This is a genomic window from Thalassoroseus sp., from assembly GCF_984380535.1.
Genome location: NZ_CFHRBF010000002.1, coordinates 1 through 57,671, shown reverse-complemented (window position 1 = coordinate 57,671; position 57,671 = coordinate 1). Strand labels below are relative to the sequence as shown.

The window sequence follows — 57,671 nt, the reverse complement described above, 5'->3', positions numbered from 1 at the left end:
ACATATATCCACAACCATCAAGATGAAGGTGCACTCGTCCACGATTGGCAGCATCCTTTGTTCGACGGAATCAGAAAGTCCCAAGCCGACGGCATGCCGTCGGCTTAGATGCAAGTTGATCCATGAACCTCTGAATGAAAGTATCACGAAATGCCCCACACGCTTCCGAAATTGCATAATGCCATGTGGCCGGGTTTGGTTGGGAAAGGCGGTGAAGAGCCGGGTGCCGAACCACCGATTAGTCTTGATCGCATGCTCGAATTGACCGCTGCTGCCGAAGTCGATGGCCAAAAATTCGAAGGGATCGATTACTTCCTATTCCACCCCCACACCGATCCCGATGCGAGTGACGATGAGTTGAAAGCCATCGCCGACAAAATCGCCGGTCACAATCTGGCCGTTGGTTCGCTCGTTGCCCCGATCTGGCCGGGCACGGTGGGTGATTCGGCAATGGGCGATGACGAACAACAACAGAAGTTCCTCACCGCGATCGAGAAAGCCTGCCGGATCGCAAAAGTTTTCAACGAACATGGCGTGCGGAAGTATGGCGTGATTCGTATCGACTCCGCCGGTGGCCCGGACGAGTGGTACAAAGACCCGGCCACCAACACGAAGCGAATCGCCGATACGTTCCAGAAAGCTGCCAAAATCGCGGCTGATCATGGCGAACGATTGGCTGCCGAAGGCGAAATCTGTTGGGCGGGAATGCACTCGTGGAAGAACATGGTTGACTTGCTCGAAGCGGTCGACATGCCCGAAACGCTCGGCTTCCAAGCGGACTTGGCCCACACTTATCTTTATCTGCTCGGTGTGAACGCCCCCGAACACAAGTTGCTCAGCGAAGGGTATTCCGAAGACGAGTTCTGGGCCGCCTACAAACAAATGACCGATGCCCTACGACCGTGGACCATCGATTTCCACGTGGCCCAAAACGACGGCAGTGTGCATGGGACCGGCAGTCACGATAAGACCGGTCGTCACTGTCCCGCCGACGATCCGAACGGCAAACTCGACATCGTGAAGTGTTCGGGTTATTGGTTGCAAGATGCCCAATCGCGTGGCATTCAGCACATCTGCTGGGACGGCTGCATGTTCCCGAACGCCATGCTTGAAAAAGCGGAAACCTGGAACACCATCCTCAAAACCATGATGGAAGTCCGCGACGCCCACGGCTGGGATTAGAGCGGAACCGCATCAAAGATTCACATCAGGGGTAGATAGTTGTGTCTGCCCTATCAGCTTAATCGAAGAACCTCACTAGGGAGTCAACAATGACGAAGCCGCTCAATATCGGCATGATTGGTTATGGTTTCATGGGGAAAGCGCATACGAATGCGTATGCGTCAGCGAACCACTTTTTCCCAGAGTTGGAATACAAACCGGTCTTGAAGGCTGTTTGTGCACGGAACAAGGACAAGGCTCAGGTGTTCGCCGATACCTGGGGTTATGAATCGATCGAAACGGATTGGAAAGACCTGTTGAAACGGGACGATATCGACGCCGTCGATATCTGCACGCCGAACAACTTGCACAAAGAAATCGCCATTGCTGCCGCCGAGGCTGGCAAAGCGATTCTGTGCGAGAAGCCACTCGCGATGAACGTCGCTGAAGGCGAAGAGATGTGCGAAGCCGTCGAGAAAGCCGGCGTGCCAAACATCGTCTGGTACAACTATCGTCGTCTCCCCGCCGTGACATTGGCGAAAAACTTGATCGAAGAAGGCCGACTCGGTCGCATCTTCCACTATCGTGCCAACTTCCTTCAAGACTGGACGATCAACGAAGATGTCCCGCAAGGCGGAGCGGCAACTTGGCGACTCGATGCCGAAGCGGCTGGTTCCGGTGTGACCGGCGACTTGCTCGCACACTGCATTGACACCGCGATTTGGCTCAACGGTCTGGTCAAAGATGTCAACGCCATGACCGAGACCTTCGTCAAAGAACGTCCCGATGCCGAAACCGGCGAGAAACGTCCGGTGAAAATTGATGATGCCTGTACCTTCATGTGTCATTTCCAGAACGGCTCGTTGGGCTTGTTCGAGTCGACACGTTACGCTCGCGGGCACAAAGCGTTGTACACCTTCGAGGTCAACGGCGAAAAAGCCTCGTTGAAGTGGGACCTGCACGATTTGCATCGTCTCGAGTATTTCGATCACGCGGACGATTCCGTGGTACGAGGTTGGCGGAACATTCACGTCTCTGACGGCGATCAGCCGTACCTCGATCACTGGTGGGTGCCGGGTTTGCAGATCGGCTACGAACATAGCTTCATTCACCAAGTCGCCGACTTCCTCGCCGGTTACGAGAAAGGTAACCCGGTCGCACCGACCTTCCGCGATGCCCTAGAAACTCAGAAAATCTGTGATGCGGTTCTACAGAGTGCACAGGATCGGTCATGGGTGGAAATTAGTTAGCTACTTGCATCTCCGGCGACGAAGTCGCTAGGATGTTCTGATCTTCAAACGACATACCACGATGGTCGCGTGCCCCTGCACCGACCATCGTTGCTTTCGTTAACAGCAACAACGACAGACTTTCCCTCTCTCGTGGAGACCGTCATGGATCGGCAACCCATTAGCCGTGAAGGCTATGAAAAACTCAAAGAGGAAATCGCCAAGCTCGAAGAGCAAAAGGCGGAAGTCACAGAGATGATCAAACTCGCCCGTGAAGAAGGCGACCTCAGCGAGAACGCCGAATATCATGGCCAACGTGAAAATCAAGGCATGATTCAGGCGAAGATCAATCAACTCAAAAGCAAGTTAGCGAGTTGTTACATCGTCGATCGGTCTTCGATGCCGAAAGGCGTGGTCGGCTTTGGTTCGATTGTGACTGTCAAAGATCTCTCGGACGGTATGGAAGAGCAATACGAGTTGGTCGGTCCTGGTGAGGAAGACTACAGCTGCGAACCCATGAAGATTCTCACCAACAGCCCGATCGCAGAAGGCTTGACCGGTAAGAAGGTGGGTGATCGAGCGGAAATCGAGATCCCCAGCGGCAAACTCCAAATGGAGATTACCGCGATCCAGGACCCGGAATAGAACGTGTCCTGTTGCTCCATTTGCGCTCCGTCTTGATTCTTCGAAAGTCTTTCTGATGAGTCGAATTTCGCTGGCCGTTGTCGCGATTTTGCTTGTTTGCCAACCGACAGTTTGGGCAACTGATTGGACAGAGTTTCGGGGACCGACCGGCGAAGGCATCACGACCGCGACCGGTTTGCCGTTAGAATGGGGGCCGGATAAGAACGTCGTCTGGAAGACCTCCGTGCCCGGTTTGGGATGGTCCTCGCCGATTGTTCTGGGAGATCGAGTTTTCCTAACGACGGCTGTCGGGGCGGAAGATCAACAGAGCGGTCCGCAGGAACTCCGGGCGTTGGCATTTGACGTCAGCACTGGCAAACTTTTGTGGAATGTTGAAGTCTTTACTCCCAAAGAGACTTCCATGCACCAAAAGAACAGCCATGCCAGTCCAACGCCGATTACCGACGGTGAACACATCTTCGTTCATTTCGGAACCTACGGGACGGCGGCACTCGCGACCGATGGAACCGTTCTTTGGCGACAGTCAAAGATTGACTATCGCATGCAGCATGGCACCGGTGGTTCGCCGATTTCGGTGGACGACCTGCTCATCTTCAGCTGCGATGGGTCGGATGTGCAATTCATGATCGCTCTCGATAAAGGAACCGGCAAAATCCGCTGGAAGAAAGATCGTCCCGCAATTGCCAACTCGCGGAAGTTCTCGTTTAGCACACCGCTCGCCATCGAAGTGGATGGCCAAACGCAAGTCGTGAGTCCGGCGACAGATCAGGTCGTCGCATATGCACCGGCCGATGGCAAAGAACTGTGGACGGTGCCCTACTCCGGTTACTCCGTAATTCCCCGGCCTGTCTACGGCGGTGGTTTACTCTATCTCGCGACAAGCTACAACAACTCGGAACTCCTTGCCGTCCGTCCTGGTAGTCGGGATGCGGAAGCGAAAATCGTCTGGCGACTGCAACGCGGTGCCCCACATACGCCCTCGGTCGTGTATCACGATGGACTCGTGTTTCTAGTGAGTGACCGTGGGATCGGTAGTTGCGTGGATGCCGAAACGGGCGATATCCTCTGGCAGAAACGCGTGGGCGGGAACTACTCCGCATCGCCGCTGCTTAGTAAAGACCGTGTGTATTTTCAAAGCGAGCAAGGCGTGGCGACGGTGGTTCGTGCTGCAGGCGAATACGAAGTGCTGGCTACCAATGACATGAAAGAACGCACGTTCGCCTCATATGCAGTCGTGGGAAACGACTTCTTGATTCGCACCGAGACACAACTGTATCGCATCTCGGCGGCTCCCTAACGATTCTTGCAATCGAGTCGCGTTACCAGCGAATTCCAATCTCGTTCTGGACAAGTACGCCAGGTTCCGCGCTGCGGATCACCTGAGTCACGAGACGTTTGGTGTCGAGGTCTCGACATACGCCTGTCACAAGTACATGGTTTCCTTCGCAGAGGATTTCAAGCTGCTGAACCCTTCGTCCTGTCACGGACCGTACACTGTGTAGCAACTCCTCAGTTGAGGCGACCGCCCCGTAGATATCCGACTGATCGGACGACAAGGCGAAGTCTAGGCAGTAAGTGGACATCATATCTCCAGGCGAAGTGATTTTCCGAATGGATGCAAAGATTGGAAGCCGTAGTGCTCGCGGGGTTCGGAGCAATCGAGGCTCTCTGGCATCTGATGACCGAACGATTGGCAAGTTGCATGCCAGACCCGGTAGAACCCGGATTCTCGAATGAGACGCTGACACACCGCCGTCTCTAATTTGCCCTATGAACACCGAAATTCACTGTCGATTTCGCAAATTTCGATCGCTGGGAAATCACTTCGCGGCGTCCGAGCGAGTTGTGACCGTTTTGCGGTTGAGTTTGTCACGTCGAGCAGAATTGATTGTCGTTCCGACAAAACTGAGCGCGCAAAAAGAAAGCCTCCGAAAACAATCGGAGGCTTGGAAAAATAAATGTCAGTTGATGGGATGACTAATCGTCGAGGAATTCCAAAGCGTCGTCGAATTCGTCTTCCTCGTCTTCCATCTGCTCAGGGCCATGATCGTAGCAATCGCTATCGTGCCACAATGGTAGACCAGCAGCGTATCGAGCAGCGAGCATTTTCACTTTGTCTTCCGAACCCGGTTTGGCTTCGGTCGGCGTATGTGGATTCAGGCTGAGTGGATCGAAGTCTTCATCTTCGAAATAGCCTTCGTAATCCGAGATGTAGGCGACACCTTCATCTTCTGGGAGTCGCTCTAACTCGTCGTCGGCTTGATAAGAGAACGAAGCATTGCTCACAGTCCCTGACCTCCTAAAATCGTCAGCTTGTGTGGGGTAAAAATAGTCCAGTCCGCAACTCTACACGCTTATGGAAACAATGACGGGAAAAAAGCCTTGGCATCCTGTAGGAAGGCCATGAATTTCCCCGGAAGGAAGACTCGCGTTAATCGACACACGGACGAGGAAGCGCAAAAAGTCAGTGTGCCTTTCGCGGGCAGATGTTTGGCTGGACCGAAACTCTAACGGTGAGAGAATTGTCAGCGGATATCCAAGAATTGTCAACAAAAATCCAATAAAAATTCACATGACAGTGGATTTACTGGCCAGTTGACAACTGACTTCATGGCATCGTGTTCAAATCCGCGAAATTCATCCCCCAGGTGTCGGGCGTTGGACGTCGTATCGTTTCAGCTTGCGGTCGAGTGTCGACCGTTCAATGCCCAAGATTTGAGCCGCTCGGGACTTGTTCCATTCCGTATGTTCCAACGTCGCGAGAATATGTTCTTTCTCGTGTTGCTCGAGCGAGATCTCCCGGTAATCCATATGCGAGCCGTCGCCAGTCGGGATCGAGTGAGAACTATCCTGCACGCCCAAACCGGATAGATGCACGTCTTCGGGCTGAATTTCGGTTTGCCGACACAGGATTACGGCTCGCTCGACCACATTCTGAAGTTCCCGAACGTTGCCAGGCCAGTCGTAGTCCATCAGAATTTGCAAGGCTTGCCGACTGAACCCAGTCACATTTCGTTTGGATCGACGAGCACTACGCTCCAGGAAATAGTCGGCAAGAAGCGGAATGTCCGATTTCCGTTCCCGTAGTGGAACAACGGAAATTTCGACAACGTGGAGACGGAAATACAAATCTTTTCGAAAATCGCCGGCGGCGACCGCTTCCTCAAGATCGCGGTTAGTCGCTGCGACAACTCGGACATTGACCGACACTGCCTCATGTCCGCCGACCCGTTCGAAGGCGTGCCCTTCCAGCACACGTAGAAACTTGGCCTGGATGATTGGGCTCATTTCGCCGACTTCGTCGAGGAACAAGGTTCCTTGATTGGCTTGCTCGAACTTCCCGGATTTTCGCCCGACGGCTCCCGTGAACGAACCTTTCTCGTGTCCGAACAACTCACTTTCGAGCAAGCTTTCGTTGAGAGCCGCACAGTTCATGCAAACGAACGGCCCACGACGACGGTCGCTGTTCTCGTGAATCGCCCGGGCGACCAACTCTTTGCCAACGCCACTCTCGCCACGAATCAAAGTCGTTGCATCGGTCGGAGCAATCCGTGTAATGGTTTCTCGTAAGCTGCGAATCGCGACGCTCTTGCCGACGAGTTGGCTATCCAGTTCCAACTGTCGACGCAGCGTAACGTTTTCGTCTCGGTACCGGGCTGCCGTCGTTGCGAGTGACTCGCGTTCTGTCAGACTTTTCAACGCGAGTGCCATTTGGTCGGCGACGGCGAGGGTGAACTCCAGGTCATCCGGTGACAAACGGTTTTCCATGCTCAAGGCGTAGAGATGGATCACGCCAAAAATTGTTTGCTCAAATTGGATCGGCGCACATAGCACGCTTTCGACGGCGAAGTTGTTGAGACTTTCGCTCTCTGAAAGAGCGCTGTCGTCTGTCACGTCTCGAGCCAGAATGGCTTCGCGATTCTCAAGGACAATTTTGGAAAGGCTCGTCGAAACTCGTTCAAACGATTGGTTTTCCGAACAATCGTAGGCAACCAGCGAGAGTTGCTCGTGGTCGGCATTGCGGGTCACGGGTTCGGAGAGCAGGAAAATCGCCCCGATATCGGCATTGGTTGTCGATCGAACTCCTTCGATCCCCGTCCGACATAACGAGACGGCGTCCTTGGCGGACCCCATTTCCAATCCGAAGCGGTAAAGGTGGGCCAGTTCGAAACTCGTCCGATCGGTAAGTTCGATTTCCTCCGATTCCGTACGGCCGTACCGTGAACTCGATGCCCGATGAACAATCTCGCCGCCTTCCAGCTCGGAACTGCTCGATTGGTCGTCGACTGCGATCACTCCGGAATAGCCAGTGACCGTATCCCCGGTCGGGCGGTCGAGCGGATCGTCCTCGAAAGCTTCGAAGGGTTTGGAAATATCGTGAGTAAAACCAATAGCACACGAGCCGATTTGGATCACTTGGCCATCGAGAAGTTCCCAGTCATCGTGAACAAGATCGCCGTTGACGAGTGTGCCGTTGCGGCTCTTTAAATCGCGAAGCGTCCAAACGGAATCACTGTAGAAAATCTCGCAATGATTCCGACTGCAGACATCATCCCGGAGAACAACGCGATTTGTCGGGGCCCGTCCGAGCGTTGTCACTTGACCGGGAAGCAACCGAAAGACATCTCGCCAGGTTGAACCGTCACGCACGACTAAATAGGCCGTTGTTTCGGAAGTGGCAGTCAAAGGATCGGAACTTGGTGACATGGTCAGAGTCGAAATAGAATATAGACACGAGACCGAAATCCGGTCCGTATGTCTGCGGCGGCTGTGAAAAGTCCGATTGGCGACTAACCTCCGCGAGACAGTGCCCGCAATAGTGAAACGTGTATCGTACAGTGTGGCCCGGGGTTGGTCTGATTCCAGAAAGACCCCTGCACGCTAAATGCGTGTTCGAGGATCGTCTTCCATCGTTAATTCAGAGTGGATGCTGTACAAGTCATCTTAGCATGTCGCGAGCGGATATCGACGTGCCTAATTGAAATAGGATACCCCATTCGGAACAGACCGTTCAAGACCGACACCATGCAATCGTGCGGGAAGGCCCGGTGAGCAACTGGGAAACCTCGGAGAGTTCCGATGCGATACCATTGAAACTACCGGGGGGATTGTCCATTCTATGAACAATTCGCCTGACATCGACCTGACAGTTCGATTCGGCAGACGAATTCTTCATCTTGAGTCAATTCTTGCCTGTTCATATGGGAGCGGACATGTCGACGATCTTTCGACGAATGGTTTGGCTAATCCTCGTTTTCATCGTCGTCAAGTCGGCCTCAGCCGAAAACTGGCCTCGCTTTCGCGGCGACAATGGAACAGGTGTGGTCTCGCTAACCGGTGCTCCAACGAGTTGGAGCCCCGCAGATTACGAGTGGAACCTGGAATTACCCGGCGAAGGGCATTCGTCACCGGTGATTTGGGGCGACAAGTTATTTGTCACGTCGGCGATCGACGAAGGTGCGGTGCGTTACTTGTTCTGCTTGGATGCAGTCACTGGCGAGCAGGAATGGTCACGCATGTTTGCGTTGAATCGCAGTCATAAGCATGAAAAAAGTAGTTGGGCGTCAAGCACCCCAACCACCGACGGCGAAAACGTTTATGTGGCCTTCGCAGATGAAGAAACCTATACCCTGGCCGCTTATGATTTCTCCGGAGAATTGGTGTGGCGACGTCGACTGGGGGCGTTCACTAGCCAACATGGACAGGGAGTCTCGCCAATTGTCTATCAGGGAATGGTGATTCTTCCCAACGATCAAATGGGACCGAGTTCGATCATCGCCGTCGATGCGAAAACCGGTCGCACGGTTTGGAACACCCTACGGGACTACCGTCGCACCAGTTATGCGACACCGATGATTCTCGAGCAAGACGGGCAACCGACACAGTTGATTTGTGTCAGTGGTGCAACCGGCGTCAGCAGTCTGGACCCGCTCACCGGCGAAACCTATTGGCAAACCGGCGAGTTTCCGATGCGAACCGTCGCCTCCCCGGTTTACGGCGGCGGTTTGATCTTCGCCAGTTGTGGCGGTGGCGGAAAAGGATCGCTGCTCATTGCAGTCGATCCAACGCTTTCGAAGGACTCCTTCAAAGAAGATGCCGACCGCATCGCTTACAGTCGAGAACGCATCCTACCTTATGTCCCGACACCGGTGGCGTACGAAGATCACATCTATTTGTGGAATGACAACGGAGTGGTCAGCTGTATCGAGGCGAAAGACGGCAAGAATGTTTGGACGCAGCGAGTTGGCGGAAACTATAGCGGTTCCCCGGTTTGCATTGATGGAACATTGTACGCGATGAGTGAGGCTGGCACGGTCCACATTGTCAAAGCCAGTCCCGAATATGAGAAACTCGGCGAGATTGAACTTGGTGACCCGAGTCATGCCACGATTGCGGTTGCCAACGAACGTCTCTACTTCCGCACTTTCCACCGTCTAATTTCACTCAAAGTCAATACGCAAGATGCCGTGGATGACGAGGTTCGGTAAAGTTCGGGAATTCGTTTCTATAGAATTCTCACGGGTGATTCGATTCGTTATCATGGAGTGTAACGCTCGTCGAGATGGAAGAGGGGTTGAGCTTCAGCTCCAAACTTTCTTGGGCCTCCGATGACGTGATCGAGGATAACGGAACGGTTCTTTTCTTCTTCGCTCTTCGTTCACATTCGTAACGCCAAGGAAGCGTTCATGCCTGCATGGCCCGGGGGCGATTGCCCAAACTGCGGTGACGACATGCCGGCCAACCTTGTCCGGTGCCGAAGTTGTCGTTCTTTGCTCAACAACGATTTGCACACCGATACGGTTGATATTCCGGCATTTATTCCGCTTCAGGAGATCGCCACGATGGTGGATGTCGAACCCGAGGGGTACTTTATCGACTGCCCCAAATGCGCGCGAGAACTCCGGATCGCCAAGAAGTATCTCGGTGAGTACGTTGGCTGTAAGTTTTGCCAAGAAGGTTTCATTCCGGACTTGGGAGATCCACAACTGATCTCGCTGTTCTTCTATACGCGATGCCCGGAATGTGAAGAGGAATTACGCGTGGCACGGAAGTATATTGGCCAGAAGGTGGCCTGTAAGTACTGCAGCGGCAAGATTCACTTCGTGCAACCGAGTCGAAAGTCCTAGTCCATCTCCACGGTTTCGTGTGTCCGCAGTTAGACACGCCACATCCGATGGCTGGAGCACTTCCCCAAGACAGCATTCGCTACGAAGAACGGAAATGACTCTCACCCCGTTCATGCCAACAAAAGAAGCCACGACGTAATCAATCGTGGCTTGGGCGTTTGCTTAGAACTGACTCAGGAATCGCACGTTGTTTTCGTGGAATCGTCGAATGTCGGTGATGTTGTGGCGTCGCATGCAGAATCGCTCGATGCCAAGACCGAACGCAAAGCCGGAGACTTCTTCGGGGTCGTAGCCGACTGCACGCAGCACGTTGGGATCGACCATGCCGGCTCCACCAATTTCCATCCAACCGCCCTGCCAGCTCACATCGACTTCCACCGACGGTTCGGTAAACGGAAAGAACGACGGACGAAACCGGACTTCGACATCGTCACCCAAGTAGGACTTAGCAAATAAACTCAATACAGTTTTGAGTTGAGCCATTGTGACATGGTCACCAATCATCAGTCCCTCCATTTGGTGGAACATGAAGTGGTGAGTGTCGTCAATTTTATCCGGTCGGTAGACCCGCCCCAACGAGACAATCCGAATTGGCGGTTTGTGTTGCTCCATGACCCGGATTTGCACGGTCGAAGTCTGACTTCGCAGCAGAACCGGTCCACCCGTCGACGCCTCCGCAGCAGCCAGGTAGAAGTTATCGAGCGGATCGCGAGCGGGGTGTTCCTCGGGAATGTTGAGGGCCACGAAGTTGTGAGTCTCGTCTTCGATCTCCGGCCCTTCAACAGCCGTAAAGCCGAAGCGACCCATCAGTTCTTTGAACTCGTCGATCGTCTGGGTAATGACGTGACGACGTCCCAACGCAAGCGGTTCGCCAGGAAGCGTCAGGTCGATTGCACTCAATGCGACCGCTGGCTTTTCGAGTTCGGCTTTCCGCTCTTCGAGCAGTTGGCCAACGCGTAGTTTGACCTCGTTGAACTTCTTGCCAACGACGGGGCGGTCTTCCGGGGCTGATTTGCCCACGGCTTTCTGCAGGTCGCGGAGTCGGCCCTTCTTCTGGCCCAGAAACTCCACGCGTGCCGCTTCAAGTTCATCCGCAGATGAAGCCGCTCGGAACGCCTCGAGAGCGGCGGCTTCGTATTCGGAGAAGGCTTCCAAAGCTTCCATAATCTGCTTCGCCTTCACAAGTTACGTTACTGCGGGCGATTGGTGGGGCCGATGTGCCGAGTGGAGGAAACGCTTGAGAAAATGGGAACGGGTGCTTCCGATCAGGAGTCGCACCTCGGTTCCCGTGTCAAGCTGGCATGTGTGTGCGGAGTCGGGTGACTCTACGCACCCAGTTTCGTTTTCACAGCGTCGACAACTTCAGCAAACACTTCCGGTTCGCTGTAGGCGAGTTCGCTAAGCGATTTGCGATTCAGTTCGATCTCGGCTTGTTTCAGGCCGAAGATGAATCGGGAATACGACAAACCATGCATCCGGCAAGCTGCGGTGATCCGGGTGATCCACAGAGCGCGGAAGTCACGTTTTTTGACGCGACGATCCCGGTAGGCAAATTGCCGGGAACGAATGATCGTTTCTTTGACGCTTCGCAGCAATTTGCCGCGACCGCCCCGGTTGCCTTTGGCTTCTTTGAATAGACGCTTCTTCGAACGATGACGCGCCTTCCCCGATGTTACTCTCATGTCTAATCCAACGAATCAATCAAAGTTGTGGATGAATGAAGAAACAATCCCGGCGTTTGTATGGCACACAGGCCAACACGAAACGGACTACATTCCGGGGGCTAATGCTTCAATAACGGTTTTCGCTTCGGTGCCGGAAATGACATTGTCGGCACGAAGATGTCGCTTCCGTTTGCCGTTCTTGTGGCTCAATTTGTGACCACGATAGGCACTACGGTGCTTGATTTTCCCGGAAGCGGTTACACGAAAACGCTTCTTCATTCCCTTATGGGTTTTTTGCTTAGGCATGACAAGCACGCTACCGGCTAGATACGAAATCTGGTTGGTTCAATACGAAATTTTCCCACCAAGCTGGGCGGGAAATCGTGAGTATAGCAAGCCAATTGAAGTTGGACACCCTATGTGGGGCGAAAAATCCCGGTAGCCGTCAAATTTCTCCAAGAACCTATCGGTTCCAGACCATTTGCCGGTCTTTCGTGCTCGCCGGGAAGACGAAATCGACTTGGTATCCAAGCTTTCATGAGACATCGACGGCTACGAGCATACGTCAATTGCTCTAGCCATTGGTGGGGGCTGGTTCACTGGCTCGCTGTTCTGCATCTCGAACTTTTTCGTCAATTAAGTCCTGTGGACGCGATATGATATCCCCAATTCGAATCGCTTTTTTCGATTTCAGGACACCTGGGTATGCAGTAAACATCGGACGACCTTCGATAAGAACCGTCAAAGCCGTCGTTTGGTCTTGCTCGGTGGTAATGATGTCACCGACCGCTAGTGTCGCCAAATCGCCGGCGGAGATCGTTGTTTCCGCCAGGTGCACCACAATTTCGACACCCGCACTCGCCATGTGCGATTCCAGATTCAGACGCTGCCGGGTGTCCGCTGATTTCTTGGTGTAAGCAGACCAAGTGTCTGACGAAAGTTTCCCCGCAAGCGGTTCGATCGTGTTGAAGGGAATACACAGGTTCATAATTCCCCGAATATCGCCCATTGTCAGTTCAAAACTGATCAGTACGATCACTTCGTTTGGCGGCACAATTTGTACGAGTTGCGGGTTGCTCTCGACTTGTTCGACGGACAGCTTCAGTTCGCACAGTCGGATCCAAGCATTTTCCAGTCCGCGGATGGCAAGGTCGGTGATTCGCCCGACGAGGCCGGTTTCGATGTCGGTGAGTGGTCGGGAAGGGATCGCATGTCGCGATTCTTTTCCACCGCCGAGAAGTCGATCGAAGATCGGGAAGATGATCGAAGGATTCAGATCGAGAATCAGGTGGCCGTCGAGTCCGTCGGAACGCATCAAGTTGAAGCAAGTTGGGTTTTCGACGCTGAAGACGAATTCGCTGTAGGTAAGTTGGTCGACACTGATCAGTTTGACTTCGACGATCGTTCGCAACATCGACGACAGCGACGCACCAAATTCGCGTCCGAATCCGTCGTGCAGGGCTTGGAAGGCCCGCATCTGCTCTTTACTGACGCGTTCGGGGCGTTTGAAGTCGTAGACATTGATCGCCCGACCGCCAGTGCCCGCAGCAGTCGCCGGTTTGTTCTTCTTCTTTTTTTTGTTGCTCGGCCCTAGCGCAGCCAGGAGCGATTCGACCTCACCTTGACTGAGAACATCCGCCATCCTTGGCTTCTCCTCTATTCACATCGTGATCAGCTTCGGATCTGACCCGTGCCGTGGACGATGTATTTGTAGCTGGTGAGTTCCCGCAGACCGCACGGCCCACGAGCGTGAAACTTGTCTGTGCTGATGCCAATTTCCGCTCCCAGGCCCAACTCGCCGCCATCGTTGAACCGTGTGGAGGCATTGACCACGACCGCAGACGAATCGACCGCAGCAGTGAACCGCTGAATCGCAGCGACATCCTGCGACACGATGGCATCGGTATGATGCGAACCGAACTCATTGATATGTTCAATGGCATCATTCAGGTCGTCGACCACTTTGACAGCAATCGTAAGGCTGAGATACTCGGTTCGCCAATCATCCTCGGTGGCAGGCTGACAGTCGGATACGATCTCACAGGTCCGGGGGCAACCACGTAACTCGACGCCCGATTCCCGCAGTGTTTTCGCCGCGTTCGGCAGAAACTCCGTCGCAATTTTTGCGTGCACTAACAGGGTTTCCGCTGCGTTGCACACGCCAGGTCGTTGGCACTTAGCGTTCACGACGATGTCTTCCGCCATCGCAAGGTCGGCATGCCGATCCACGTAGACATGACAGTTGCCATCGTAGTGTTTGATGACCGGCATCGTAGCTTCAGCGGTGACACGTTCGATCAAACCGCGTCCGCCACGAGGAATTGTGACGTCGATAAACTCGGAGCGTTTCAGGAAATGACCGACCGCTGCTCGATCGGTGGTCTCCACCAATTGCACCGCGTTCGCGGGCAGTCCCGACTCTTCCAATGTGCTGGCCAGCAACTTGTGGAATGCTTGGTTGCTGTGGAATGCTTCTTTCCCGCCTCGCAGAATCACGGCGTTGCCGCTCTTCACGCACAAAGCGGCGGCATCGACGGTGACATTCGGGCGAGACTCGTAAATGAAGAACACCACACCCAACGGCACTCGGACTCGCGAAACCATCAATCCGTTCGGGCGTACGCCACCTTCGATGACTTCACCAACCGGATCAGGCAGCAACGCAATTTGTTCCAACGCCTCAGCGATTCCGGCGATCCGCGATTCGCTGAGTTTCAATCGGTCGATCTCAGCGGAAGTGAGTCCGTATTCGGGGGCTTTGGCGATATCCTTCTCATTGGCTTCCAGCAACTCAGCCGTGCGAGACCGCAACGCGTCGGCGGATTTCCGCAGCCAATCGGCTTTCTGTTGTCCCGTCAACAACGCCAATTCCCGAGAGGCGTTTCGCGCTTGCTGGGCGACTTTCGCGGTATATTGTGCCAAATCGTTCATAGAACACTCAATTAGTCATTCAGGATCAAGCGATGCAGTATCGGCGGTCTGCGGAAGCCTGTCAACGAGACTTCTGACGCGGCCATGTGAAATTCGGTTCAGTCGCGGGGTTGTTTTTCCGGCGGTTTTTTGAGCATTCGTTGACGACGGAAGCGATGGACGCCGAGCATCAGCATGTCGACGGCGACTGTCAGAGAGTTCAATGCCTCGTGAAGTTGGTGCTTCTCAGTGTGGAGTTGAGCCTGCTGGACGGCATGGTTGTACCGTTTCCAGTCGATCTCCCAAGCTTCGTCTTGCGCGGTCCGTTGCAGGTCTTGTTCGAGTCCGGTCAGGACGCTGAGGAATTCCTCGGTGAGAATTGCCGGTGCGGTCTGGTATGGTGGGGACGATGCCTGATTGGCTTTTGCTCGTAGTTTGCTCGGTTGTTTTCGTGATCGCAACCAATAGAGGCAAGCCGCTTCACCAGTCAGTGCGCTCAGACCGATGAGGTTCCGCCCCCAATCCGAGTGGCCAAATCCGTAGGCCATCGCTCCGAATGCGAACAGACACGCGACGGACCACGCCGCCAACAATGGCCACCAAATGCTTTGAGTCGTGTGTTGCTCGCGAGATGGCTCTGGCCGCTTGGGTTCGGGAAGCATTGGGATTTCATGGCCAGTTCCGGTTTCGCCGATTCGGAAAAGCACGATGGTGGTGTTGTCGGTTCCGCCCCGGAGATTCGCGAGATGGGAAAGCAGGCGTGAAGCCTCCGACACCGGCAAGTTCGCAGCGACGATTCCGATCTCCTCATCACTGACATGCGTGGGAAGTCCGTCCGAGCACAGAAGATACGTATCGCCTTCGAGAACCGGAAATGGACCTTCGATGTCGACTGTGACGCTCGCTGAAGGACCGAGCGAACGCGTAATCACATTTCGCGGCTGACGAAGTTGAACCTCCTCCACCGAGAGTTTGCCCGTGCGGATCAGTTCCCATTGCAAGCTGTGATCGAATGTGAGTTGTTCGATCTGGCCATTTCGGATCCGATAACCGCGACTATCGCCAACATGCCCGAACACGACACCGTTCGCCCCCAAGACCGCTGCGGTACATGTCGTCCCCATGTTCAGGAAATCGGGGTTTTGAATGCCTCTTTCATGGATGGCATGGTTAGCCTGTTCGATGGCCTCGCGTAGGGCTTCGCCTTGGGACTCTTCGTTGGATTTGAAGTACACATGGGGCACGGTTTCAGCCGCGATTTTGCTGGCCAATTCCCCGACCGCATGTCCGCCCATGCCGTCCGCCACGAGAAACAGATGGCCGTATTTCCGCCATCGTTCGGCATCCGAGGTCACTTGGACTGCGAACATGTCCTGATTGAGGCGACGCCGAAACCCGACGTCACTCAAAGAGGCGTACTGAAGTTTTTGTCCATATTGCATACGACGCCAAAGGTGTCAGAAAGAAGTCCGAATCTTCTTAGGAAGTTGACGACATCGCGTATTCGTGACTTTGTATTCTATGTTCCATGTCACATCGAATGAAACGGATTCTTACCAGTTCATCAATGTGAAATCCCAGATTGGCAACGGAAAAGCCGCTTTTTACACGTATTCTCGCGTAAAACTCAGTGAGTCAGACTGGTCTTGGCGAGATCTTGCATCCCGGCTAGAATCCCGCTCTCTCATCTCAAGCAAGCGGATTCCATCGAGCCGCTTTCGATTCCAAAATCAACTTCGAACCCATCACAGGTGCCGTCCACTATGGCACACGTTGCACGAGAAATAATCGACAACTCTCGGCAAACGCGAACCGTTATTGGAACGCGTTGGATCGGGTTGTGTCTGTTGGTCGTTCTGTGTCTTGGCCAAGTCGGTTGTGTTCATCGCCGACTGACCATCCGGAGCGATCCACCGGGTGCGTTGGTACTGATTGACGGTACCGAACGTGGCTACACGCCGTACTCGATGGACTTCTATTACTATGGCACCCACGAAATCCAACTCGTGAAACCAGGCTTCGAGACGTTGACAGTTCACCAAAAGGTCTCGAAACCTTGGTATCAGTATTTGCCGATTGAATTCTTTGCTGACAACTTCTGGCCGCATCAGACGACAAACCGCAACGAATTCTTCTATCAAATGCAGCCGCAAGTCCAAGTGCCACTCGAAGACCTGGGCAATCGAGCGAACGGGTTACGTCTCGAATCACAAATCGGCCCGTAACTAATTCTGATCGTAGTCAGGCAACAAGCGGCAGCCAACTGGTTATCGTTGTCCGCCGGCTTGTCTCCTGAGATCTGTGTTCAGGCACGCGGTTCGCTATTTGATTTCGAAGGGATTCGAATCATCGACGGCCGCAGTTTTCGGTATGGGCAACGCGAGTTGAATTTTGCTTTCTTTCGCTGACTTGGCGACAGTCAGTGGAATTGACCATCGGACGGTGTGAAGTTTGCAGAGTCCACTTTCTCCACCGCGACAGTAGCCATAGTTCACGGAAAGCTCGACCGTAGTCGAACCTTCCTGACCAGTCAGCGGCAAAGTGAACGACAATTCGTCGTCGGCAATGTTAAGTGGCTGGCGTTTTCCGAGTTGGTCGGCTGCAACGACCGTTTGATCCGACTTCGTGGAAACCTTCACACGCGCTGGGAACAATTTGTTGACCTTATAACCCTCCGGCAAATTGAGCGAAAACGTGAACGTCGCCGAGCGATTCGCTGCAACCGTTTGAGTCGGGACTTTCTCGGCTGGCGTGTCGGCGAGGTCGTCTTCAGTCTCAGCGACTTTCGGAGCGGTGAGGTTAGGAATCGCTAGCGGTTTAACCGCTTTGGTCTTTAGGTCCGCGACGAGGATGCGGTGATTGTTGGTGTCCGCGATGTAGAGTTGGCCGTTCGCAACAGCCAACCCCGCTGGTTCACTGAGTTGGGCAGTCGGTTCCAGCTTGTCACCCGGTTTTCCGTCGCCGAGCCAAGTCGTCACTTTTCGCGTCTTGATATCAACTTGACGAAGCTTGTGGTTGTAACTGTCTGCCACATAGAGCTTTCCAGCGACGAATGCGATTCCGAGCGGGTGTTGGAATCGTGCCTCGTCAGCCGTTCCATCGACATCCCCAAACTCAAACAGAGTTTGGCCGCGTGGCATTTCGGATGGACCGACGATCGTCTCGGTTTTGCCATCGGGATCTAAATCCAGCTGCCGGATCGAAGAACCTTCGCTGTCGCAGACGTACAGATATTTTCCGTCACTCGCCAAACCTGACGGTTGTGCGAGAGCCGCCGATGCGTGCGGACCGTTAAGTACGTCTTCACGCCCGCTGCCCGAAAACACGCCGATCGAATCGGAACCAAGTTTATGCGACCAGATTTGGTGTGGGCCGGCCATTGCGATATACAACACGCCGTCGGCATGCAGCAGATCCCAAGGGCTGCTGATGGCACTCGTTTTTAGCTTGCCACCGCGATTGCCCCAACGGGCCTGTTCGCCAGTACCGGCTAATGTCGAGACGGTTTTTGTCTCGAGATCGACGGTTCGAATGAGATGGTTTTCCGTATCGGCGACGTACAGTGTCTGCCCAACCAATGCCATGCCCTGCGGGTGATCGAAGGTCGCTTCCGCGTAAGTACCATTTGTCTCGCCAATTTGCCCGGAGCCGATCGTATCCAGCAATTCCCCATTCAATCGGGTGACCACGATCCGGTTGTGATTACTGTCGGAAATAAAGAGGCGATCGTTTTCCGCATCCGCCAGAACTTTGCCGGGGAATCGTAGTGGCGTGGGCTTGGTGTCATTTTGTTCAAGGTTGAACCGCATCGGGGTTTCGTCGAGCGTGCCGGTCGCGCGGTGATACTTCACAAGAGCACCGATCACGGTGTCCAAAGTTTCTCGGTGTCCTTCGCCGGACATCAGCAAGCACGCCTGCCCTTCGGCATCGATCACCAACAAACTCGGCCAAGACCGCACACCGATTCGCCGCCAAATTCGCATGTTGGCGTCGTTGATGACCGGGTGTTTGATTTCGTACCGCAGAATCGCATCGCGAATGTTTTCGGTTTCTTTCTCGTTGTCGAACTTCGCCGAGTGACAACCGATGACTACAAGTTCCTTATCGTACTTCTCTTCGAGGTACTTCAGATCCGGCAGCACATGGATGCAGTTGATGCAGCAATACGTCCAAAAATCAATTAGGACAATTTTGCCACGGAGGTCTTTGAGTTCAATCGGACCCGAAACGTTCAGCCAATCCACCGCTCCGTCGAAAACGTCGGCGGGCATGCGGATCCGGTTCTGCAGCGGGTATTCGACTTCCGCGGCTTTGTCGGCGGCGGGTTTCTTCTCCGGGGCATCTGTGTCTTGAGCTACCGAAAATTGAACTGTCGGGCCAAAACTGCACGCTGCCGCAAGCATTATTAAGAGCAACGGTCGCCAGATCGTTCGCTGTTGTCGGCTGAATTTCAAAGACGCGAAACCCATGTCAAGATCCTTCATTGACCGTGAATTTTGATCGGGGACTGAAAGGTCGAGTCGCCCGGCGATTAGCATTCCTATCGTTTTCAGAAAGTCAGTTTACTCCAATCGTAAGGAGAAACCGACCCTCACGACGGCTTTTTGCGAAATTCATCGGTAAGCGTTGATCCTTCTTTGTCAATTAGAGCGAAAAGACGGTTTCGGTTGCTTCGGATTGCGTAAGATATTCAGGGGATTGAAGTTAACAGTGTATATTGTCGGTGCGATCCGAAAAAGAAAACGTTGACAGAAGGCATCGAACGGGGTAATTTCGGAGAAAGAAAGTGCATGGTTCTGCTTGCAGATTCCGAGGTACTTTTGACAATCCTCTGGGCCGATAGAACAATTCGTCACACACCCCACCGACGGCGGGACGCCTTGGATTGACAATCATGGACGAAATCTGATTCGGAGAGTCTCGATTTCCGGATTTCTACATCGCCCCATCGATTGCCTGATCCGACCGCTGTTTATTGATCGGTCGTTTTCAATTCCGATTGACGACTGTTCCTAACACGTGAGTTTGACATGACTAACTCCATACGTTGCACATTGCTCCTTGCGTGGACTGTCTGCCTATCGACCCCCGCCCTGCTCTCCGCACAGGATTACGAGTGGGCGTACAAGATGTTCGAAGAGCGAGACCACGACTTCGGCACCGTTGCCCGTGGAGCCGAGGTCAGCTACCGCTTCCAATTTAAGAATCTCTACAAAGAGACGCTGCACATCAGCAATGTCCGCACGACTTGCGGTTGCTCGATTGCGCAAGACCCGCCAAAAACGACGTTCCAAAGTTTGGAAAGCGGTTACGTCGAAGTCAAACTCGATACCCGCAAGCACAAACACGAAAAGAAGTCCAACCTCGTCGTGACCTTCGACCGACCGTTCTACGCGGAAGTCAAGTTGCCCTTGAAAGCGTACATCCGTAGTGACGTGGTCTTCACCCCCGGAGCAGCGGAGTTCGGCACGATCGATCTTGGTGCTGGCAAAGAGCAAACCGTCGAAGTGGCGTATGCCGGACGAAGTGACTGGGAGATCAAAGACGTCAAAACCGGCAGCGAATTCATCAAAGCCGAGGTGAAAGAGGTTTCCCGTGGCAACGGGTCGGCGAACTACGTCGTCAACGTGACGATCGCACCCGAAGCCCCTGCTGGCGTGATTCGTGAGCAAATCATGCTCGTCACGAATGACACGACTCCTTACGTGCCATTGTTGGTGCAAGGCCGTGTCGAATCCGACATCACCGTGGCCACACCGGACGTGAAACTGGGTTTGGTCACCTCTGGCCAAGATAAGCCATTCAGTGTGGTCATCCGCGGTAAAGAACCGTTCGAGATCGAAAAGGTCGAGTGCGAAACCGAACTGGGTTGCTTCAAAGTTCGTTTGCCGAAGTCGGCCCGCACGACACACATCATCCCGCTGACGTTCACTGCCCCCGAAGATCGCGGCACCGTCAAAGAGACTTTCACCGTCACCATCGCCGGCCGCAAAGACCCCGTGCAATTCACCGCCTCCGCCGATGTGGTGACCAGCGTCGGACGACCATCGTTCTAGGAAACTCGTGTGCCACGGCTCTGTGAGCTGTGCTCCGAAAATCGATGATCGCTCAACACGGCTCGCAATTTTCGTAGGGTGCGTGCAGCGCAGCGAAACGCACCAAATACCAAACGGCGTCGACAGCACGATGCGTTTCTTCTCTAAGCCCACACTCGGCGGTTGGTTGACAATCGCCAACGGTGTGGCTTGGATTCTGATTTTGGTTCTTCCAGAACTCGTGGGTAATCCGAACGTATTCGCGTTGTTCATCCCAATTGGTTTGCTGCTGTCGTTCCCATTTGTTTGGTGCTGGTGTCTCTTTCCCTCATTGGGCGGCCCGACAATCGCGGATGTGGTCGAAATTGCCATCGTCTTCGGCCTAAACAGCATTGCCTGGGGATACGGTGTCGCGTGGATCGTTCGCAGATACGGTTGGTGATTCTTTTCCAACTTACGTACACAACATCGATGTCCGAAATCGAATACAACTTCACGATTGCCGATCCGGAAACGATCGGCCATATTCCAATCTGTGAAGTTGCGCCTCCATTCGATGAACTGGGTTGCTTTCTTACGCTGAGCTATACGCGAGACAATCGCGGAACGCGAACTTGTCGTCGTGCATATCGAGAAGTTCGCGACGATCATGCCAAAAAGATCACGGTTGCTACCAGTGAGAGTGGAAAAGCAATGATCGCTTTCCCGGATGTCATCATTCGCCGGTATTATGCGGACGACAATCGGGATGAGCCGGTCGAGCAAGTAGTCCCCTTGGAATACTTTGTTGAGGTGCTTGAAGAATGGCGGAGCTTTCTACGGACTTTCCATCGGCGTGAGAATCAACGAAGACGAGAAGCCGCCGATTAGAGTTCCGCATCGAGCATAGCCTACGAACCGTTTACGGCCCGCTTTTGGACCTCTTCAGATTCGAATCCCCAGCGAACCTTGAAACGTGGGGCGGGGTCGAAGATGATACCGGCCAAGTGTCGGTCACATCATTCTTTCTTCTTCGCTGTTTCTAGCCCGGACGTTTCATGAGCCGTCGGATTCTCGTCACCGCCGCCCTGCCCTACGCGAATGGTCACATTCACATCGGCCATCTCGTGGAGTACATCCAGACAGACATCTGGGTGCGGTTCCAAAAACTGCGGGGGCACCGCTGTCTCTACATCTGTGCCGACGACACCCACGGCACCGCGATCATGATCCGCGCCCGCCAAGAGGGACGCAGCGAAGAAGCCGTCATTGCGGATATGCAAGAAGCCCACCTGCGGGACTTCAGCGGTTTCGACATCGAATTCGACAACTACGGCAGCACCAACAGCCCAGAGAACCAAGAACTCTGCGAAGAGATTTGGAGTGCGCTGCGGAAAGCGAATCTGATCGTCGAGAAAGATGTCACTCAACTTTACGACCCCGAAGCGGAAACTTTTCTCGCCGATCGATTCGTGCGGGGGAAATGCCCGGTGTGTCAGTTGCCGAATCAGTATGGCGACAGTTGCGATAACGGTCACACCTACAGCCCGATTGAACTCATCGACCCCGTCAGTAAACTCTCCGGTGCCACACCCGAGGTCCGTACGGCGAAACACCTGTTTGTGCAGATCGAACAACTTCACGACTTTCTCACCGAGTGGACACAATCCGATGAGCATCTGCAGCCGGAAGTCGCCAACTATTTGAACGGCCACTTCCTCAGCGATGCCCTGCGGGACTGGGACATTTCGCGTCCGGCTCCGTATTTTGGTTTCGAAATCCCCGACAGTCCCGGCAATTACTGGTATGTGTGGTTCGATGCCCCGATCGGCTACATGGCATCGACGAAAGCCTGGTGCCAAAAGAACGGCGAGGATTTCGATTCCTGGTGGCGAACCGGTTCCGACGCGGAGATTCACCACTTCATCGGCAAAGACATTCAGTATTTCCACTGTCTGTTCTGGCCGGCGATGCTCAAAACCGCCGGGTTCAATCTGCCGACCAAGGTGCACATTCACGGTTTTCTGAACGTGAACGGCGAGAAGATGGCCAAATCGAAAGGCACCTTCATCAACGCCGCGGATTACCTGAAGCACCTCGATCCGGCGTACTTACGTTATTACTACGCGACCAAACTGAGCCCGCGAGTCGACGATCTCGATCTGAATCTCAAAGATTTTCAGAACAAGATCGACGCGGACCTTGTTGGTAAGGTCGTCAATATTGCCAGTCGATGTGCGAAGTTTGTTGCCGGTGGTGAACTGTCGGCGGAGTACCCGGACGATGGTGGTTTGTTCGCCAACGCGGCGAAAGCGGGTGAGAAAATCGCGGACGCTTACGAACGCTGTGACTATAACACCGCCACGCGGGAGATTCTGACCCTTGCCGATGCCGCGAATCAGTACATCGAAAATCGAGAACCGTGGAAACTTCGCAAGGATGAAGCTCGGCAAGATGAACTCCGAGACATTTGCACGGTCGGTCTGAATTTGTTTCGGCAAATCGTCATCTACTTGACGCCGGTGTTGCCGAAACTCGCGGAGCAAACCGGTGCCCTGCTCGGCCAACCGATTGCACACTGGGACGACTCGCAAACCCCGCTCACGGGCACGCCGGTCGGTCCTTTTGAACATATGATGAAACGCGTTGACCCCAAGAAAGTTCAAGCCATGATTGATGAATCGCAGGAAGCCGCCGCCGAAGAAACGAAAGCCGACGCGGCGTCCCAGTACAACGACGGACCGGAAGCCCTCGAAAAAGAACCAATGAGCGGCGATCTGTGCACGATCGACGACTTCATGAAAGTCGATATGCGAGTCGCCCGAGTGATCGAAGCCGGTCATGTGGAGGGAGCCGACAAGTTGTTGCAACTCACGCTCAGTTTGGGCGGCGATGAACGGCGGAATGTGTTTGCAGGTATCAAGAGTTGTTGCAACCCGGAAGACTTGGTCGGTCGGCTGGTCGTGTGTTGTGCCAACTTGCAACCGCGGAAAATGCGATTTGGAACCAGCGAAGGCATGGTGTTGGCATGCGGGCCGGGCGGAAAAGACATCTTCCTTCTCAACCCCGACGATGGTGCCACTCCCGGTATGCGGGTGCATTGATCGCATGCCGATGGTCTCGAACCACGGACTGATTGAAAAATCTGCAAATCCCTCTCGCCCCGGTGAAAGGGATTTGTTAGAACCCGTCCAAGATTGTGTGCCACGGCTCTGTGAGCCGTGCCGAGCGATGAACCTGGAATAGCACGGCTCACAGAGCCGTGGCACACTGAATCATGAGTTGACGAGACACTGGCGGAGCCAGTGGCACCCCCACATTTTGAATCGACGATTCACCTGGATGGAGCCTCCCCAATGCAGACCACCTTCGCCCTCACAGCGGTTGCCTCATTTCTACTCTGTGGCGGGCTGACCCAAGCGGAGGAGGCTGCCGGTCTTCGGCTCCAGTACAAGTTCGAAGTCGGTGAGACCGTCCGATATCACGCGACTCACACAACCTTTCTGCAGACCAAAAAAGGTCAATCGACCGAGATCGTCCGCGACGAATCCGACAGCGAACAGCACTATCGTGTGGTCGCCGTCGATGATGAAGGGGTCGCAACGCTAGAATTGACGACCGATCGCGTGAAAATGTCCGCTCGCTTCGGCAACGCGAAACCGGAAAGTTTCGACAGCACGGTCGACAATGAAGTCTCGCCGCGGTTCAAAGCCATCGCGGAGACCATTGGCAAGCCACTCGCGAGATTGAAAGTTCGTCCCGATGGCGAGTTGGTTTCCTCGAAGCCGCTGTTACCTGAGTCGCTGCAACGCCGAGTGACTGCTCCCACGCAATCACCCACTGCCAACGACGATCCTGCAAAGAACATTTTCGCTGTCTTTCCTGATAAGACGCTCGCAGTGGGCGATACTTGGCGAGAAACCTTCGAAGTTCGTGTCAATATCAGCCGGACTCTCGAGCAAACCGTCAAACTGCTGCGGATTTCCGAATTGGCATCGCTCGAAGACGGTATCGCGACTATCAAGTACAAAACATCGTTGATCACGCCCATTCAAGACGGTGGCGTGCGAGTGCAGTTGCTACAACGCACACCTTCCGGCACTCTGGTCTTTGATGTGGATCGCGGGCGGTTGATCAGTCGTACGGTGAAAATCGATCGCACGGAAGTCGGAGTGATCGGCAGTGACAGTCTGATGCGTGCTGTCAGCTTGCGAAAAGAGGAATTGATCCCCGCGGCCGAAGATGATGCTGTCGTCAAACGTTGATCGTGGAATCTTCGCGGGAATTCATGGCGGGCGGAATTGAAACGTTCCGCCGATTTTCTACACTGTGTGCATGAACCCCGTGGAAATCTCGCCCCAGCTCCGCAGTTTGCTCATCGCTGCCCGCAAACTGGCTTCGGAAGTCGATGCCGAAGCCGTCGTGATGCTGGCTAGCTTGCCGTATGATTTCAAAGAGGTTCAGTCCATCTTGGATGGTGTTCGGCTCGTCGTGTCCAGCGATAAATCCGACGTCATGCGGGCTGCTCAGGAAAACGAAATTGATCTGGTTCCTCTGCTGCACGAACCGGAAACCCGGCAGGTTCAACTCAGCCAAGCCCTGCTGGAAGCGATTGCCGACGAGTTTCTCCAAAGCGGTTCGCGAATTGTCGCCGTTTATACGTTGTTTGAACGCGAACACATCGACACCGTTAGCATGATCAATCTGGCCGAGCATCTCGCCAAATTGACGACCCGTGATTTGCGACGGCTCGAAACGCAAGTCCCGCTGGAAACGCTACGGATGTGCGTCGACTTGGCCGTCGAAATTGGCCGGGAAGGTCGCGAGGGCAAACCGGTCGGTGCGTTGATGGTCGTGGGCGATCACCTGCAAGTGATGAAAATGTCCCACGAGGGCGTGCATGATCCGTTCAAGGGTTACACGCAAAAAGAGTGCATGATCCGCAGCCCCAAAGTTCGTGAGAGCATCAAGGAACTTGCCCAGATTGACGGGGCCTTCGTGATTACTGGCAAAGGTGTCGTCAATGCCGCCGGACGAATTCTCGACGCCCCCGCCGAAGGACTCACACTCTCGGCCGGTCTGGGCGCTCGACATTGGGCGGCAGCCGCGATCAGCAAAGCCAGCGAAGCGATCGCGATTGCAGTCTCCGAATCCACCGGCACCGTGCGACTCTTCCAAGACGGCAAAGTTGTCCTCCGTATCGAACCGGTCGATCGCGGCATGAAATGGACCGAATTCGACACCGAACCCCCGAAAGACGACTGACGCTTCGGGACGAGGGGCGAGGGGCGAGGGCCGGAATTGCTGGGTGCAGACACCCTTGCAGATCTTGATCAATTTGCTCCGAAGCTGGCCGACCACACTTCGTCGCTAGATTCGACGTCAACGACGCTGACTGTAGCACTATCGCAGTAGACCACTCGCTGATTGTTCGGGGAGAAGCACAGTGAGGTCAGGCGACCAAGCGATCCTTCGTGCGTCATCTTGGCCTCGCCAGACTTCAGGTCCCAAACGGTAAACCCACTGAGGGAACGAGTTTCACGGCGAGTCTTGACCACTGGGCCCTCTCCACCTGTAGCGAGAAACTTACCGTTGGCTGATAACGCAATGGCCCAGATTTCTTTGGTTTTCGGGCGAAAACTTTGCTGCTCTTCTCCACTTGCATTGTCCCAGGTTCGGATGCTGGGTCCGTCGGTGAGACTGTAAAACGAACTTGCAACATGTTTTCCGTCAGGCAAGAAACAGGCTCGATAGACCCCAAAGTCCTTGCCGCCAATTCTCCGTAACAAGCGACCTGACGGGAGTTCGAAAACTTGTGCGGATACTGTTCTGTCCGCATTGAACGATGTGGCCACTAGAGTCGTTCCATCTTTCGAGATGTCTATCGAAAGAACAAATCGACTGTTCGTCGGAATGGTCATCATGGCCTCGCCGGTTGCGACATCCCAGGCCTTCAGGTCGCCGCTACCGGTCCAGAGTACATCGCCATCGGTAGAAAACTTCAGTGCAAAGACCTGACTTTTAAAGCCTCTGAGAGTTCTCAGGCGGTTGCCCGTCTTTGTGTCCCATAGAATTGTCGTTTTGTCATCACTACCACTCGCTAGCACCGACCCATGTGCCGCAAACGCGACTGTTCGGACGGTTCCCTGATGCCCAACAAGTGTTCGTTCGACTTCACCAGTGCTTGCGTTCCAAATTTTGACTGTTTTGTCAAACGATCCACCTGCGATCTGCTTACCATCTGACGAATATGAGACCGTAAGAATGCCATTGTTTGGAACCGAGACCTCACCAACCGTTTGAGCTAATACGGATTGACTGGACATGGGGGTGAGCAATGTCAGGACGGCAGCCGAGGTGACCAACAATCGGCGAGTGCGACAGAATCTTGCGATAGCAGGGGGAATATTTCTCTGAAGAATCATCTTCCGCCTCTCTTCTGGTCAGTGACAGTGAACTAAGTTTACACCTCAAATGGTGTCGCAGGGTGGGCAAGGTTACAAGCAACCTAGGATCATGAAGTGATGAAAGAGACGAACATCAGTCGATTAAGCCGATAGGCACTTCGGCTGATATTTGGTCTAGCGTTGAGATTTCTGCGGTAATTTCGCGACGATCGCTGAGTCGCCAAGTCGGGGAGACATTTGGCGGGCGAGGACTGTCAATCACGCTGCTGACCAACCTAGACTCGGGAGTTGGCGTGTTGCAACGTGGGACGACGACTTTCATAATGGAGTTGGTGCTGAACTGACGCATCGGTTTTAGAACTGAAATTCGAGTTTTCCGGAGGTAGGCATGTTAAAACCCGTTTATGTGACGCTACTCGTTCTGTTGTGCGTCTTCAGTCAGGCTAGTCGTGTTGTCGCCGAAGACATGCCACAAACGCTCGAATTCCGGATCGCTAGTGAATCGCCGGTGGAGGGTTGGCAGAAAATGAAGGTGCGTGGCAGCGATCGACCGATCTTTGTCTCGAATGACGTGTCATTGGATGGCAGCGATGTCAGAAAGGTGAGTTTTTACAGTCGTCCGCAGGGCGATCCAGTTATGGGTCTTGAATTCACGGACAACGGCGCAAAGAAAATGGAGTCCATCACGTCTCAGAATCATGGCAAGTTGCTCACGATTATGTTGAATGGCAAAGTCGTCAGCGCTCCCATCATCCGAGCCACAATCAGTCAAGAAGCGAAGATTTCGGGAGCCTTTGACAACGACGACTTGCTCGCATTCTTCCATGCGATCGTCTTACGTGAGCAGCCGTAGACAAAGCCGGGTTTTCGAAGCCTTCCAATGTCGGTGCTGTTATTCTCGGATTCGGAGGGTTCGCATTTGCCACCGGAGTCCGTCTTGGTCGATGAAGAAGCCTTTTCCGTCTCCGAATTTCTGCGCCGCCAGAAACGCTTTGCCTTTCATCGGTTTAACCCGTTCACTGGGACCGAGTCGGCCACGGAGTGCGGTGAAATCGATGCGGGTCCGTTTGCCCTTCTCACCAGGTTGGCAAACGCCGATCAGTTTTGTCATCTCGCCACGCGGTTCCTCCGCCTGATAGATTTTGAGATCGTGCACTCGGTAGGCTCCACGAATCGAGGACGGTCGTTTCGGGCTCTTCGGTGCTGGCGTCAGTTCGTAAACCCAAATGGCCCCTTCGATCGTCCCGGCTTCGGCAAGCGTGCGTTCAATGAATGCCCGCTTGCGTCGTTCCTCACTTTGCGAGAAACACAGCTGCGAAAGACTGGTCATAACAACGGCCGCGAGCAGCAAGACTTGGTGAGACCGCATGGCGTATGAGCCCTCTGGTTTACTTTGCGTTCCAAAGAATTCGTCGGTGAACGAGTTTGGGACACTATTCAAAGAGACACATAGTATCATCGGCATGAAATGAAAGCATGTCAATTCCGACGCGAGTCGCCGGAATCTGGCATCACCATATTCCGACTTACCCGCCGATCAACATTTCCACGATTGTCTCGACAGCCTCGGGTTTGTGGATCAGGTCGTCGTGGCTAAATTTCAAAGTGACGTCTTCACGCACATCAGGCAGCGTGGCACTTGGGGTAGCGACGATCAGGTCGCCGTCGAGAATCTCAGGGGGAAGCGTGAGTTGCCGAATCGTCGCGTTCATGTGAGATTGCAAAGGATCATTCACGTCGGACTTTGCCAACATTCGAACGATACGACTTCGCATTTGATTGGCGGCTTGGGTGACGGCGAACGATGCAACCGGCCCCAGAACTTGCCCGCGGATGAGCAGGTATCGGGAGTGATCACCGCCCTGCTCTGTGAGATATCGTAGAAACAAACTCCCCGGTTCCAGGTCGAAGGTGATTTGTTCGTCACCGTCGAGAAGCGTGCGACGCAGAGCTTCAGAGTACCCCAATCGCAAGTCATAAGCGAACTGAGCGACTTCCAATAACGGACGCAACTTGGCCAAATTTGAACCCTGGTGCGGTGTCGCAACCAGAATGGCCCGGCGATAAGGGCCATCAAGCACTTCCGCGTAATATCGGAAAACCAGTCCCCCTGCGGAGTGGCAGATGAAATCGGCTTGGCTGATCGGGGTCTTCTTTTCCTGTACGAGGCGATGAAGTGCATGAGCCGCCCGTGTCAGGCTGCCATCACCGGGATAGTGAAAACCGATCACCGGGCGTTTCGCCAGTTCGGGATCCGCTGCGATCAATGCCAGAACTTCAGTCCAAGTTTCGAGTCGTGTTTCCATGCCATGAATCAGCACGATCGGTCTGCTCTTTGCAGGAAGTGAATTCGAGACCAACGGATTCCAGGCTTCTTTGGCGAAGTCGTATCGGAACAGCCCATGAACTTCGTCCTCGTAAACGCCGTCCCACTCATTTCGAAGGTTATGGAGTCGGTCACTAGGTGTCGGAGTGACCGCGAGCGAGTGCGTCGCAGCATCGATGTCGTCGTTCCCTGCGACCGCAATCAACATGCGGAGGACATCCAAACCGGCTTCGTAGTCGTACCCTGCATTGCGAAGCAGGTGTAACGCAAAGAGATCGGCTTGCCGAACTTGCTGTTCGGAGTAAATGAATTCCAGCAACCCGCCCGCCATCTTCACCGCCGCTTGTGCCGTTTGGGCGAGAGCCACACGATCGATGGAATCTTTGATCCCTTCCTTTGTTTGGTTCTGTAGTTCCAACAGTTTGTAACCGCGTCGGCAATGTCCGCGAACCATGTGTCCCAGTTCTCGGGCGAGAACGAAGGCCAAACGGGAGTCGGCCGAGTCTGGTTCGATCGTCAACGCCAAGAGGTAGTCGTGAGAAATGTACAACCACCGTCCGCCGACGGTCCAAGCGTGCCAACCGGGACGGTCGACTACGATCAGTTCGTATTCGTGGTCAGCCCAAGTCGCCGGCAGCTCAGCTGTCAGGCGTTTGAGTACGTTGCGGGCAAGTGGTGGAGTCGGAACAACGATCGACTGCTGCAAAATCAATTCGTGTTGCCGGGTAGCCTCGGCGAATTGCTTCTCCAAAGGATACGGAGTTCGCACCAACGCCCAACCGGCTAAGCCGCCGTAAAACGGTTTTGCCCCGGTTTCGTTCTCCTGATCCGGCTGCGTTTGCTGATCGATGGCAACGCGTTGGTCTGTCGAGAATTCGGTAAAAATCGGTGAAGCAGACCAAGCCGGTGATATGAGGGCCAAACAGCCCAGAATCATCCACAGCAATGTTTTCATCGGAAATCCTTTCTTCCGCCGACCCAATATGACTCGCTGAATTGTATCTACAGACAGGTCGAAAAGTCGAAAGTTACGGACAAGCATTTTCTCCGCAGACGAGATTTCTCAGCGGAAAACGGGCGGCGGACTTGCCGACCGTGGAGGGGATGTCAACAATATATGAATAAGAATTCGCACTTCCGAACGGGCACTTTCCGGGTCGATTCGCTAAGATATACGGAACTACCGCACGCGAACCTTCCGGTGCGAGACGGGTCTATACCCACAAACCATTAACGAAGACGATGATCACACGACACGCCATCTCCTCTTTTCCATGCATCCCGACGGGTTCGCAAGTTCTCTTGAGAACACGAGTCTGTGGTGTACACGAAGGGCGGCGGCAAACGAGTATTGTATCAAGCGGCCTGTCCGCATGAGCATACCCCGGTGTCGTTTCGGCATCGGGTTTTTTTGTGGATATCTTCAACTAGGTTTCAGTCAATTTCCTTGAGGACACTGAGCCAATTCGTCCGGGAGCGGTCGAAATGGGTTCGGCGAATTTCCAGGAGGACGTGATGGTCTCGGCGGTGTTGCAACGACCAACGCTGATGCTCAACCGGAACTGGCAGCCGGTCGGTGTGGCGACGGTCTCGCGATCTTTAGTGATGGTTTGGAACGGATCGGCTCGGATTGTCGATCCGCTCGACTATCAACTTTATAGCTGGAGCGATTGGGCAAAACTCGCTCCACAAGATGACGAACCGGTCGTTCGCACCGTCAGCATGCAGCTTCGCGTGCCCGAGGTGATTTCGCTCACACGGTACGATCGTGTGCCGACGAATACGGTCACATTCAGTCGACGGAACATCTTCAAACGTGACCGGTTTACTTGCCAATACTGTGGCGAGCAACCGGGCAAAGAGGAATTGACCATCGACCACGTGCTTCCTCGTTCCGAAGGTGGTTCGTCGAGCTGGGAAAACTGTGTGCTCGCATGTGTCGACTGTAACAGTCGCAAAGCGAACATGACGCCCCTGCAGGCGGGCATGCCACTTTTGAAGAAACCGGTACGTCCAAACTGGCGACCGTTCTATGCCACCCGTGGCGAACGCATCGACAGTTGGAGTAAGTTCATCAGCGAAGCGTATTGGACGGTCGAACTGCAAGACTGATTTTGAACGTGAAGAGTCGATCAAAGGACCAGTGTTAGAATCACATCGTTGATTCCGACGTTGGTCCTTTGCCTCTTGTGTCTGCCTATTTCACGCTTTTAGAATGGTCAATACCAGGGCGACTTTCACCATTCTTCATCCCATGTGCCAACCATGAATGCCAAGCAATCGCGAAGAACGGCCGGAAGTGTCGAGCGGTCGAATTCGTAACTCGGGTTGTTAGCATGGCTTCATGAGGCGTCGGGAATGTCGGATCAATTGCATGAGGGGGCACGTCCGTCCGCGAACTATCGCCCGGAACTCGATGGGCTCCGGGCGATCGCAATCACCTTTGTGCTGCTCTTTCACTGTCTTGCGGTTCCTGCGAGTGGTAGCACCGTTTGGCTCCATCGCGCGGTGTCGGTCATGTGGTCGGGCGTGGACATCTTTTTTGTCCTATCAGGATTCTTGATTACCGGAATCCTTTTAGACACACGAAATGAACCAAACCGTTGGATGAATTTCATCGCACGTCGCACACTGCGTGTGTTTCCGCTCTATTACCTGTGGCTGGTTATCGTCTTTTGGGTATTGCCCAGGTTTCTGGAGACCTCGCTTTCCCCACCAAACGCTGAACCGTGGTGCTGGACGTATACCTTCAATTGCTACATTTGGGTGAAGAATACCTTCCCAGAGCCTGTAACGATCAATCATTTCTGGTCACTAGCCGTTGAAGAGCAGTTCTATCTTGTCTGGCCGATCATCGTTTTTGCATTACCATCACGCTTGATCGGAACCGTCTGCCTGCTAGGAATTTGTTCGTCGATCGCATTGAAGACATATCTCTATTTCGGTTCGAGCATTCATGGAATGGCACTCTATACAGCGACCCCGCTACGTGCCGACGCATTGCTAGGTGGTGGATTCGTGGCGTGGTTAATTCGACATCCCTCAGCCGCGAAAACGAAGTCTGTATACCGACTTATTGTTGTCGCTGGTGTTTTAGCGTTGCTTCTACTGTTTCGACTGCGAGGGTTTCAGAACTTAGTTACGTTTGACAAGTTTACAGTCTGTTTTCTGACTAGTTTCTTTGCTCTCACAGTCCCAACACTTCTGCAGGTTCTCATCGAGAATCCCAACTCAGTGCTAGTGCGAGTGCTCTCGTGGAAAGGGTTTCGACCGATCGCAAAAATCAGTTATGGACTCTATATCTCTCACTACATTGTTTTCATATTGCTAGTTACTAGTCATAAGAGTCAAATGGTCCGAGTTGCTAGTCAATTTGGGATTCCAGCTTGGGTCGTTTTGTTTGTGTTCACGGTTCTGATCAGTGGAATCATTTCGACGGTACTTTATCTTCTCGTCGAGCGTCCCGTCCTCAAACTGAAACGGCATTTTCCCTACCGCCAGTCTTCGACTTGAGATTTAGAAACCCGTTACACCTCTGCTGAGGGAACGACAGCCCCAGTACCGAGAATGGACACTTGTTGCATTTCTCCGAACTGCGGTAAAATGACGTCATGAAGGACGAACAAATCCCATCGTCGCCGATACTCTCTGTGGCGCAAATTATCGACGATACCCAGGCGGAAGGTCCGGGACACCGATTCGCCGTGTGGTTGCAGGGGTGCCCGCTGCGCTGCCCGGGTTGTTGCAATCCCGAGATGTTGCCCTTCTCTGGGGGGCAGCCAACTCGCGTGTCTGAACTCATAACGCGATATCGGAAGGCCGTCGCAGCGAATTCGAAAGTGGAAGGTGTCACGCTGCTCGGGGGCGAACCCTTTGCTCATCCTGGTGTCGAACATTTTGCTCGCGAGGTTCGCCTTATCGGCGGAAGCGTAATGATCTTCAGCGGGTTCACGCTCGACCAGTTAAAATCGCAATCTGAAACCCACGTCCATGAATTGTTGGCCGAGACGGATTTGCTCGTGGATGGGCCTTTTCTCCACGATCAGCCCGACACGACGCGTCGCTGGATTGGATCAAAGAACCAGCAGATTCATTTTCTTACGGATCGTTACAAGCCCAGTGACGCGACATGGAAGGAATCGGATACCCTCGAAATTCGTCTGCAAAATGGCGAGGTGACCGTGAACGGGTTCCCGGCTCAATCCGCCGTCGGTGTCTGGCGACGTATCAAGCCATCGCGGTAATTCTTGATGCGAATGAATCCGGGACGGCCGATGCGGGTTTCTTTGTCATTTGCTATCCTCGATCTGGAATCCTTCATCCCGAGAAAAATCCATGCGTGTCGTCAACCGATTCGAGAACAGCTTGCTGCAAATTTTGCAGGCGGTCTTCGGTCGCGGTGCAAAAGACCGGGCAATCAAGAACGTGCTCCGCGAGGCCGACGCACCGAAGTGTTTGGGGCGTGATGTCGTTATCGTTATCCAAGATATCCTCGCCAAAGGCAGCGTCGCGAAATTGGCTCGCTCGGGTGGTTGGCGTCGCGAACGATTTCTGCGGGGCGAACGCTCGGTGACCGGACGACTCTGGAATCGGACGCCGAGCACCCAGTTGGGGCTGAATTTTTCCACTCGGACTGCTCAGTTTCTTGTCGGAATGACCGCATTTCCGGCCGGTCATTCATTCTACCGGAAACGACCGTCCAAGAACTTGACGCTCGGCGACCGTTGGCTACATTTTGCCGTGTACGATGCCCTGCGTGGCTCGGGATTCGAGAAGGAGATGCAGACGTGGCCGATCGTGCGGGATAATCTGCTGGTGCAACTTCTCCATGCACGCGACTTCCTCGATGCTCCGCCGAAACAACCGGCCGACATGCAATCTTGGTTGCGCGATCCCGCGGGGTTGGGAATGTTCGAGGTACTGCAGTCGCGTCTCACAGATGCCTGGGTCGAGACCGAACAAGCCAAGCGAGCGTTACGTTCACCAGAGCAATTGCTCAGAGCTTCGCGGTTTCATGCGGAATTGTTGGGCGGTTTCTTGTCGGCAGTCGAGACGATTCAGCGACGAGATTTAGCGAGATTCCTGTTCGACGTTTGGCATCGGCTGCTCCCCGATGACGAAACCGCTCGGGCTCCCTGGTTGGAGGCGGTGATCGTCGATGATCTTCGCCTGAGTGAACGTGCGGAACTGTACCAGCAGGCGCTTGGCACTTTTTCGCTCGCGGAGCGATTTTCGAATTGGAACGACTGGGCTCGCGGCATCGGTTACTATGATGAAGAGTACGAGATCGCCCAGCATTGGAAACTCGACTGGGAACAACGGGATGGGGACACCGTCACCACTCGCTCGCGTCGGTTGGCGTCGCAGGCGGAAATCGGAAACTGATCGGACATGCTGGATCGCTGGATCAATGGATCAAAAACTTCTTCAAAGGATGAACTCATGAGTCGTGCCTACCGCATTCAAGTCAGCGAATCGCTGCAACGCGTGATCCGGGCCAGCGACCACGTCAGCACTCAACTCGAACTGCTCGAAATCCTTCCCTGCGAACGGATGGCGGAACTCTTGGAAGCCGAGTTAGTGAACCTCGGTTTCGAGCGTGACGGCGACGTGCTCAAACGGGAACAGAACGGCGTGGTCGTTGAAGTCGATCCGAAAACCGCCACCGTGACGGCTCGTATCGAATCCGAGAACGAAGTCACATTGGAAGCCGAGAAATCCGGCAACGTCTACGACGACTGGGGCGCTCAAACCCGCGAGAACGTGGAAGCATCGCTCCGGGAACAAGCCGTCGACGAAATGAATCGTCAAGCCGACAAAGAGGAACGCAAACTCCAAAAGGAACTCACAGACCGTTTGGAAGCCGAGCTGCGAGACCTCAAAGGCGACCTCGACCAAGCCGTCAACCGCGTCACTGCCGACGCCCTGAAAGAAAAAGCCGCCCAACTAGGCCAAATCAAAGAACTCACCGAAGACCGCGAAAGCGGCTCGCTAACGATCGTGTTAGAGGTTTGATTGTTTTATGGGTTGTTTGTGGTCCGTTGTTAGTCGTCAGTCGTAGGGGGCGTGCAGCGAAGCGCAACGCACCAGACAGGGTGAAGGCCGAATAAACTATATAGTCGTAGGCTGGGACAAGTCCCAGCATGAGAGACTTTGATAGCGGAATTGCTGGGACTTGTCCCAGCCTACATTCTCATGTCTAACGAAACCACATTTCTCAAAGCCATTCGAGCCGATCCGAAGGATTTGACGGCTCGGCTAGTCTATGCCGACTGGCTTGATGAATGTGGTGATCCGCGTGGCGAACTCCTTCGATTGCAAGAGGAGATGAAAACCTGCGAAGTTTGGAGCAATCAATACCAAGCCCTCAAACCACGACGCAATCAACTGCGATTCGAGTGTGATACCGAGTGGTTGAAGACCTTGAATTATCAGATCATTCACCGGCCGATGTTTTCAAGAATCCCCGAGGGCTACGAGAACCGATTCCGATTGATCCAGGAGTCCATTGAAATCTGGCATGACCTTGATTTTTTCGATTCCAACGAAATGGTTGATGACCGAGAACTACATGGAACGGAGGCATGGTTAGGATTCGAGTTACCCCAATCTTTGCGAAGTTGGTATACACGTTTCAGCCAAATTAGGCATGTCTGGAACAAACAAGACTCGTGGCGTTCTCACGAAGGTCTCTCGTTTGACAGAAAACGAAATGCGCTGATCTTCCGAGATGAAAACCAAGCGTGCGTAAGCTGGGGAGTGCTGAAGAAAGATATCGTAGACGCCCACCCCGACCCTCCCGTTTGGTCATTTGGAGACACTACCAGAATGGAGAGTAACGAGTTCTCGAATTCTGCGATCACGAGTTTGCTAATAGAACGAGCGTTTCAACGATACTCCGCTTGGGCAGAGTTATCAGATGAAGAATTCACAGTGTGGAACAATGCTGCTCAGAACACAATGACCCGGTGTCAGGATACAGGCAAATACTGGTTTACTGAAACGCTTGAGTTCTACGAGGCTGACGATGTCCTCTATCACTTCGATAGATCATCAAATTGGATACTAGTATCGTGCCGAACCGAAGCTGCGTTCAATTCTCTTGATGTGGGTATCCGAGATTGGCTCGAACCGACTTGGGACCGCAACGTGCAATACAAACGAGGTTAGTCGTAGGCTGGGACAAGTCCCAGCAATTCCGCGATCATAGTTTCTCATGCTGGGACTCGTCCCAGCCTACATGAATGCAAGCCAAGTAGGTCAGGCTGTGCCTGACGATTTGATAAGACATGTCAGGCACAGCCTGACCTACCATGCAGTCGCACCTTGAAAGATAACGTTTTCATGTCGACACTAGTTCCTGAATCTTCCCTTCCTCAAGAACTCTCCACGCCGCAAGCGGTAGATCTCGCGTATCCGAACGAACTGGCGGGGATGGCGGGGGATTTGGTGCGGGGGTTGCCGGCGTTGGTGGAGTGTGAGAAGGATTTGGCTCCGTTCGTGTTTATGTCAGTGCGGGGGCGGTTGCGGGAACATGATTTGAAATGTTTGTTTCTCGATGGGCGACCGAATCCGAATGAGCAAGCCGGGGCGATGGGACCGCCATCGTTTGTGGGTACGCTGATCTCGCAATTGCGAAACGCCGTCCGCGGTGCGGTCGAGAAACGCGTCGTCGTGTTGCCGCACTTGGATTTGCTGACGACGAGCCAAGGCGGACTCACATCCGAAGCCCGCGAGGTTATTCCCCTGCTCTACGAAAACCCGGAACTCGTGTGGCTGGGATTCAAAGACCCATCGTTCCCGTTGCCGCAGGTGATCGAGAATCTGTTTCCGAAGCGGTACAGTTTGCTGGGCATCGGGCGTGAGCGGTTGCAGCATCTCATCACGCAGAAGGAAGCCCGCAAGTTCGGCAAGGACTTCAATCCGTGGGCACTCTATAAACACGTCTCCGGGATGAACGCCGCCCGGTTGCGGAAGATGCTCTCGACGCTTGAAGGTGAGGACTACCCGGACAACCCGCGACACGCCATCGAACAAGTCCGGCAAGCCACACTCGGCGGGACGTTGGAAGTGCCGAATGTGGATCTCGATGACGACGTCGGCGGATATGCGAAAGTCAAGAAACGCTTGCGGGCGGAAATTCTGGATGTGCTGCAAGCGAAGGACAAACAAACCGATCCCGACCAAATCAAGAAGATGGAATCGCTGATTCCGCGAGGGATGATCTTCTGGGGACCGCCGGGAACGGGAAAAACACTGTTCGCGAAGGGCATGGCGACGGCACTCGGGGCGGCGATCACGGTCGTCTCGGGACCGGAATTGAAAAGTCGGTGGGTCGGTGAGAGTGAAGAAAACCTGCGGTTGATTTTTCATCGTGCTCGACAAAGTGCGCCGTCGATCATTGTGTTCGACGAACTCGATTCCTTCGCTGCCGCCCGCGGGACTTACACCGGGTCGGGCGTGGAGCACTCGATGGTCAACCAATTGCTGACCGAGATGGACGGGTTCCACTCGGAGGAATTGGTGTTCGTGGTTGGGACCACGAACTTCGTGGAAAGTCTCGATCCGGCTCTTTTGCGACCGGGGCGGTTTGAATTTCATTTGCACATCCCCTATCCGAACCGCGATGATCGCCGGGCGATTTTGGAGATTTACAATCGCTCGATGAATCTCGGCATGACCGAGATCACGCTCGAATACGCTGTCAAACGCACCGGCGATTTCGTCGAGGGAGCGGTGTTGGGGACACGATTCAGTGGGGACCATATCAATGCTCTCTGTCGGGCACTGGCGCGGATTCGCTTACGAGAAGAAATCGACCGGCCGACAACACCGGAAGACATCGAACGTGCTCTCACCGAATGGGTCGATCGACCACAGATGACCAAACGCGAGGAAACCGTGGTCGCCACGCACGAAGCGGGTCACGCGATCTGCTCATTGTTCTGCGAACACGCCACGCCGATCGAACGGATTTCGATCCAAGGCGATGCCGCCGGGGCACTCGGGTTTGTGAAGTATCAAGACCCGACCAACAAATACGTCGTCACGCGTGGGCAGTTGTTGGATGACTTGTGCATTTTGATGGGCGGCCGGGAAGCCGAGCGGCTGTTGTGCGATGATCTCTCGATTGGTTCGGCGGATGATCTCCGGCGGGCGACGCAAATTGCGCGGGCGCTTGTCGAAGAGTTCGGCATGGGCGGGGATGACGTGGGCATCGTGCGGTATGAATCGGATGACGAACGCTTCCCGGGGCGGTATCGTTCGCTCTCGCCGACCCAACTCGAACGGCTCGACAACAGCGTGAGAGAATTGCTCGCGGAGGCGTGTACGCGGGCGTCACAATTCTTGAAAGACAACCAATCGCTCGTCGAGACCTTGCGAGATCTGCTATTAGAGAAGAAGGTGATCGATGCGAAAACACTTGGCGAGATCACCGGCCGTGACCCTTCCGGCGAAGAAACCAGCGAGAAATAACTATGGCTGAGATGACCATTACTCTGCGAGTCGATCCGCAGACGAATAAGAAAGATATTGTCGTGACGCTGGCGTCCGATGCGGATTCGTTGCCGCACGAACATGAGCAACTGCATCGGCAAATGGTCGATCGGTTGATTGAAGGCGGATTGCTCTCCGAAGGCGAAGCGGGCAAGTTGATCGTCGAACGTGAAGAGGAATCCGAGATTCCGGAAATCCCAATCGGTTCGCAAGGCGAGAAACGCGAGGAACGTTCCGAAGGTGCTTGACGGCAGAACCCGGTCTAAAGGCCAAGTGGACCAGGGACCAGGGGCAGACATGCAACTTTTCCGGCTCTGGCCCCTAGCCCCTCGACTCTGGTCCTATATACTGTCCGTTCGCAGTCTTGTTGATGGAACTGTTCTGACCGGTCGCCCATGATTCTGCTGTTTCCCAATCTCGATGTGCTCTCGTTGGCGTTGACGTCTGGCGTCATCCCATCGGAGGTCAGTGCGCGTCCCGCGGAAACCGCGACTGCAGACGACGGCCGCGTGTGGGTGAGGACTTTGGCCGAGAACGCCGAGTTTGACTTCAATGCCTTGCAGGAACTGGGCATTGTCTCCCGGAAGAGTTTTCGCGGCTCGGGTGGTTCACCGACGACGGTTTCGTGCTGGTTGCAAGTGATCCCGTTACAACCCATGTCGGCAGCACCGGAACTTGCCGACCGCACACCGGTCCTCTTTCTGATTTCGGAACCATCACAACTGGCCGAAATTGCCATTGAGATGTTGCGGCTCGAAAACGATCGCCAGAGTTTCCGCCGAGTGCGTTCGGAAGCTGGTGAGACGGCATTGTTGCATGTCGTTGGGCCGCCGTATTACACACTGTTGCGGGCATTGGATCAGGCGAGTGAGACGGAGACGCGACCGCGGGCGTTTCTCGATGCGGGGTCGCGGGTGTGGGTTGAATTCGGATTTCGGCATCCGTTGGCTTCGCAAATCACAGCTCCGCCGGGGCAAGTCCTGTTGATTTCGTCCGATGGAACTTGGACGACGCTTCAAGAAGGCCGGTTTCGCGAGGTTTATGAACTACTTGACTTGGAGTTGCCCAACGATCCGCGAGCGTTGCCGGCTGTTGAGTTGGAAGACCGTTTGCATGTCTCGTTGCGTTTGGTGGAGGGACAAGCGGACGACGCAGCCGAGTTATGGGTGCTAACCGAGAAAGGCATCGAGCAACTCGACGAATTGGTTCGCAACTCCGATGACCGGTTGATTTCTCGATTGGCGTTTGCCGTTGGTGATTCGGAGTCAACCAGCGGAACGCGAACGGTCGTTGTGCGAGCACGGCCTGGAAATTTGGCTCCGCCGGTGTTGGTGCTCGACGGTGTCGCGTGCCGACCGTATTTGAAGTTGCCGAACTTGTTCGTGCCGGTTGGTCGGCGGATTCATCCCCCACTCCGCCGGGATGCCGTCAAAAATTTGCTCGCAGCGGACGCAACAGAAGTCACCTGGTTAATGCCCAGTGAAGGTGTCGGCTTCCAACCACAGAGCCTCCCGGATTCAGCGTTTCGACCGTTGGCCGATTGGGTCGATTATGTTCTCGACACCGACCGCGTTGCCCTCGACGAGTGGACGCAGTCGATGCAGTTCGAATTTGAAAAGTTCGTTTGCAGCGACGGTCGCCCCGAACGCGAACGCACTCCAGGGCCGGAGGAACGCGCGCCGACGCCCAACGAACCGCGGATGAGCGAAGCGAAAGTCAATCGACCGTCGGGAACGTCGAAGAATGTCCAGAAGTCGGTCGTTGTGCCGTCGCCCTCGCAGACTCCGAAAAGTTCTCGACGTGTGCGTGCGGAAACCAAACCGTCGGAATTGGAAGTTCGGCTCAAAGAGTTGCAACAGACATTTCGCGAATCGGAGGCTGCATTCGATTCTTCCGAACGTCGTGAGTTGTGGGAGGAGTTGGCAGCGACGTACGCCGGTCTTTCTCAAGTCAACGATGCGGAACTTTGCTGGGCGAACGCGGTCTGGGAAGACCCGACGCTGAATGCGGAAGTCGCCGGTGCGTGGTTCGATCTAGAAACGAAATCCAGCGGGGAGCCGGCATGTGGTGGTGATGACTTGGAAGCGTTGGTCTCAAAAAACCGATTGAGTCCCACGGAAGTCAATCAACTTGCGGCTCACGTGATTGCAGCCGCGAGTTCCGGTTCTTCCATCGAGAACACCACGCACTTGCCTCAAGTGCAGACGTTGTTAGAGCGTTCGGAATCGCTGTTGCCGGTTCGCGTGGCTTGGTTGGCGTGGCTCGCGTTTTCCCAGTTGGCCGATCACGATGTGTTGGCAATCGCCCGGGCACGGGATCGCATTCTGGAACGTTTGTATTCCCAGGGACTCACCCCGGAACTCGATTTACCAGCGTTCCTGCGGACGACCAGCAATCGAACAGGCGACCGCTATCGTGCCATTGGTCAGCGTCTGATCGACTTGCAACCGGTCATTCGAAAATGGGTCGAAGACGAAAGCCAAACCCGTCCAACGCTGAAGAACGCCAAGACCGCTGCTTACGCGAATCTCATCACGGCTTACGGTTTGGCTCGGATGAATCGCAGCGAGGAAAGTCGGGAGTTGCTCGAGCGAGTGCAGAGCGAATTGTTTGACTCCCAAGAGACACACGATACGGTCCATCAATGGGTTGCAGATGCGTTCGGGCAACGGATCGAACAAGCCCTCGAAGGGCAAGCGGCAGGGAGTCGGCTGTCAGATGAGTTGCTGACGTTTTTCGAGCCGAACGACGGCTTGTCGGTGACGGAGAAAAAATCCCGTCGGGAGGCGGGTTACTATCTAAACAAGCTACGACGACAATCGCGAATTTTGCACCCGCATGAACAAGTCAACGCCTGGGCAAGATTCTATCAGGGAAGCAAATCGTCCGCAGAGGCTGGGTTGGCCGGTCAATTGGAACAATTGATCGATTTGCACGATCGCGATGCGTTGGCAACAAAGCTGCTCGACTTGCTCGACGAACATGGCAACACTGCCCCGTTGGACTTCGATCCATTGGGGGGGAAAGTTCTTCTGACATCGGCCTTAGAGTTTGCCCCCCGCTTGGGCGAATCTCATGCCCGCGAGTTGCTGGAACGCACCCTGCCAACACTCGACGAACTTTCCGACGCGAATCAGCAGGCCGTTCTCTTGGAGCAATCGATCGAGGTCGCTGCTCATTTCGGCCTAAGCGGGCCGGTGCAGACATTTTGGAATCGATTGCAACACTTGTTCGAGTCAGCCAGCCAGTCGGAAACGGCGGAAACTTTCGGAGCACTCATCAAACGAGCGGTGCATGGATTGCGAAAACTGGGGATGCGCTCGGAAGTCGCCGAGATGCTCGACCAGATCAATCGGCTAGTTCGCGAGAACAAGTTCGACCAAGCGGAAGAACCATTGAAGAGCAAAGGCAAGTCCAAAGTCGGCCCGAAAGACAAACTGGAGGTCGCCGACGGTGAACGCCAATTGCTCAATCAAAAACGCCGCCACTTTTTGATGCTCAACGTCGCCGCCGGTTGGTTCTATCTCGGACAGCACACGGAAGCGGAAGCGGTTGTCGACGATGCACGGACATTCCTGTTTCAAGAAAAAACGCTGAAACCGTTGGAACGGTTGGGGCTGTTACATGTGTATGTTGCCACCTTGGAGCAAGCACCAATCGAGTTCGCGTTGCCACGATTTGAAGAAATCTTCGAACGGCTTGATCAAATCGCTCAACCGAAAGCCGGTGGAAATATGATTCGCGGTGCGATGGATGCCTGTGAACGGTACTATTCTCCGGCGTTGCTCGATGTTGTGGAGGCAGTTGTGTTAGCGATGATCAGCGATGACTTCACGCTCGATCGCAAAGGTCGGCAGTTGTTGGAAGAGCACGAGTATTTTATCCGTCGTCGAATTCACCGCGACGTGGAACACGCCCGGAACGCCGCCGGGATTTGATTGTTGATTGATTGATTTCAGGTCATCGACTTCACGGAATATCATGAGTACAGCAGCGTCGACCGAGGAATGGACCTTTGAGGAACTTCGCGAACAAGCCGAGGAGATTCGCGGGCGACTCAATCGCTTGCGGACCAGTCTGGGACGGTTTCTGGTTCAAAAGCAATCGCTGATCGACTTAATGGTGATTTCCGCCGTCGCGCAGGAGCCACTGCTGATTGTCGGTCCGCCGGGAACCGCGAAAAGCGATTTGATTTTGAAGTTCAAAGACGCCATTGGTCTGCCCGAAGACGACTACTTCGAGTATATGCTCACCCGGTTCACCGAACCGAGTGAAATCGTGGGGCCGATCGATATCAACAAGCTCCGCGAGGGGCGTTACATCCGTCGCGAACAGGGGAAGTTGCCGACGGCTCGGTTGGCGTTTTTGGATGAGATCTTCAAATCGAACTCGGCGATCTTGAATATCCTGCTGACGATCATCAACGAAAAGAAATTCTATCAAGACGGCAAACCACAGCCGGTGAACTTACGAGTTCTCTTCGCAGCCACCAACGAAGTGCCCGAGCATGGCGAATTGTCGGCGTTGAAGGACCGTTTCGTCCTGAAAGCGGAAAGTCTATCGGTGGCGGATGACCACTTTACCGCATTGATCGACGCGGGATTAGACAGCGAAGTTCATCGTTCGCTGAATCAACGTCCTTGGATCGAGGGCCATGCATCTCTCGAAGACATCCTCAAAGCAGGTCGGTATTTGACCTATCTTTTTGGGAAACGGGAACATGCGAGCCAAGGCGAAGAACGCAACGATCGTCAGTTGTTTTTCCCTGACGACGTATTCCGCGAATATCAGCGTCTCGTGAAAACGCTGGTGCGGGAAGATCGACTGTTCATCAGCGACCGGAAGCTCGTCAAGCTCTATAAGCTACTGCGTGTGCGGGCTTGGCTAATGCACGGCGGGACGGTCAATCGGGACGACTTGCAATTGCTCACCTACCTGGGTGAAACACACCAGGAGATGGCCCTATTGCGGGAGAAGGTGCCGACGCTGCTGGGGCTGTAATCGAAGATTCCGATGGTTCGACGACGTACGAATGATCGACTTCCATCGCCGCAGTACGGAAATACTTGGGACGCGAATAGTACGCAAGCCGGGCGTCATCGTGCCAAGGGCGAGCGACCGGACTTAGCTGTCCGATTGCATCAACCACGTCGGCATAGCTGTCTTCAAGCTCGGAATGCGCTCGTAACGCATTTTGGCGGGAATGAAGTTGGCATCCCGTCGAGAGTGAACACACGACTAGAAGCAAGTTAAGATAAGCAATGGCTCGCATCTGGATTGGCCCACGTCAGTTGGGTGCGTCATCCGATTGATTTCATCACTCTTACCATCGGCCGGTTTTTGATGGGAAATCAATGGAAATAGCCGTAGCAAGATCACATCAACGAATTCCTGCTTGTTGAACCATGCAATTTTTCCAACGGCGAAATCAGCGAAACCTGCATCACCACTCCAATTGGGCGGGTAGATTCTCGCAGAAAATGTCGGGAAATCCCCTAGGAATGCCGATTTTGTCGTTGAATTGCGCGGGATTTTCTGTTTTGCTATTCAGTTAGCCCCCTAATGAGATGGTCAAGGAATGGATTGTTGATACCGCATCGGGGAAAAAACGCTGGCCGGCTTGTTACAGTGCGGATGTTTGAATTTTTGGTCAGTTTATTTCGATCGCGCTCACATCTAATCCCGCTATCAAATTCTTGACCTATGCGAGTACGTCTATTTCGACAAAACGGTTCCCGCCAGTTTCATCGCGTGGTTCTAGATCGCTTCCCCGCTGTATTGGGGAGCTCTGAGGATGCTTGTCACTTAGGAGATGCGTTGGACAAGCACCACTGCGAGATGGCGATTGAAGACGATACCGTCCGAGTTCGTGACTTGGAATCGATGGGCGGAACCTTCGTCAACGATCAGAAAGTTTGCGAAGCTCCTTTGCTCCCGGGAGACCGTTTGCGGCTGGGGGAAGTTGAGTTCGTAATCTCTTACGAGCGGCTTACCGTTCAGCGACCGCGGGATATTTTGTATCACGGTTGATTCGAGTGGTTCGTTGTGGGTAGAAGGTGGTTGGGAAACGCATTTTGTGGCGTAACCCAACCCGACTGATTCGTCGTACCTCACAATAAATCCACTTGGTTGGCCGATGCATATTGGACAGATTGAAACCACTTTCGACCGCGCATTGGCTGAAGTGGGAAAGGTCATGGTCGGTCAGGATGAACTGATCGAAGCCACCCTCGTCGGATTGTTTTGCGAGGGGAACATCCTGATCGAAGGCGTGCCCGGTCTGGGAAAAACGTTACTCGTCAACACGTTGAGTCGTGTTCTCTCCTGTGAGTTTCGCAGAATCCAGTTCACACCGGACCTGATGCCCTCGGATATCACGGGGCATTCGGTATATGAGATGAACTCGGGCGAGTTCCATTTCAACCGCGGGCCGATCTTTACGAATCTGCTGCTCGCAGACGAGATCAACCGAGCACCGGCGAAAACGCAGTCCGCCTTGCTTGAAGCAATGCAAGAACGGCAAGTCACGGTCGATGGGCAAACATATCGGCTTGCACCGCCCTTCATCACAATCGCCACGCAGAATCCGTTGGAGCAGGAAGGCACCTATCCGTTGCCGGAAGCCCAGCTTGACCGGTTCATGTTCAAATTGGTGGTCGACTACCCGACGGAAGACCAAGAGGCGGACATCCTCGGCCATTACGCAGCCGGACGTGACACGCGAAACCTCGATCTGTTCGACGTTTCGGCCATTCTGCAAGCCGCCGACATTCCTGAGGTGCAGGCGGTCTGTCGGGAAGTCATTGTCGAACCGTCGATCATTCGGTACATCACGGCGTTAGTCAGCCGGACGCGACGTTGGCACGCCGTCGAGGTCGGTGCCAGTCCCCGTGCCGGTGTGAATATGCTGGTTGCCGGGCGAGCGTTGGCAGCGTGTCGCGGTCGCGATTTTGTTGTTCCCGACGACATCAAGCAGCTAGCTCCCTGGGTTCTTCGGCATCGATTGCGTCTCCGTCCCGATGTGGAAATTGAAGGCGTCAACATCGACGACGTGATTCAAGAAATCCTCGACAGCGTCGAAGCACCAAGGAAGTGAACAGGGATTAAGAATTAGGATGTCGAGAATAGGGCAGATAGAAACCTACGAACGAATCTTAAACCCGAACCCCCTAAAGCCGAATCCCTAACCCCGACTCTTCCCATGATGCCTCGCGGATTCTTACTGGCGCTGTTTGCACTCGCGGGGGTTCCGTTAATTGTCGGCATCTTTCAACCCGTGCTAATTTCGGCGGGTGTGCTGCTTACGATGACAGTACTCGCGATCGCGGTCGTCGACTTACTGATTTCGCCCCGGCTGAATCGCATCACTGTGGAACGCGAAGCCGCTGAGGTCTTTAGTGTCGGTGCCACGAATGCCGTGACAATCTGGTTTCGTAATTCGAATCGCTTTTCGGTGTATCTCGAAGTCCACGACGAACCCCCTGCTCCGTGTAATACCATCGATTTGCCGTTTTCAGTTCGATTGCAACCCAACCGCACACAAAGCGTGGTGTACCATATCCGTCCGCATCGTCGTGGTCGGAATGAATTTGGTTCGGTTTTTCTTCGGCTTCGTAGTCAGTTGCGTTTGTGGACCATTCAAGAAGAACGCGAACTCCCCCAGGCTGTGCGAATCTTCCCGGATATTCGAGCTGTGCATAGTGTGGAACTGTTGGCTCGTCAGAATCGACTGTCCCAAGCCGGTGTCCGACTTTCCCGCTTACGCGGTCGTGGCAACGACTTTGATCGCCTTCGTGAATACCGACGTGGTGACGAGTACCGTTCGATTGATTGGAAAGCCACTTCGAAGCAACGGGAACTAATTAGTCGCGAGTATGTTGTCGAGAAGAATCAAACAATCATTTTTCTACTCGACAGCGGTCGTTCGATGTGCAATGAAGCCGACGGCATCACGCATTTCGACCGCGCGTTGAACGCTGCCATTCTGCTAAGTTATGTCGCATTACGCCAAGGCGACTCGGTCGGCATGCTAGTGTGTGGACGCAAACCCGATCGTTGGGTGCCATTGTTGCGCGGGGCGGCGGGAATACAGTCCCTCGTCCGGCAAACTTACGATCTTACGCCCACACTCGACGCCACCGACTACACACAAATGGTGCAACAACTCCGGTTGCGACATCGACGTCGCGCGTTAGTCGTGTTGCTGACTCACTCACTCGATGAAGTCCATATGCAATCCGTCGCGACGGCTCTTAGGCAACTTAAAACGCCGCATCTAGTGCTCGGTGCGTTTTTGCGGAACGTGCCACTCTATGAGCGTCTCAGTCAACAACCCGAAACCGGCGTGGAAGCCTTCCAGATTGCCGCCGCTGCGGAAATGATTGCCGCCCAATCTCAACAAGTCGCCCGTCTCGAACACGCCGGGCTCAAAGTTATCGATTGCCTGCCCGAAGACCTTTCTTCGAGCCTTGTCAATCAATACTTAGACATCAAAGCCCGGCATTTGTTGTGAGCGAGTCTAGCAAACTTAGACCGCGTGGTCTGTTGAGACATGATAGTGTGGGTCTTCGGAGACGTTGACTTCGATAAACTTCTGCACGCGTTGCAACAATGTTCGACATTCTGGGCTGAGATGTTGCAGACGAAGTTTCTTGTTCAAGCGATCGTAACGCTCGGCAACGGCGTGAATGGCTTCGAGTGCAGACTGATCATAGACCCGCGTGAAATAGAAGTCGATGATCACTTCGTCAGGATCATTCGCGGGATCGAACAGGTCGCGAAAGCTAGACACGGAAGCAAAGAACAATGGTCCATGCAATTGGTATTGTTTCTCGCCAGTTTCTAGTGTTTGCACCGCGGCGCTTAGGTGTGTTGCATGTTGCCAAGCAAATACAAGGGCGGAGACAATCACACCAATCAATACAGCAAGCGCGAGGTTATGTGCAAACACAGTCACTCCCGCCACAATCACCATGACTAACACATCGCTCGCAGGAATCTTTCGCCAAGTGCGGACGGTGGCCCATTCGAAAGTTCCAATCGCCACAGCAAACATCACACCCACGAGGGCAGCCATCGGAATACGTTCAATCAAAGGCGAAAGAAACATCACAAACATTAACAAGCAAACAGCGGCAACAATCCCTGAGAGTCGTCTCCGACCGCCGGAATTGACGTTAATTAAACTTTGACCAATCATCGCACAGCCACCCATACCACCGAACATTCCGGTCACAACATTCGCTAACCCCTGCCCCATGCACTCTCGGTTTCCTCGACCACGGGTTTCGGTGATTTCATCGATCAAGGTCAATGTCATCAAAGATTCAATCAAGCCGACACCTGCTAAAATCAGTGAGTACGGCAGAATGATGAGCAGTGTTTCTCGGCTTAGTACAGTGGCCCACGTCATATCGCCACTAGGAAACTGAAAACTCGGAAAGCCGCCTTTGATCGAACCGGCAAGATCGCGCACAGTCGACGTTTCTAAGCCGAACATCGGCAATGCAAATCCGGCGATCGCTGATACAACGAGAATCGCCGCGAGTGAGGCCGGTACCGCACGAGTCAATCGTGGCAATCCATAAATGATTAGCATCGTAAGGCCAACAAGACTCAGCATGATCGCAAGTGGAGTGCCCGTCATCCAAGACGTTTGCACAGCCGTTTGCCCACCTTCTGTGAGTACAGGAGTCGCAACCTGAAAGTTCGGCAACTGGGCCATAAAAATGACAATGGCCAATCCGTTGACGAATCCTAACATGACCGAGTGAGGGACTAACCGCACGAATTTTCCCAGTCGTGCCAAGCCTACCCCGATCTGGATGAGACCTGCCAACACGACGGCCGGAAACAGATAATCGATGCCATGATCTTTAACCAAGCTGACAACGACAACGGCCATCGCACCCGTTGCACCGGAGATCATGCCGGGGCGACCCCCGAAGATTGAAGTAATCAACCCGACTGTGAATGCCGCATACAGACCAGTCAAAGGCGGAACACCTGCGATCAAAGCGAAGGCGACCGCCTCGGGAACCAATGCCAAAGCCACGGTCAGGCCAGATAGAATCTCATCTTTGACACCCGCTTCGCGGGCTGCGGACAAATCAAACATCGAACGACAACTTCCAACAAGAGAGTCAGCCAACGGTGCGCACCATCGGCGTATGAATAGCACGTTCACGAAGCGAACCACGGGCGAAAGCCCATGTCACAGTCATGAGTACAAACACAAGGGAGCAGATGTTCCGGAAGACCTATCCGAACAGACGCCAATCGGCCGACTGATTGAAAGTCGGTCGCACACATCCTGAAATGATCATTCCCAAAACAAGTGAAGAAAGGATCACGGTGGTGAGAGCTTAGTTACGGCGAAATACATCGGAGAGTTACAGTGTCTGGTTGGAATCCGGGCGAGGACCCAGAGAATAGCGGGTTGGCGGCGGAATGTCCACGTTAAGTTTTTAGGAAAAACTAAGTTCCCCCGCTATTCGCCCGTCGGAAGTCTTAAAAAGATGGCGAAGATTGATGTCGCATTCACGGTTTATCGCACTAACCGCGTTAAGTAGACCAAGCCGCACTGTATGTAGATCAGGCTGCCCAGCCGGTAAAGCTCGCGCACAATCTGGTATGCAGACGGATCAACGCATGCAAATTCTTAGGTTGCCTCGATCATTGCAATGAACTGAATTCAATGACGCTCGCGTCTTGCTCGGGGTTTATCGGCGTATCCCGACTGCGGTTCGTCGGCTTGCGGCTGCTCCATAGGGACCAATCGTTGAACTTCGTGATCGGTGCACGCCACTGGCCCCGAAAGGTCCCGCATTGACCCTGGTTGACGATCCACGGGAATACGTTTGGCCGGCCGGTGTTGTCACTCGCACACCGCTGGCTCTTCCAGCTTCTGTGCGACCGAATGGACCCGACCTCGCGGCGGCCGCCGAACCATACTGCACCGTCGTTCCACCGCGAGTCGTCATGCTTCCAGTCTGGGCGGCTCCCGAGCGAACATCACCCAAAGGTCCCGCGGCTACTCCGCGAGCGGAATGTGCGGTGGCCGCTCCATAGGGACCAATCGCCGCAGCGGATCGCTGCATCCCCGCACGAATCACCGCATGCGAAGCGTGCGTATCAACGAGGAGAATCGAAGCCCCGAGACACATTAAATACAAATAACGCATAGAAAAAGTCTCCAAAGTACGGATTCGATCACGATTCTATTTCACGCGTTTAACGGTAATCACATCAGTGTCCGGAACCGATTCGCCATCAATAGTTCGTTTTGTAGACTGAAAGGTGAAGGAATCCCGGTCGACTGGTATGAGGACATTTGTCGCTGTCACTTCGGTGCCATCTGATTGTCGACCGGTAGCAAGAACTAACCATTTTTTCCCGTCTCTGGTCCACAACGATTCTCCCGTGCCACCTTCGTCCGTGAACAACCAAGACTTTGGCAAACCCGTCTCGGAATCCATACCGATCATCTGGCTACCACTGCTTTCGCCCTCCTCGGACTCTGTCGAATACTCCATTCTTAGAAACTTTTTGGAGAGAGTCCATTCGTAAGTTGTTGTCACCTTTGTGCCGTTTGCGTCGACTTGCCATGTGCCGACAAGCCAAGCGAGATCACGCAATGAGGGACTATCCGCAAACTCGCGAAGCAACGCGATAGACCATTGCCCGTCTTCCTTCGTGTATAGCAGGCTGTAACCAGTGCTGCCAGAATTTTCTTCATCGCTTTCAATATGAAATCGACCTTCCTCAATCGCAGTACTTGCCGAGAGAAAACGAATCTCATCGCTTTCGGCCACGACTTTAAGCTTTGAACGATCTTTGCTCGCACTCGTGAAGGCTTCTTGAATCGCCTCCCGCCCGCGAATCGAAAGATGACCTTGAATGTATTCGCCGCCATCGGTCCAAAACTGAGCAATGGCCGTTGCATCGGCCTTAGAAAGAGCCGCCGCGAAAGCTTTCGTGCGAGATTCAATCTCCTGAACATCCTGTTTCTGGTCGGCCCAAAGCGAGTTTGCCGTGCTAAGCAAACTCAATGCAACTAGCAAGTAGACATGAACTCGAAACATCTTCCACACTCCTAGATAAAGTCTGGCCAGTAACAGTCAAAAAAAGTTAGTCGGATGAAAGCTACTCATGTTGTATTGCCCTCGACCCAGGCTTTTCGAATTTGGCCGGCAAGAAAGTTGTACCGCGTCGAGCTCCGGTCACGGTTAGTATAAATGAAGCATTGTCAATTGCGGTGTCTTGCGAATGAAAACGACGTGAGTCATCTATAGTTCCTGACGTCTCGTTACACTTTGTTTCCAAGATCGTCATCTGAGTTCTAGAAGCAAACTCGTGTTGATAGCTAAAACGAAAAGCTTGTCTGTATCGGCTTAACACACGCGACTTTGTCACCTTACCTGACACGAAAACTAGTTAGAAACCCATCAGCAGCCAGCTAGCATAATGGTCCAATAAAAACTTAGCCAGTTGCTGAAATAACAACAGAGATTCGGTAGTCGATGCCGGCTAGTCTATTCGTACCTGCCTAGCGTGCCTGAAATCTCGCTAGAATTCAATGGATACTGGATTTACGATTTCAAAAAAGACTTTGCGGTTTATTGCGAGCTTTTTCACAAAACCCACATCAAGTCTTATTGGTTAGATGGCTGTCAGTCGGGAGGGGAGTCGAGTTGTTAACAATGATGCTCAATGGCATTGGCTCAAACGGCAGTTACTACTAGCCAGCGGAGGTCTAAGCGAAAGCGCCGTCCGCAAATCTACTCTAGCTGCGAAATTGTTCCTCAAGACGCCGGTGCAGCAAAACGGATCAGTCAAAATCCATTCTCGGATCCCAAAGTGACCGTGAGACCGAATGAGGATCGGTATTGTTCGTCACCCACAAAGAAGCCAACCGCGGACTAACAGTGTTGTGCCGACAGGCTCTTGAGGGAGCTGTTCACAGCATCATCCGGGATTGCCACGCGTATTCGAACTGGCGTTCCCGCGAAAGACGGATTTGGCCGAGGAATACCGACTTCACACGGCGTACGAGCGGATCAAAAATCCGACACCGTCAATGCACGTCGAAGGCGGTCAGGCAGAGAGACAAACGCGAAAGCCCTAGAAAAGTCAGAGTTTGACCATCCAGGGCACTTCACGCCATCTGTGCCGATGTCAGTAGAGGGACTCGAACGATCCCAAAAAGCCCCAGGACAAACCGCGAATTCGCGAAACGGCGACGCAAAATCCGACGCAAGACGGGTCTCTTTGCATCAACTGGCATCTACAATCCGCCAACACCTCTCAGAGAACGAACGCAATCAACTTGTTGAGATGCTCAGGCAAGAAAGCACCTCGATCAGGCCAAACTATTAACGTCCAAAATCTCCCGGTCGCGACGAGAGATTCTCAATTGTCAAAACGCACGTCTTCGCCACTCGGGTGCATTTTCTTGTTATCGGACAATTCAATAGATGCATGACCCACCCTGATTGATCCGTCCATTCTTGCACGCTGGGCACAGGGAATCATCATCGAACGCCTGAACTATCCCAGCAGCATTGCAGTCGGGGCACGTGAATTCATTGAATTGAAGGAATGATACACCATCCCATTCTTCGTCGTCCGCAATCGTCGCATTCTTGACGACGACTGCTGTGTCAATGTGTTCATCAGTTAGGAGCCGGCGCAGTGAAAGTGTTTCATTGTCTTTCGCGCCCCATTGAGATTCGCCATTGCCCAGAACAAATTGGGCACCGCACTTTGAGCAGGCTATGAATTGCCCGCCAGCATGATGTGACCATCCGGACGCAAAATCAAAGTTGCATGCCGAACAGGTGTAATGCTTGCCCATCATTGCGTTTCACCTAGTCCGATAACGACCTACATCACCGGGCGGCCGCCAGCGACGTGGATTTCAGATTCAGCACCCGACGGCCGCTCCGTGTGCAACGGATTGTTATGCAGTCATGGATTCTGAAGACTTCTCTTCCGATTCTCTGTAGGCTTCCGCTGTCGCGCGAACTGATTCATCTGAGTCGTGGAGTAGTCGGTCGCGAACGGCACGAGCAAGCGTGAAGTCTGGACCGTCAACTTGCCAAAGACGTTCGAAAGCATTGTCGCGGACGTCTGGTTCACTATCCATTGTTTGGGCCAGAAAAATCGACTTTGCCAACTCCGAGTCGATTTCAGCTATCGCTTCACTGCATGCCGCCTTTACATAGTCGTCATCGAACTTGAGGGCACCGTGAATTAGTGCTGCCATCGATTCCGTCGTCGGGTGTGCCATTTTCGCAAGAGTCATCGCTGAAACGACGCCGTAGTCCTCTGGTGAGGTGGGCACAGGAGGATCGGTGACAGGCCAACGCTCGGTTGTGTCGGTGCCGAGCAGATAATCGATTGACTGCCGGACGTCAGTTTCGCTGGGCCCCATTCTCACCTTTGCCGCCTAACGCCCCCGTTCACCGGGCCGCGGCGAACGACGATGAACTCACCAAACCGCGCGGCCCGCGGCTCCGTGTGCAACGGTTTGTACTGTCGCTATTGAGCGTACATTTGGAGAAACTTCGCATCAACGTCAGGGGGAACCGTATCATCATATTTCGCGAATAGGATTTCGTTTTCGATCCAAAAGCGCGACATGAACCTCTCGAATGACGTCTCCCAAATGTGAAAGTCTGTTTCTTTGAGTTCGTCTATTTCGTAGTCCATGTCGTCGGCGTCGAAGTACTCGTAAGACGAGACAACACAGTGATCTGAACCGTCCGCGTTGACGTACAAGTACCAGAGGGCGCAGTCTTGCTGATCGTGCAGGAATCGGAGCAGGAATCCTTTGGCGAACGGCAGCACGGTTTCAGCGAGATTCAGGTAGCACGCCGTTACCGAGCGCAGATGTTTGTGCCATTCCGGTGTGCGAATGAAGGTGACGAATTCTGGCGGTAGTTTGAGTCCGTTTTCTGCGGCGGATGCGATTGCAGCGTCAATTTGCGTTGGAAGGTCGCCGGCGCGTTCGTCACCGATCGCCCATTCATCGTGCGTCGGTGTTTCGGTCAGCCATGCGAACGTACCGTCAAGAACATGTGCAAGCTCCTTGATGTCTGCTTCGTTCGAGAATGGTGAGTCGGCAGGTTGCATGTGAGTCTCTGCGACAGAACGCCCAAGTTGACCGAGCCGACGATCGACTTGCAAGTGTTTGAGCGGGATAAAATGGGCGCAGCCTATCCCGCGAGTTTGGGTTTATTGTAACGGCTTCGGTCCAACGCATTGTTATCCCGCATCGATTTTGTTCGACATGTTAAGCGATCACAATATTGAATAATGATTGCAAAGCTCGGCAAACTTCAACGGATCATTCGAATGCAATGCGTTCCATAATTCGCCAAGTTCAAGATCACGACATTCTCGTGAAGCGGTTTCGCATGCGATTCTAACCGGGGCTGAATAGCTGGGGCACTTCGCACCGGGATATGGATTGAAATCATCCAAGCATACCCAATGAGTAGCACGTAATGCGTCGTCGCGTTTCATTCGGTTTTGCATTATCGCGACCACGCAAAATAAACATGGACCTCCTAAAATATCAGGTCCACCAGAATCTACAGAAAATGCGCGAGTATTTCGTTCGACGACCTGTAGAAGATTTGGTTTTTGTGTCATTGGAATACGACGCAGATTCTACAGCGGGATAACGACCACAATCACCGGGTTGCCGCCGGTGACGCGGAATTCAGATTCGGCCCGGACGGCAACTCCGGTGCATTGTATTGTTATGCGGTTTTGGGGTTAAACGACAGAGTGTAATCCCGACAGATGACGTCTATGACATCATCATACGTCAACACTGCAAAGTGCCGATGGTTGGGCGTAACCTTGCCAGCCAATGAGGAAAGCCATCGAGAATCAACGAGTTCTTCAAACGACGAGCCCATGAATGCATTGTCTTCGCTGTCGTGTTGAGACTGCCATGTGTCAAGTTCGAGGATATGAGTTGCTAGTACGCCATTGAATCTGAGGACGTATGGCAGTTCTTCCGATGTGGGCATTTGTTCTGGTGGAACGAACTGCCTCACGATACCGGTGTTGATCGTTCCCTTCAGAACGAGTGTGGATGTATCGGGCATCGATAGCCGGTCAAGGAAAATGCAGTCGCGTCCCCACAGCGTTCCGATTGCGGTTTGAACGATCGTGCGACTACCCATTCGAATCAGTTGCCTTTGCCGCATAACGCCTGCCGTAACCGGGCACGAACGGAAGGCTTTGATTTCAGTTGCCGCGTGATTGAGTGCTCCGGTTCACGGCTTTGTTATGCGCCCGTTGTGGATTGGCCGGGCAAGTTAGTGACCCAGTAATTTCAGCCACTCTTGGAAGTACTTTTCTTGGGTTGAGACCCGAGAATACTGAATCTTTGAGTCGGGCTCAAATATGTCCACGAGGCTGGAAGTGCTTGCGGGCTCGCCGAGATGCATCTGATAGGCCTTGATCCCGCCACCCATGTCACGACTCATACCCGACGGCCACACGTCGACTGCGCATCCTTTGCATAGGAGTTCGCATCCATCATCTTCTAGGTGACGCCGGACAGCCAAGAATGCCTCAAAATAGTCGTCTTGCGCAAATACGCCGATTGCCGGAGTAATGTTATCCGGTGGAGGGTCAATCCAATCAAACTCGAGATTGTATCCGTCAGGAGAGTGAGTCCCGACGAGTTGTGCTCTAAGAAGAGTGCCACCGGGAATTCTCACTGAAGGCTCGTACTTAAGCTCAGGTTCGCTCATTGGCACATAACGGCTAAGCTAACCGGGTGGCGGTCAGCAATGTTGATTTGGATTTCGCGCTTAATCGCCGCTCCGGTTGAGCGATTCGTTATGTAGCGCTTAGAACGTTACGTAAACGCCACGATTCTTGGATCGACAGGCATTGAGCAATGACAAGTAATCAGCGAGTTTCGGATCATTGACGGCAGCAAGCTCAACAATCGATTGTACGACAGTGTTGGGCGACTGGAAGTACGATCCCATGCGTCCCGGGTCAAATGGGTTGTCTGTTGGCCCAACGGTCTGGCCGAGCATCGCGACTTGGCATGACTCGTTAAGTGCGTCGCTGATTTCGGTCCACGCATCGCCCACCCCGAAATCGTCCACTGGATTGTAGAATCGAGTTAGCGCGAAATCGCCGAGCGTGTGAACTTCGTCAATGTGTTCGACCTGCGATTGCCAATCGCTTGTGAGCGGAAGCCCTTCATACGGATCCGTCAGTTCGCTGATATTGGTGTCAATGTAGGACAAGAGCTGAGACGTGTCATTGGATCCGAGAGCATCAGCCAGGATTGGGCGCAGATCAGTATCAAACGTGGCCCAGTCGAACTCATACGCTCTGTGCTCCATTGACATGGGTTTAGCCACATAACGACTGCAATCACCGGGCCGCGACGAGGGATTGTCCATTGTCAAAACGCCCGGACTTCGCGGCTCCGGTGCATTGCTTTGTTATCCCGCGTTCAGTGATCAGCTCGATCGTATGGATGGACTGGGTCGATGCCACCGTCGATTAAACCGAAGAACGGGTCATCAAGTTCGTCAATATTTCCATTCAACAGCCGATGAACACGAAACACATTATTGTAGTCCATTAGTGGGCTTCTGTTGTAGGCATTTCGATCCATCGTGTCTTCGTCATCGTGGCAGTAGAACAGCCCATAGCTGCCCGGACCGTTCTTTGCGATCCATTCGAGCATTTCCCATACGTTGGAGGACCTATGATTTCGTGATAGGCAGTACGTCAGCAGGCCGTGGTGATTGTTGAGATTCTCATGGAGCTGCCATTGCATAAATGGGTCAGCGTTATTCTGCATCCAAATTCGGAAACTTTCCCAAAGAAGTTTGTCGGCCTCGTCAATTTCGGAGTCAACTCGTTCAACGCTATCGAGTGTGGCATCGGCGAGTGGCGCACGATCCGATCGAAGATGGCACCAACCGAAACCGAGCACTTTGATTCTCCAGAGCGGGATAACGTCCGCCGTCACCGGGCGGCGAGTGTGAAACTAACCATCAGAAATCGCGCTGACGCCGCTCCGGTGCATGGCATGGTTACCCGATTAGATGCGCTTCGGTGTGGTGCCCATCGACATCATGGACACATTGTATCGCGAGGCGTCGATCGTCAGCAAACACAACGTTAATCGAGGCGCATTCAGTACCATCAGGCACGAACGCGAACGCCTCCGCCACAGTTTGCCCCGTCATTTCTTCGAGCAGGCGAATGGAGTTGTAGCATTCATCTTGTAGGTCCTCAGCAACGTCTTCGTCTGAGACCAGATCCCAAAACGCAGCACCCAGGTCAAGGAAAAATTTGTGCCAACCCGGCGCGCAGTTGAACTTCGCGTAGAACACGATCGGGTGCATCGCATCGTTTGACGCATCGGAGATTGCAATCAGATTCGACAGCTGCGAACCGGCGACCGCATCCACCGTAAATTCACGATCGTGGTGAAGGCGTTCCATCAGTTTGTTCGGGTAACTAGTGTTTATTAGGAACGATTCCTAATAACATGCGCACGTTATTAGGAATGGAAACAATCGAAATCCGCAGGGCTGCGAACGCCACGGCCACCACGGTTCAGAACATGGGTATAGATTATTGTCGTTCTAACATCCTTGTGCCCAAGGAGTTCCTGCACGGTTCGTATGTCGT

The 57,671-nt window shown here is 53.7% G+C and carries 50 protein-coding genes (1 of these 50 running past the window's edge); 28 read left to right on the top strand and 22 right to left on the bottom strand.

All coding sequences use genetic code 11. The features are described from left to right. The 5 genes from AC5DDB_RS02565 to AC5DDB_RS02545 all read left to right on the top strand — a co-directional run. Window positions 1-108 carry the 3' end of a hypothetical protein gene (locus tag AC5DDB_RS02565; protein WP_491738106.1) on the top strand. The gene continues 210 nt to the left of window position 1, outside the view, so 108 of the gene's 318 nt are visible here — the last part of the coding sequence; its start codon lies beyond the left edge, outside the window; its stop codon occupies window positions 106-108. A gap of 42 nt (window positions 109-150) precedes the next feature. Beyond that, entirely contained in the window at window positions 151-1,182 is a 1,032-nt protein-coding gene (locus AC5DDB_RS02560) for a sugar phosphate isomerase/epimerase family protein (RefSeq protein ID WP_491738105.1), read from the top strand. Between the two features lie 89 nt (window positions 1,183-1,271). Next, entirely contained in the window at window positions 1,272-2,411 is a 1,140-nt protein-coding gene (locus AC5DDB_RS02555; protein WP_491738104.1) for a Gfo/Idh/MocA family protein, read from the top strand. Window positions 2,412-2,555: 144 nt separating this feature from the next. Then, window positions 2,556-3,035 (top strand): transcription elongation factor GreA, encoded by a 480-nt coding sequence (gene greA, locus AC5DDB_RS02550; protein ID WP_491738103.1) that lies wholly within the window; start codon window positions 2,556-2,558, stop codon window positions 3,033-3,035. Window positions 3,036-3,090: 55 nt separating this feature from the next. Then, on the top strand, window positions 3,091-4,332 hold the full coding sequence (locus AC5DDB_RS02545) for an outer membrane protein assembly factor BamB family protein (protein ID WP_491738102.1): 1,242 nt from the start codon (window positions 3,091-3,093) through the stop codon (window positions 4,330-4,332). A 680-nt stretch (window positions 4,333-5,012) separates the two neighbouring features. Here the strand turns inward: AC5DDB_RS02545 and AC5DDB_RS02540 are convergent. Together AC5DDB_RS02540 and AC5DDB_RS02535 are read right to left on the bottom strand one after the other, a co-directional pair. After that, entirely contained in the window at window positions 5,013-5,321 is a 309-nt protein-coding gene (locus tag AC5DDB_RS02540; protein WP_491738101.1) for a hypothetical protein, read from the bottom strand. Window positions 5,322-5,672: 351 nt separating this feature from the next. Further along, the gene (locus AC5DDB_RS02535) at window positions 5,673-7,742 is read right to left on the bottom strand and encodes a sigma 54-interacting transcriptional regulator (RefSeq protein WP_491738100.1); all 2,070 of its coding nucleotides are present in this window, start codon (window positions 7,740-7,742) and stop codon (window positions 5,673-5,675) included. 506 nt (window positions 7,743-8,248) lie between these two features. On the opposite strand from AC5DDB_RS02535, the gene AC5DDB_RS02530 reads away from it, so the two are divergent. Then, on the top strand, window positions 8,249-9,523 hold the full coding sequence (locus AC5DDB_RS02530) for a PQQ-binding-like beta-propeller repeat protein (protein WP_491738099.1): 1,275 nt from the start codon (window positions 8,249-8,251) through the stop codon (window positions 9,521-9,523). A 198-nt stretch (window positions 9,524-9,721) separates the two neighbouring features. Further along, a complete protein-coding gene (locus AC5DDB_RS02525; RefSeq protein WP_491738098.1) occupies window positions 9,722-10,162 on the top strand; it encodes a hypothetical protein in 441 nt (146 codons plus the stop codon). Window positions 10,163-10,324: 162 nt separating this feature from the next. On the opposite strand, the gene pheS is transcribed toward AC5DDB_RS02525, so the two are convergent. From pheS to AC5DDB_RS02495, 6 genes are all read right to left on the bottom strand, one after another. Next, window positions 10,325-11,326 carry a phenylalanine--tRNA ligase subunit alpha gene (gene pheS / locus AC5DDB_RS02520; protein ID WP_491738097.1) on the bottom strand — a complete coding sequence of 334 codons (1,002 nt, stop codon included), beginning with the start codon at window positions 11,324-11,326 and terminating at the stop codon, window positions 10,325-10,327. A 161-nt stretch (window positions 11,327-11,487) separates the two neighbouring features. Next, entirely contained in the window at window positions 11,488-11,844 is a 357-nt protein-coding gene (gene rplT / locus AC5DDB_RS02515) for a 50S ribosomal protein L20 (RefSeq protein WP_491738096.1), read from the bottom strand. An 87-nt stretch (window positions 11,845-11,931) separates the two neighbouring features. Continuing rightward, a complete protein-coding gene (rpmI, locus tag AC5DDB_RS02510) occupies window positions 11,932-12,132 on the bottom strand; it encodes a 50S ribosomal protein L35 (protein ID WP_491738095.1) in 201 nt (66 codons plus the stop codon). Window positions 12,133-12,400: 268 nt separating this feature from the next. Beyond that, window positions 12,401-13,468, bottom strand: coding sequence for a flagellar motor switch protein FliM (gene fliM, locus AC5DDB_RS02505; RefSeq protein ID WP_491738094.1), 1,068 nt, complete (start codon window positions 13,466-13,468; stop codon window positions 12,401-12,403). Window positions 13,469-13,497: 29 nt separating this feature from the next. Then, window positions 13,498-14,757, bottom strand: a complete 1,260-nt coding sequence (locus AC5DDB_RS02500; RefSeq protein ID WP_491738093.1) for a glutamate-5-semialdehyde dehydrogenase — start codon at window positions 14,755-14,757, stop codon at window positions 13,498-13,500. A 98-nt stretch (window positions 14,758-14,855) separates the two neighbouring features. Next, window positions 14,856-16,178 (bottom strand): PP2C family protein-serine/threonine phosphatase, encoded by a 1,323-nt coding sequence (locus AC5DDB_RS02495; RefSeq protein ID WP_491738092.1) that lies wholly within the window; start codon window positions 16,176-16,178, stop codon window positions 14,856-14,858. A gap of 321 nt (window positions 16,179-16,499) precedes the next feature. On the opposite strand from AC5DDB_RS02495, the gene AC5DDB_RS02490 reads away from it, so the two are divergent. Beyond that, window positions 16,500-16,961, top strand: a complete 462-nt coding sequence (locus AC5DDB_RS02490; RefSeq protein WP_491738091.1) for a PEGA domain-containing protein — start codon at window positions 16,500-16,502, stop codon at window positions 16,959-16,961. 96 nt (window positions 16,962-17,057) lie between these two features. Here AC5DDB_RS02490 and AC5DDB_RS02485 read toward each other — a convergent pair whose 3' ends face one another. Further along, on the bottom strand, window positions 17,058-19,205 hold the full coding sequence (locus AC5DDB_RS02485; RefSeq protein ID WP_491738090.1) for a thioredoxin-like domain-containing protein: 2,148 nt from the start codon (window positions 19,203-19,205) through the stop codon (window positions 17,058-17,060). Window positions 19,206-19,766: 561 nt separating this feature from the next. Here AC5DDB_RS02485 and AC5DDB_RS02480 point away from each other — a divergent pair. From AC5DDB_RS02480 to AC5DDB_RS02455, 6 genes are all read left to right on the top strand, one after another. Then, window positions 19,767-20,792, top strand: coding sequence for a DUF1573 domain-containing protein (locus AC5DDB_RS02480; RefSeq protein ID WP_491738089.1), 1,026 nt, complete (start codon window positions 19,767-19,769; stop codon window positions 20,790-20,792). Window positions 20,793-20,922: 130 nt separating this feature from the next. Beyond that, window positions 20,923-21,213, top strand: a complete 291-nt coding sequence (locus AC5DDB_RS02475) for a hypothetical protein (RefSeq protein WP_491738088.1) — start codon at window positions 20,923-20,925, stop codon at window positions 21,211-21,213. A gap of 29 nt (window positions 21,214-21,242) precedes the next feature. Next, on the top strand, window positions 21,243-21,641 hold the full coding sequence (locus AC5DDB_RS02470; RefSeq protein ID WP_491738087.1) for a hypothetical protein: 399 nt from the start codon (window positions 21,243-21,245) through the stop codon (window positions 21,639-21,641). A gap of 167 nt (window positions 21,642-21,808) precedes the next feature. Next, the gene (metG, locus tag AC5DDB_RS02465; RefSeq protein WP_491738086.1) at window positions 21,809-23,854 is read left to right on the top strand and encodes a methionine--tRNA ligase; all 2,046 of its coding nucleotides are present in this window, start codon (window positions 21,809-21,811) and stop codon (window positions 23,852-23,854) included. A gap of 252 nt (window positions 23,855-24,106) precedes the next feature. Further along, a complete protein-coding gene (locus AC5DDB_RS02460) occupies window positions 24,107-25,015 on the top strand; it encodes a hypothetical protein (protein WP_491738085.1) in 909 nt (302 codons plus the stop codon). A 70-nt stretch (window positions 25,016-25,085) separates the two neighbouring features. Beyond that, window positions 25,086-26,015, top strand: coding sequence for a DNA integrity scanning protein DisA nucleotide-binding domain protein (locus AC5DDB_RS02455; protein WP_491738084.1), 930 nt, complete (start codon window positions 25,086-25,088; stop codon window positions 26,013-26,015). Between the two features lie 68 nt (window positions 26,016-26,083). Here the strand turns inward: AC5DDB_RS02455 and AC5DDB_RS02450 are convergent, their stop codons facing one another. Beyond that, the gene (locus AC5DDB_RS02450) at window positions 26,084-27,175 is read right to left on the bottom strand and encodes a WD40 repeat domain-containing protein (RefSeq protein WP_491738083.1); all 1,092 of its coding nucleotides are present in this window, start codon (window positions 27,173-27,175) and stop codon (window positions 26,084-26,086) included. 370 nt (window positions 27,176-27,545) lie between these two features. On the opposite strand from AC5DDB_RS02450, the gene AC5DDB_RS02445 reads away from it, so the two are divergent. Beyond that, window positions 27,546-28,010, top strand: a complete 465-nt coding sequence (locus AC5DDB_RS02445) for a SecDF P1 head subdomain-containing protein (protein ID WP_491738082.1) — start codon at window positions 27,546-27,548, stop codon at window positions 28,008-28,010. Window positions 28,011-28,049: 39 nt separating this feature from the next. Here AC5DDB_RS02445 and AC5DDB_RS02440 read toward each other — a convergent pair whose 3' ends face one another. Both AC5DDB_RS02440 and AC5DDB_RS02435 read right to left on the bottom strand, forming a co-directional pair. Next, complete coding sequence (locus tag AC5DDB_RS02440) at window positions 28,050-28,526, bottom strand: hypothetical protein (RefSeq protein WP_491738081.1); 477 nt, start codon at window positions 28,524-28,526, stop codon at window positions 28,050-28,052. Window positions 28,527-28,683: 157 nt separating this feature from the next. Then, window positions 28,684-30,438: a M48 family metalloprotease gene (locus tag AC5DDB_RS02435; protein WP_491738080.1), complete on the bottom strand. Its 1,755-nt coding sequence runs from the start codon at window positions 30,436-30,438 to the stop codon at window positions 28,684-28,686. Window positions 30,439-30,968: 530 nt separating this feature from the next. On the opposite strand from AC5DDB_RS02435, the gene AC5DDB_RS02430 reads away from it, so the two are divergent. The 13 genes from AC5DDB_RS02430 to AC5DDB_RS02370 all read left to right on the top strand — a co-directional run bounded on the left by AC5DDB_RS02430 (window position 30,969) and on the right by AC5DDB_RS02370 (window position 47,493). Then, the gene (locus tag AC5DDB_RS02430; protein ID WP_491738079.1) at window positions 30,969-31,595 is read left to right on the top strand and encodes an HNH endonuclease; all 627 of its coding nucleotides are present in this window, start codon (window positions 30,969-30,971) and stop codon (window positions 31,593-31,595) included. A 246-nt stretch (window positions 31,596-31,841) separates the two neighbouring features. Beyond that, complete coding sequence (locus AC5DDB_RS02425) at window positions 31,842-32,996, top strand: acyltransferase family protein (protein ID WP_491738078.1); 1,155 nt, start codon at window positions 31,842-31,844, stop codon at window positions 32,994-32,996. A gap of 98 nt (window positions 32,997-33,094) precedes the next feature. Further along, a complete protein-coding gene (locus AC5DDB_RS02420) occupies window positions 33,095-33,727 on the top strand; it encodes a 4Fe-4S single cluster domain-containing protein (protein ID WP_491738077.1) in 633 nt (210 codons plus the stop codon). Window positions 33,728-33,818: 91 nt separating this feature from the next. Next, window positions 33,819-34,868 carry a hypothetical protein gene (locus AC5DDB_RS02415; RefSeq protein ID WP_491738076.1) on the top strand — a complete coding sequence of 350 codons (1,050 nt, stop codon included), beginning with the start codon at window positions 33,819-33,821 and terminating at the stop codon, window positions 34,866-34,868. A 57-nt stretch (window positions 34,869-34,925) separates the two neighbouring features. Continuing rightward, complete coding sequence (locus AC5DDB_RS02410) at window positions 34,926-35,498, top strand: hypothetical protein (protein WP_491738075.1); 573 nt, start codon at window positions 34,926-34,928, stop codon at window positions 35,496-35,498. Window positions 35,499-35,678: 180 nt separating this feature from the next. Next, window positions 35,679-36,653, top strand: a complete 975-nt coding sequence (locus AC5DDB_RS02405; RefSeq protein WP_491738074.1) for a TIGR02996 domain-containing protein — start codon at window positions 35,679-35,681, stop codon at window positions 36,651-36,653. Window positions 36,654-36,827: 174 nt separating this feature from the next. Continuing rightward, window positions 36,828-38,960 (top strand): AAA family ATPase, encoded by a 2,133-nt coding sequence (locus AC5DDB_RS02400; RefSeq protein ID WP_491738073.1) that lies wholly within the window; start codon window positions 36,828-36,830, stop codon window positions 38,958-38,960. Window positions 38,961-38,962: 2 nt separating this feature from the next. Then, a complete protein-coding gene (locus AC5DDB_RS02395) occupies window positions 38,963-39,229 on the top strand; it encodes a hypothetical protein (protein WP_491738072.1) in 267 nt (88 codons plus the stop codon). 147 nt (window positions 39,230-39,376) lie between these two features. Beyond that, complete coding sequence (locus tag AC5DDB_RS02390) at window positions 39,377-42,919, top strand: DUF8586 domain-containing protein (RefSeq protein WP_491738071.1); 3,543 nt, start codon at window positions 39,377-39,379, stop codon at window positions 42,917-42,919. 43 nt (window positions 42,920-42,962) lie between these two features. Continuing rightward, a complete protein-coding gene (locus AC5DDB_RS02385) occupies window positions 42,963-43,982 on the top strand; it encodes an AAA family ATPase (RefSeq protein WP_491738070.1) in 1,020 nt (339 codons plus the stop codon). Window positions 43,983-44,798: 816 nt separating this feature from the next. After that, window positions 44,799-45,011, top strand: coding sequence for an FHA domain-containing protein (locus tag AC5DDB_RS02380; RefSeq protein ID WP_491738069.1), 213 nt, complete (start codon window positions 44,799-44,801; stop codon window positions 45,009-45,011). A 106-nt stretch (window positions 45,012-45,117) separates the two neighbouring features. Then, the gene (locus AC5DDB_RS02375) at window positions 45,118-46,077 is read left to right on the top strand and encodes an AAA family ATPase (protein WP_491738068.1); all 960 of its coding nucleotides are present in this window, start codon (window positions 45,118-45,120) and stop codon (window positions 46,075-46,077) included. A gap of 105 nt (window positions 46,078-46,182) precedes the next feature. Further along, window positions 46,183-47,493, top strand: a complete 1,311-nt coding sequence (locus tag AC5DDB_RS02370; protein WP_491738067.1) for a DUF58 domain-containing protein — start codon at window positions 46,183-46,185, stop codon at window positions 47,491-47,493. 15 nt (window positions 47,494-47,508) lie between these two features. On the opposite strand, the gene AC5DDB_RS02365 is transcribed toward AC5DDB_RS02370, so the two are convergent. The 10 genes from AC5DDB_RS02365 to AC5DDB_RS02320 form a co-directional block, all read right to left on the bottom strand. Next, window positions 47,509-49,098, bottom strand: a complete 1,590-nt coding sequence (locus tag AC5DDB_RS02365; protein ID WP_491738066.1) for a SulP family inorganic anion transporter — start codon at window positions 49,096-49,098, stop codon at window positions 47,509-47,511. A 604-nt stretch (window positions 49,099-49,702) separates the two neighbouring features. Further along, window positions 49,703-50,164, bottom strand: a complete 462-nt coding sequence (locus AC5DDB_RS02360; RefSeq protein ID WP_491738065.1) for a hypothetical protein — start codon at window positions 50,162-50,164, stop codon at window positions 49,703-49,705. 36 nt (window positions 50,165-50,200) lie between these two features. After that, window positions 50,201-51,064 (bottom strand): SgcJ/EcaC family oxidoreductase, encoded by an 864-nt coding sequence (locus AC5DDB_RS02355; protein WP_491738064.1) that lies wholly within the window; start codon window positions 51,062-51,064, stop codon window positions 50,201-50,203. Window positions 51,065-52,941: 1,877 nt separating this feature from the next. Then, entirely contained in the window at window positions 52,942-53,415 is a 474-nt protein-coding gene (locus tag AC5DDB_RS02350) for a HEAT repeat domain-containing protein (protein WP_491738063.1), read from the bottom strand. A gap of 107 nt (window positions 53,416-53,522) precedes the next feature. Further along, window positions 53,523-54,116, bottom strand: coding sequence for a hypothetical protein (locus AC5DDB_RS02345; protein WP_491738062.1), 594 nt, complete (start codon window positions 54,114-54,116; stop codon window positions 53,523-53,525). Window positions 54,117-54,748: 632 nt separating this feature from the next. Further along, on the bottom strand, window positions 54,749-55,180 hold the full coding sequence (locus AC5DDB_RS02340) for a hypothetical protein (RefSeq protein WP_491738061.1): 432 nt from the start codon (window positions 55,178-55,180) through the stop codon (window positions 54,749-54,751). Window positions 55,181-55,855: 675 nt separating this feature from the next. Next, the gene (locus AC5DDB_RS02335; protein WP_491738060.1) at window positions 55,856-56,266 is read right to left on the bottom strand and encodes a hypothetical protein; all 411 of its coding nucleotides are present in this window, start codon (window positions 56,264-56,266) and stop codon (window positions 55,856-55,858) included. Between the two features lie 212 nt (window positions 56,267-56,478). After that, window positions 56,479-56,808 (bottom strand): Imm7 family immunity protein, encoded by a 330-nt coding sequence (locus AC5DDB_RS02330; RefSeq protein WP_491738515.1) that lies wholly within the window; start codon window positions 56,806-56,808, stop codon window positions 56,479-56,481. Between the two features lie 259 nt (window positions 56,809-57,067). Next, window positions 57,068-57,481, bottom strand: a complete 414-nt coding sequence (locus tag AC5DDB_RS02325) for a hypothetical protein (protein WP_491738059.1) — start codon at window positions 57,479-57,481, stop codon at window positions 57,068-57,070. Between the two features lie 59 nt (window positions 57,482-57,540). Further along, on the bottom strand, window positions 57,541-57,671 hold a 131-nt coding region (locus AC5DDB_RS02320), incomplete at its 5' end, for a tyrosine-type recombinase/integrase (protein WP_491738514.1).

What these genes read in the sequence shown, in the direction of transcription:
- AC5DDB_RS02560 (WP_491738105.1), top strand. Translation starts at nt 151, where the DNA reads ATGCCCCACACGCTTCCGAAATTGCATAATGCCATGTGGCCGGGTTTG.
- AC5DDB_RS02555 (WP_491738104.1), top strand. Translation starts at nt 1,272, where the DNA reads ATGACGAAGCCGCTCAATATCGGCATGATTGGTTATGGTTTCATGGGG.
- greA (WP_491738103.1), top strand. Translation starts at nt 2,556, where the DNA reads ATGGATCGGCAACCCATTAGCCGTGAAGGCTATGAAAAACTCAAAGAG.
- AC5DDB_RS02545 (WP_491738102.1), top strand. Translation starts at nt 3,091, where the DNA reads ATGAGTCGAATTTCGCTGGCCGTTGTCGCGATTTTGCTTGTTTGCCAA.
- AC5DDB_RS02535 (WP_491738100.1), bottom strand. Translation starts at nt 7,742, where the DNA reads ATGTCACCAAGTTCCGATCCTTTGACTGCCACTTCCGAAACAACGGCC.
- AC5DDB_RS02530 (WP_491738099.1), top strand. Translation starts at nt 8,249, where the DNA reads ATGTCGACGATCTTTCGACGAATGGTTTGGCTAATCCTCGTTTTCATC.
- AC5DDB_RS02525 (WP_491738098.1), top strand. Translation starts at nt 9,722, where the DNA reads ATGCCTGCATGGCCCGGGGGCGATTGCCCAAACTGCGGTGACGACATG.
- pheS (WP_491738097.1), bottom strand. Translation starts at nt 11,326, where the DNA reads ATGGAAGCTTTGGAAGCCTTCTCCGAATACGAAGCCGCCGCTCTCGAG.
- rplT (WP_491738096.1), bottom strand. Translation starts at nt 11,844, where the DNA reads ATGAGAGTAACATCGGGGAAGGCGCGTCATCGTTCGAAGAAGCGTCTA.
- rpmI (WP_491738095.1), bottom strand. Translation starts at nt 12,132, where the DNA reads ATGCCTAAGCAAAAAACCCATAAGGGAATGAAGAAGCGTTTTCGTGTA.
- fliM (WP_491738094.1), bottom strand. Translation starts at nt 13,468, where the DNA reads ATGGCGGATGTTCTCAGTCAAGGTGAGGTCGAATCGCTCCTGGCTGCG.
- AC5DDB_RS02500 (WP_491738093.1), bottom strand. Translation starts at nt 14,757, where the DNA reads ATGAACGATTTGGCACAATATACCGCGAAAGTCGCCCAGCAAGCGCGA.
- AC5DDB_RS02495 (WP_491738092.1), bottom strand. Translation starts at nt 16,178, where the DNA reads ATGCAATATGGACAAAAACTTCAGTACGCCTCTTTGAGTGACGTCGGG.
- AC5DDB_RS02490 (WP_491738091.1), top strand. Translation starts at nt 16,500, where the DNA reads ATGGCACACGTTGCACGAGAAATAATCGACAACTCTCGGCAAACGCGA.
- AC5DDB_RS02485 (WP_491738090.1), bottom strand. Translation starts at nt 19,205, where the DNA reads ATGGGTTTCGCGTCTTTGAAATTCAGCCGACAACAGCGAACGATCTGG.
- AC5DDB_RS02480 (WP_491738089.1), top strand. Translation starts at nt 19,767, where the DNA reads ATGACTAACTCCATACGTTGCACATTGCTCCTTGCGTGGACTGTCTGC.
- AC5DDB_RS02475 (WP_491738088.1), top strand. Translation starts at nt 20,923, where the DNA reads ATGCGTTTCTTCTCTAAGCCCACACTCGGCGGTTGGTTGACAATCGCC.
- AC5DDB_RS02470 (WP_491738087.1), top strand. Translation starts at nt 21,243, where the DNA reads ATGTCCGAAATCGAATACAACTTCACGATTGCCGATCCGGAAACGATC.
- metG (WP_491738086.1), top strand. Translation starts at nt 21,809, where the DNA reads ATGAGCCGTCGGATTCTCGTCACCGCCGCCCTGCCCTACGCGAATGGT.
- AC5DDB_RS02460 (WP_491738085.1), top strand. Translation starts at nt 24,107, where the DNA reads ATGCAGACCACCTTCGCCCTCACAGCGGTTGCCTCATTTCTACTCTGT.
- AC5DDB_RS02455 (WP_491738084.1), top strand. Translation starts at nt 25,086, where the DNA reads ATGAACCCCGTGGAAATCTCGCCCCAGCTCCGCAGTTTGCTCATCGCT.
- AC5DDB_RS02450 (WP_491738083.1), bottom strand. Translation starts at nt 27,175, where the DNA reads ATGATTCTTCAGAGAAATATTCCCCCTGCTATCGCAAGATTCTGTCGC.
- AC5DDB_RS02445 (WP_491738082.1), top strand. Translation starts at nt 27,546, where the DNA reads ATGTTAAAACCCGTTTATGTGACGCTACTCGTTCTGTTGTGCGTCTTC.
- AC5DDB_RS02440 (WP_491738081.1), bottom strand. Translation starts at nt 28,526, where the DNA reads ATGCGGTCTCACCAAGTCTTGCTGCTCGCGGCCGTTGTTATGACCAGT.
- AC5DDB_RS02435 (WP_491738080.1), bottom strand. Translation starts at nt 30,438, where the DNA reads ATGAAAACATTGCTGTGGATGATTCTGGGCTGTTTGGCCCTCATATCA.
- AC5DDB_RS02430 (WP_491738079.1), top strand. Translation starts at nt 30,969, where the DNA reads ATGGGTTCGGCGAATTTCCAGGAGGACGTGATGGTCTCGGCGGTGTTG.
- AC5DDB_RS02425 (WP_491738078.1), top strand. Translation starts at nt 31,842, where the DNA reads ATGTCGGATCAATTGCATGAGGGGGCACGTCCGTCCGCGAACTATCGC.
- AC5DDB_RS02420 (WP_491738077.1), top strand. Translation starts at nt 33,095, where the DNA reads ATGAAGGACGAACAAATCCCATCGTCGCCGATACTCTCTGTGGCGCAA.
- AC5DDB_RS02415 (WP_491738076.1), top strand. Translation starts at nt 33,819, where the DNA reads ATGCGTGTCGTCAACCGATTCGAGAACAGCTTGCTGCAAATTTTGCAG.
- AC5DDB_RS02410 (WP_491738075.1), top strand. Translation starts at nt 34,926, where the DNA reads ATGAGTCGTGCCTACCGCATTCAAGTCAGCGAATCGCTGCAACGCGTG.
- AC5DDB_RS02405 (WP_491738074.1), top strand. Translation starts at nt 35,679, where the DNA reads ATGTCTAACGAAACCACATTTCTCAAAGCCATTCGAGCCGATCCGAAG.
- AC5DDB_RS02400 (WP_491738073.1), top strand. Translation starts at nt 36,828, where the DNA reads ATGTCGACACTAGTTCCTGAATCTTCCCTTCCTCAAGAACTCTCCACG.
- AC5DDB_RS02395 (WP_491738072.1), top strand. Translation starts at nt 38,963, where the DNA reads ATGGCTGAGATGACCATTACTCTGCGAGTCGATCCGCAGACGAATAAG.
- AC5DDB_RS02390 (WP_491738071.1), top strand. Translation starts at nt 39,377, where the DNA reads ATGATTCTGCTGTTTCCCAATCTCGATGTGCTCTCGTTGGCGTTGACG.
- AC5DDB_RS02385 (WP_491738070.1), top strand. Translation starts at nt 42,963, where the DNA reads ATGAGTACAGCAGCGTCGACCGAGGAATGGACCTTTGAGGAACTTCGC.
- AC5DDB_RS02375 (WP_491738068.1), top strand. Translation starts at nt 45,118, where the DNA reads ATGCATATTGGACAGATTGAAACCACTTTCGACCGCGCATTGGCTGAA.
- AC5DDB_RS02370 (WP_491738067.1), top strand. Translation starts at nt 46,183, where the DNA reads ATGATGCCTCGCGGATTCTTACTGGCGCTGTTTGCACTCGCGGGGGTT.
- AC5DDB_RS02365 (WP_491738066.1), bottom strand. Translation starts at nt 49,098, where the DNA reads ATGTTTGATTTGTCCGCAGCCCGCGAAGCGGGTGTCAAAGATGAGATT.
- AC5DDB_RS02360 (WP_491738065.1), bottom strand. Translation starts at nt 50,164, where the DNA reads ATGCGTTATTTGTATTTAATGTGTCTCGGGGCTTCGATTCTCCTCGTT.
- AC5DDB_RS02355 (WP_491738064.1), bottom strand. Translation starts at nt 51,064, where the DNA reads ATGTTTCGAGTTCATGTCTACTTGCTAGTTGCATTGAGTTTGCTTAGC.
- AC5DDB_RS02350 (WP_491738063.1), bottom strand. Translation starts at nt 53,415, where the DNA reads ATGGGGCCCAGCGAAACTGACGTCCGGCAGTCAATCGATTATCTGCTC.
- AC5DDB_RS02345 (WP_491738062.1), bottom strand. Translation starts at nt 54,116, where the DNA reads ATGCAACCTGCCGACTCACCATTCTCGAACGAAGCAGACATCAAGGAG.
- AC5DDB_RS02340 (WP_491738061.1), bottom strand. Translation starts at nt 55,180, where the DNA reads ATGGGTAGTCGCACGATCGTTCAAACCGCAATCGGAACGCTGTGGGGA.
- AC5DDB_RS02330 (WP_491738515.1), bottom strand. Translation starts at nt 56,808, where the DNA reads ATGCAATGGCAGCTCCATGAGAATCTCAACAATCACCACGGCCTGCTG.
- AC5DDB_RS02325 (WP_491738059.1), bottom strand. Translation starts at nt 57,481, where the DNA reads ATGGAACGCCTTCACCACGATCGTGAATTTACGGTGGATGCGGTCGCC.